50 protein-coding genes and 1 tRNA gene (1 of these 51 cut by a window edge) are annotated in these 56,656 nt (G+C 71.8%); 34 read left to right on the forward strand and 17 right to left on the reverse strand.

Annotated features, from left to right (window positions below):
- The first annotated feature begins 372 nt into the window (after positions 1-372).
- On the forward strand, positions 373-6,612 hold the full coding sequence (pulA, locus tag ABD230_RS11045) for a pullulanase-type alpha-1,6-glucosidase (RefSeq protein WP_425546222.1): 6,240 nt from the start codon (positions 373-375) through the stop codon (positions 6,610-6,612).
- Between the two features lie 143 nt (positions 6,613-6,755).
- Here pulA and ABD230_RS11050 read toward each other — a convergent pair whose 3' ends face one another.
- Both ABD230_RS11050 and ABD230_RS11055 read right to left on the reverse strand, forming a co-directional pair.
- Positions 6,756-7,172 (reverse strand): hypothetical protein, encoded by a 417-nt coding sequence (locus ABD230_RS11050; protein WP_344373381.1) that lies wholly within the window; start codon positions 7,170-7,172, stop codon positions 6,756-6,758.
- A gap of 173 nt (positions 7,173-7,345) precedes the next feature.
- Positions 7,346-8,347, reverse strand: coding sequence for an o-succinylbenzoate synthase (locus ABD230_RS11055; RefSeq protein ID WP_344373384.1), 1,002 nt, complete (start codon positions 8,345-8,347; stop codon positions 7,346-7,348).
- 61 nt (positions 8,348-8,408) lie between these two features.
- On the opposite strand from ABD230_RS11055, the gene ABD230_RS11060 reads away from it, so the two are divergent.
- Both ABD230_RS11060 and ABD230_RS11065 read left to right on the forward strand, forming a co-directional pair.
- Positions 8,409-9,341, forward strand: a complete 933-nt coding sequence (locus ABD230_RS11060; protein WP_344373386.1) for a 1,4-dihydroxy-2-naphthoyl-CoA synthase — start codon at positions 8,409-8,411, stop codon at positions 9,339-9,341.
- Positions 9,342-9,384: 43 nt separating this feature from the next.
- Positions 9,385-10,533: an AMP-binding protein gene (locus tag ABD230_RS11065; protein WP_344373388.1), complete on the forward strand. Its 1,149-nt coding sequence runs from the start codon at positions 9,385-9,387 to the stop codon at positions 10,531-10,533.
- Between the two features lie 36 nt (positions 10,534-10,569).
- On the opposite strand, the gene ABD230_RS11070 is transcribed toward ABD230_RS11065, so the two are convergent.
- Positions 10,570-12,045 carry an MFS transporter gene (locus ABD230_RS11070; RefSeq protein WP_344373390.1) on the reverse strand — a complete coding sequence of 492 codons (1,476 nt, stop codon included), beginning with the start codon at positions 12,043-12,045 and terminating at the stop codon, positions 10,570-10,572.
- Between the two features lie 114 nt (positions 12,046-12,159).
- On the opposite strand from ABD230_RS11070, the gene ABD230_RS11075 reads away from it, so the two are divergent.
- Both ABD230_RS11075 and ABD230_RS11080 read left to right on the forward strand, forming a co-directional pair.
- Positions 12,160-12,606 carry a MarR family winged helix-turn-helix transcriptional regulator gene (locus ABD230_RS11075; protein WP_344373392.1) on the forward strand — a complete coding sequence of 149 codons (447 nt, stop codon included), beginning with the start codon at positions 12,160-12,162 and terminating at the stop codon, positions 12,604-12,606.
- 54 nt (positions 12,607-12,660) lie between these two features.
- Positions 12,661-13,662 carry a 1,4-dihydroxy-2-naphthoate polyprenyltransferase gene (locus tag ABD230_RS11080; protein ID WP_425546223.1) on the forward strand — a complete coding sequence of 334 codons (1,002 nt, stop codon included), beginning with the start codon at positions 12,661-12,663 and terminating at the stop codon, positions 13,660-13,662.
- Between the two features lie 27 nt (positions 13,663-13,689).
- On the opposite strand, the gene ABD230_RS11085 is transcribed toward ABD230_RS11080, so the two are convergent.
- A complete protein-coding gene (locus ABD230_RS11085) occupies positions 13,690-14,016 on the reverse strand; it encodes a DUF4229 domain-containing protein (protein WP_344373394.1) in 327 nt (108 codons plus the stop codon).
- Between the two features lie 75 nt (positions 14,017-14,091).
- On the opposite strand from ABD230_RS11085, the gene ABD230_RS11090 reads away from it, so the two are divergent.
- The 3 genes from ABD230_RS11090 (at position 14,092) to ABD230_RS11100 (ending at position 17,447) form a co-directional block, all read left to right on the forward strand.
- On the forward strand, positions 14,092-14,532 hold the full coding sequence (locus tag ABD230_RS11090; protein WP_344373396.1) for a PLD nuclease N-terminal domain-containing protein: 441 nt from the start codon (positions 14,092-14,094) through the stop codon (positions 14,530-14,532).
- Positions 14,525-16,372, forward strand: coding sequence for a 2-succinyl-5-enolpyruvyl-6-hydroxy-3-cyclohexene-1-carboxylic-acid synthase (gene menD, locus ABD230_RS11095; RefSeq protein WP_344373398.1), 1,848 nt, complete (start codon positions 14,525-14,527; stop codon positions 16,370-16,372). Before ABD230_RS11090 ends, menD begins: the two co-directional genes overlap by 8 nt.
- A gap of 250 nt (positions 16,373-16,622) precedes the next feature.
- Entirely contained in the window at positions 16,623-17,447 is an 825-nt protein-coding gene (locus tag ABD230_RS11100) for a polyphosphate kinase 2 family protein (RefSeq protein ID WP_344374318.1), read from the forward strand.
- A gap of 30 nt (positions 17,448-17,477) precedes the next feature.
- Here the strand turns inward: ABD230_RS11100 and ABD230_RS11105 are convergent, their stop codons facing one another.
- Together ABD230_RS11105 and ABD230_RS11110 are read right to left on the reverse strand one after the other, a co-directional pair.
- Positions 17,478-18,785: an isochorismate synthase gene (locus tag ABD230_RS11105; RefSeq protein ID WP_344373400.1), complete on the reverse strand. Its 1,308-nt coding sequence runs from the start codon at positions 18,783-18,785 to the stop codon at positions 17,478-17,480.
- 210 nt (positions 18,786-18,995) lie between these two features.
- Positions 18,996-19,280: a DUF427 domain-containing protein gene (locus ABD230_RS11110; RefSeq protein ID WP_344373402.1), complete on the reverse strand. Its 285-nt coding sequence runs from the start codon at positions 19,278-19,280 to the stop codon at positions 18,996-18,998.
- 313 nt (positions 19,281-19,593) lie between these two features.
- Between ABD230_RS11110 and ABD230_RS11115 the strand changes: the two genes are divergently transcribed.
- The 3 genes from ABD230_RS11115 (at position 19,594) to ABD230_RS11125 (ending at position 22,892) form a co-directional block, all read left to right on the forward strand.
- Complete coding sequence (locus ABD230_RS11115) at positions 19,594-20,313, forward strand: demethylmenaquinone methyltransferase (RefSeq protein ID WP_344373404.1); 720 nt, start codon at positions 19,594-19,596, stop codon at positions 20,311-20,313.
- Between the two features lie 61 nt (positions 20,314-20,374).
- Positions 20,375-21,493: a polyprenyl synthetase family protein gene (locus tag ABD230_RS11120; RefSeq protein WP_344373407.1), complete on the forward strand. Its 1,119-nt coding sequence runs from the start codon at positions 20,375-20,377 to the stop codon at positions 21,491-21,493.
- Positions 21,494-21,512: 19 nt separating this feature from the next.
- On the forward strand, positions 21,513-22,892 hold the full coding sequence (locus tag ABD230_RS11125) for an FAD-dependent oxidoreductase (RefSeq protein WP_344373409.1): 1,380 nt from the start codon (positions 21,513-21,515) through the stop codon (positions 22,890-22,892).
- Positions 22,893-22,909: 17 nt separating this feature from the next.
- Here the strand turns inward: ABD230_RS11125 and ABD230_RS11130 are convergent, their stop codons facing one another.
- Together ABD230_RS11130 and ABD230_RS11135 are read right to left on the reverse strand one after the other, a co-directional pair.
- On the reverse strand, positions 22,910-23,608 hold the full coding sequence (locus ABD230_RS11130) for a DUF998 domain-containing protein (RefSeq protein ID WP_344373411.1): 699 nt from the start codon (positions 23,606-23,608) through the stop codon (positions 22,910-22,912).
- A gap of 117 nt (positions 23,609-23,725) precedes the next feature.
- On the reverse strand, positions 23,726-24,046 hold the full coding sequence (locus ABD230_RS11135; protein ID WP_344373413.1) for a hypothetical protein: 321 nt from the start codon (positions 24,044-24,046) through the stop codon (positions 23,726-23,728).
- Positions 24,047-24,123: 77 nt separating this feature from the next.
- On the opposite strand from ABD230_RS11135, the gene ABD230_RS11140 reads away from it, so the two are divergent.
- From ABD230_RS11140 to ABD230_RS11180, 9 genes are all read left to right on the forward strand, one after another.
- Positions 24,124-24,783 (forward strand): prepilin peptidase, encoded by a 660-nt coding sequence (locus ABD230_RS11140; protein WP_344373415.1) that lies wholly within the window; start codon positions 24,124-24,126, stop codon positions 24,781-24,783.
- Positions 24,784-25,045: 262 nt separating this feature from the next.
- The gene (locus tag ABD230_RS11145; protein ID WP_344373416.1) at positions 25,046-25,225 is read left to right on the forward strand and encodes a Flp family type IVb pilin; all 180 of its coding nucleotides are present in this window, start codon (positions 25,046-25,048) and stop codon (positions 25,223-25,225) included.
- 11 nt (positions 25,226-25,236) lie between these two features.
- Positions 25,237-25,671, forward strand: a complete 435-nt coding sequence (locus tag ABD230_RS11150) for a TadE/TadG family type IV pilus assembly protein (RefSeq protein WP_344373418.1) — start codon at positions 25,237-25,239, stop codon at positions 25,669-25,671.
- Positions 25,671-26,639: a TadE/TadG family type IV pilus assembly protein gene (locus tag ABD230_RS11155; RefSeq protein WP_344373420.1), complete on the forward strand. Its 969-nt coding sequence runs from the start codon at positions 25,671-25,673 to the stop codon at positions 26,637-26,639. The genes ABD230_RS11150 and ABD230_RS11155 overlap by 1 nt, the downstream gene beginning before the upstream one ends.
- A 44-nt stretch (positions 26,640-26,683) precedes the next feature.
- Positions 26,684-27,433 carry a Flp pilus assembly protein CpaB gene (gene cpaB / locus ABD230_RS11160; protein WP_344373422.1) on the forward strand — a complete coding sequence of 250 codons (750 nt, stop codon included), beginning with the start codon at positions 26,684-26,686 and terminating at the stop codon, positions 27,431-27,433.
- Entirely contained in the window at positions 27,430-28,821 is a 1,392-nt protein-coding gene (locus ABD230_RS11165; RefSeq protein ID WP_344373424.1) for a CpaE/TadZ family protein, read from the forward strand. The genes cpaB and ABD230_RS11165 overlap by 4 nt, the downstream gene beginning before the upstream one ends.
- On the forward strand, positions 28,818-30,443 hold the full coding sequence (locus ABD230_RS11170; RefSeq protein WP_344373426.1) for a TadA family conjugal transfer-associated ATPase: 1,626 nt from the start codon (positions 28,818-28,820) through the stop codon (positions 30,441-30,443). The genes ABD230_RS11165 and ABD230_RS11170 overlap by 4 nt, the downstream gene beginning before the upstream one ends.
- Positions 30,440-31,393, forward strand: a complete 954-nt coding sequence (locus ABD230_RS11175) for a type II secretion system F family protein (RefSeq protein WP_344373429.1) — start codon at positions 30,440-30,442, stop codon at positions 31,391-31,393. Before ABD230_RS11170 ends, ABD230_RS11175 begins: the two co-directional genes overlap by 4 nt.
- 12 nt (positions 31,394-31,405) lie before the next feature.
- Positions 31,406-32,272: a type II secretion system F family protein gene (locus ABD230_RS11180; RefSeq protein WP_344373432.1), complete on the forward strand. Its 867-nt coding sequence runs from the start codon at positions 31,406-31,408 to the stop codon at positions 32,270-32,272.
- Between the two features lie 40 nt (positions 32,273-32,312).
- Here ABD230_RS11180 and ABD230_RS11185 read toward each other — a convergent pair whose 3' ends face one another.
- Positions 32,313-32,948 (reverse strand): methyltransferase family protein, encoded by a 636-nt coding sequence (locus ABD230_RS11185; protein WP_344373434.1) that lies wholly within the window; start codon positions 32,946-32,948, stop codon positions 32,313-32,315.
- Between the two features lie 221 nt (positions 32,949-33,169).
- On the opposite strand from ABD230_RS11185, the gene ABD230_RS11190 reads away from it, so the two are divergent.
- The 4 genes from ABD230_RS11190 to ABD230_RS11205 all read left to right on the forward strand — a co-directional run bounded on the left by ABD230_RS11190 (position 33,170) and on the right by ABD230_RS11205 (position 35,240).
- Positions 33,170-34,246, forward strand: coding sequence for an alpha/beta hydrolase (locus ABD230_RS11190; protein WP_344373437.1), 1,077 nt, complete (start codon positions 33,170-33,172; stop codon positions 34,244-34,246).
- Between the two features lie 93 nt (positions 34,247-34,339).
- On the forward strand, positions 34,340-34,477 hold the full coding sequence (locus ABD230_RS11195) for a hypothetical protein (protein WP_344373439.1): 138 nt from the start codon (positions 34,340-34,342) through the stop codon (positions 34,475-34,477).
- A 169-nt stretch (positions 34,478-34,646) separates the two neighbouring features.
- On the forward strand, positions 34,647-34,928 hold the full coding sequence (locus tag ABD230_RS11200; RefSeq protein ID WP_344373443.1) for a type II toxin-antitoxin system RelE/ParE family toxin: 282 nt from the start codon (positions 34,647-34,649) through the stop codon (positions 34,926-34,928).
- Positions 34,929-34,940: 12 nt separating this feature from the next.
- Entirely contained in the window at positions 34,941-35,240 is a 300-nt protein-coding gene (locus ABD230_RS11205) for a HigA family addiction module antitoxin (RefSeq protein ID WP_344373445.1), read from the forward strand.
- A 48-nt stretch (positions 35,241-35,288) separates the two neighbouring features.
- Here ABD230_RS11205 and ABD230_RS11210 read toward each other — a convergent pair whose 3' ends face one another.
- From ABD230_RS11210 to ABD230_RS11235, 6 genes are all read right to left on the reverse strand, one after another.
- On the reverse strand, positions 35,289-35,777 hold the full coding sequence (locus ABD230_RS11210; protein ID WP_344373446.1) for a YajQ family cyclic di-GMP-binding protein: 489 nt from the start codon (positions 35,775-35,777) through the stop codon (positions 35,289-35,291).
- Positions 35,778-35,897: 120 nt separating this feature from the next.
- Positions 35,898-37,664: a glycoside hydrolase family 13 protein gene (locus ABD230_RS11215; protein ID WP_344373448.1), complete on the reverse strand. Its 1,767-nt coding sequence runs from the start codon at positions 37,662-37,664 to the stop codon at positions 35,898-35,900.
- Positions 37,665-37,761: 97 nt separating this feature from the next.
- The gene (locus ABD230_RS11220) at positions 37,762-38,697 is read right to left on the reverse strand and encodes a carbohydrate ABC transporter permease (RefSeq protein WP_344373450.1); all 936 of its coding nucleotides are present in this window, start codon (positions 38,695-38,697) and stop codon (positions 37,762-37,764) included.
- Complete coding sequence (locus tag ABD230_RS11225; RefSeq protein WP_344373454.1) at positions 38,697-39,635, reverse strand: carbohydrate ABC transporter permease; 939 nt, start codon at positions 39,633-39,635, stop codon at positions 38,697-38,699. Before ABD230_RS11225 ends, ABD230_RS11220 begins: the two co-directional genes overlap by 1 nt.
- Before the next feature lie 3 nt (positions 39,636-39,638).
- Complete coding sequence (locus tag ABD230_RS11230; protein WP_344373457.1) at positions 39,639-40,964, reverse strand: ABC transporter substrate-binding protein; 1,326 nt, start codon at positions 40,962-40,964, stop codon at positions 39,639-39,641.
- 49 nt (positions 40,965-41,013) lie between these two features.
- On the reverse strand, positions 41,014-43,140 hold the full coding sequence (locus tag ABD230_RS11235; RefSeq protein ID WP_344373459.1) for an alpha-galactosidase: 2,127 nt from the start codon (positions 43,138-43,140) through the stop codon (positions 41,014-41,016).
- A 127-nt stretch (positions 43,141-43,267) separates the two neighbouring features.
- Here ABD230_RS11235 and ABD230_RS11240 point away from each other — a divergent pair, with 127 nt between their 5' ends.
- The 3 genes from ABD230_RS11240 to ABD230_RS11250 all read left to right on the forward strand — a co-directional run bounded on the left by ABD230_RS11240 (position 43,268) and on the right by ABD230_RS11250 (position 46,456).
- Positions 43,268-44,428: an ROK family protein gene (locus ABD230_RS11240; RefSeq protein ID WP_344373461.1), complete on the forward strand. Its 1,161-nt coding sequence runs from the start codon at positions 43,268-43,270 to the stop codon at positions 44,426-44,428.
- A 90-nt stretch (positions 44,429-44,518) separates the two neighbouring features.
- The gene (locus ABD230_RS11245; protein ID WP_344373463.1) at positions 44,519-45,247 is read left to right on the forward strand and encodes a TSUP family transporter; all 729 of its coding nucleotides are present in this window, start codon (positions 44,519-44,521) and stop codon (positions 45,245-45,247) included.
- A 222-nt stretch (positions 45,248-45,469) separates the two neighbouring features.
- Positions 45,470-46,456, forward strand: a complete 987-nt coding sequence (locus tag ABD230_RS11250) for a type IV toxin-antitoxin system AbiEi family antitoxin domain-containing protein (RefSeq protein ID WP_344373465.1) — start codon at positions 45,470-45,472, stop codon at positions 46,454-46,456.
- A gap of 272 nt (positions 46,457-46,728) precedes the next feature.
- Here ABD230_RS11250 and ABD230_RS11255 read toward each other — a convergent pair whose 3' ends face one another.
- Complete coding sequence (locus ABD230_RS11255) at positions 46,729-47,748, reverse strand: LacI family DNA-binding transcriptional regulator (protein ID WP_344373467.1); 1,020 nt, start codon at positions 47,746-47,748, stop codon at positions 46,729-46,731.
- Between the two features lie 174 nt (positions 47,749-47,922).
- Here ABD230_RS11255 and ABD230_RS11260 point away from each other — a divergent pair, with 174 nt between their 5' ends.
- The 6 genes from ABD230_RS11260 to ABD230_RS11285 all read left to right on the forward strand — a co-directional run bounded on the left by ABD230_RS11260 (position 47,923) and on the right by ABD230_RS11285 (position 53,880).
- Positions 47,923-48,087, forward strand: coding sequence for a hypothetical protein (locus ABD230_RS11260; protein WP_344373469.1), 165 nt, complete (start codon positions 47,923-47,925; stop codon positions 48,085-48,087).
- Between the two features lie 11 nt (positions 48,088-48,098).
- Positions 48,099-48,764, forward strand: a complete 666-nt coding sequence (locus ABD230_RS11265; protein WP_344373472.1) for a PH domain-containing protein — start codon at positions 48,099-48,101, stop codon at positions 48,762-48,764.
- A gap of 98 nt (positions 48,765-48,862) precedes the next feature.
- Positions 48,863-48,947, forward strand: a tRNA-Tyr gene (locus ABD230_RS11270).
- Positions 48,948-49,014: 67 nt separating this feature from the next.
- The gene (locus tag ABD230_RS11275; RefSeq protein ID WP_344373474.1) at positions 49,015-49,830 is read left to right on the forward strand and encodes an inositol monophosphatase family protein; all 816 of its coding nucleotides are present in this window, start codon (positions 49,015-49,017) and stop codon (positions 49,828-49,830) included.
- A gap of 1,396 nt (positions 49,831-51,226) precedes the next feature.
- On the forward strand, positions 51,227-52,633 hold the full coding sequence (locus ABD230_RS11280) for a M23 family metallopeptidase (protein ID WP_344373476.1): 1,407 nt from the start codon (positions 51,227-51,229) through the stop codon (positions 52,631-52,633).
- Positions 52,634-52,941: 308 nt separating this feature from the next.
- Positions 52,942-53,880: an endonuclease domain-containing protein gene (locus ABD230_RS11285; protein WP_344373478.1), complete on the forward strand. Its 939-nt coding sequence runs from the start codon at positions 52,942-52,944 to the stop codon at positions 53,878-53,880.
- Positions 53,881-54,092: 212 nt separating this feature from the next.
- On the opposite strand, the gene ABD230_RS11290 is transcribed toward ABD230_RS11285, so the two are convergent.
- Positions 54,093-55,775, reverse strand: coding sequence for a glycoside hydrolase family 13 protein (locus ABD230_RS11290; RefSeq protein WP_344373480.1), 1,683 nt, complete (start codon positions 55,773-55,775; stop codon positions 54,093-54,095).
- Between the two features lie 250 nt (positions 55,776-56,025).
- Here ABD230_RS11290 and ABD230_RS11295 point away from each other — a divergent pair, with 250 nt between their 5' ends.
- A protein-coding gene (locus ABD230_RS11295) for a sugar ABC transporter substrate-binding protein (protein WP_344373481.1) crosses the window boundary here: on the forward strand, positions 56,026-56,656 show its 5' portion. Its footprint extends 602 nt past the window's final position; only the first 631 of its 1,233 coding nucleotides appear in the window; the start codon lies at positions 56,026-56,028; the stop codon falls past the right edge of the window.

The raw sequence follows: 56,656 nt of genomic DNA on the forward strand, positions 1-56,656 counted from the left end.
GTACTGCAGGGGCGACCCTGTGGGAGAGTAGGACACCGCCGGACACAACATCCCAGAAGAGCCACCCAACGCCGGGTGGCTCTTCTGCAGTTAACGACCCGAATGAACCTCACGGCAGCGCCACCCGGAGGTGCCGCGTGCCGGCTTCAGGCGCGCCGCTCGAGCGCTCCACCGGGCACCGGCCGACCCCGCCGATTCGCAAGCGTTTGCGCGGATGCCCTCGTCGACAGCGCCGGAATTCCGGGCTAGCTCCCGCCGAGCACTCGTTCTCATCTCGGTCGAGTGCAAACGCTTGCATTAACTGCTCGGCCGCTGATACGTTCGCTCCCAATGTCGGTGGCACGTCGTCGTGCCAGGAGTCGGGAGTCAAGGATGACGCAGCGAGCGCGCGCTCGGAGATGGGTGACATTCGGGATCACGGGAGCCCTCGCGGCATCCGCCCTCGCAGTCCTGCCGGTGGGTCCGGCCGTGTCGGCGGACGGCGACACGTACGCGCTCGTGGGCTCGCTGCAGTCCGAGCTCGGCTGCCCGGGCGACTGGCAGCCGGAGTGCGACGCGACGGAGCTGCTCCCGACCGACACGGCGGGGGTCTTCGCCGCCGAGTTCACGGTCCCGGCAGGGCAGTGGGAGTACAAGGTCGCGGCGAACGACACCTGGGACGCGTCCTGGGGCCTGAACGGCGGCGGCGACAACATCCCGCTCTCCGTCGACGGCGACGTCGACGTGCGGGTCGTGTTCGACGAGGCTCAGCACCGTGTCGGCCTCGAGCTCCTGAGCCTGGCCGGCGCCTACGACGAGGGCGCCGACGCGGGCCTCGTGGCGGCTCCTGCGCGCCAGGCGGGCGGCGACGAGACGTTCTACTTCGTCATGACGGACCGCTTCGCGGAGGGCGACCCGACCAACGACGAGGGCGGGCTCGAGGGCGACCGCCTCGTCACCGGCTACGACCCGACCGACAAGGGCTTCTACCAGGGCGGCGACATCCAGGGCATCCGCGACCGGCTCGACTACATCGAGGGCCTCGGGACGACCGCGATCTGGCTGACGCCGAGCTTCAAGAACAAGCCGGTGCAGGGTGAGGGCGCGAACGCCAGCGCCGGGTACCACGGGTACTGGATCACCGACTTCACGCAGATCGACCCCCACCTCGGCACCAACGCCGAGCTCGAGGCGCTCATCGACGAGGCGCACGCCAAGGGCATCAAGATCTACTTCGACATCATCACGAACCACACGGCCGACGTCATCGACTACGCCGAGGGCGCGTACTCATACGTCGACAAGGCCACGAGCCCGTACACCGACGCGCAGGGGAGCGAGTTCGACCCGAGCGCGATCGCGGGCAGCCCCGACTTCCCCGACCTCGACCCGGCGACGAGCTTCCCGTACACGCCGGTGATCGCGCCCGAGGAGTCGGACGTCAAGGTGCCGGCCTGGCTCAACGACCCGACGGTCTACCACAACCGCGGCGACTCGACGTGGGCCGGCGAGTCGGTCACGTACGGCGACTTCGTCGGGCTGGACGACCTCATGACCGAGGACCCGACCGTCGTCGACGGCTTCGTGCAGGTCTACCAGGACTGGATCGACCTCGGCATCGACGGCTTCCGCATCGACACCGCCAAGCATGTCAACTTCGAGTTCTGGGAGACGTGGTCGACCGAAGTGCTCGACTACGCGCACGCGGCGGGCAAGCCCGACTTCTTCATGTTCGGCGAGGTCTACGACGCCGACCCCGCCAAGCTCTCGCCGTACGTGCGCGGCACCGACATGAACTCGGTGCTCGACTTCACCTTCCAGTCGCAGGCCGTCTCGTACGCGGCGGGCAACAGCGCGAAGAACCTGCAGTCGCTCTTCGCGGGCGACGACTGGTACACGACGCCGGACGCCTCGGCGAACGCGCTGCCCACGTTCCTCGGCAACCACGACATGGGCCGCGTCGGCTACTTCCTCGCGTCGACGGGCGACGCGCTCCAGCGCGACGAGCTCGCGCACGAGCTCATGTTCCTGACCCGCGGCCAGCCGGTCGTCTACTACGGCGACGAGCAGGGCTTCGCGGGCACCGGCGGCGACAAGGACGCCCGACAGACGCTCTTCGCGACGCAGGTGGACGAGTACGCGAACCAGCCGCTCGTCACCGGCGAGCAGGCGGGCAGCGTCGACCGCTACGACTCCGCGGCCCCGCTCTACGAGCACATCGCCGCCCTCGCGGCGCTCCGCGACGCGCACCCGGCGCTCGACCGGGGCGCCCAGATCGAGCGGTACGTGGCCGATGGCGCGGGCGTGTACGCGTTCAGCCGCGTCGACCGCGATGAGAAGGTCGAGTACCTGGTCGCCGTGAACAACGCGAACGAGGCGAAGACGGTCGACGTGCCGACGCTCACCGCGGACGGCGTGTTCGCACCGCTGTACGGCACCGATGGTCCCGGCGTCACGGCCGACGGCGACGGCGTGGCATCCGTCTCGGTGCCGGCGCTCAGCGCGGTCGTGCTGCGCGCCGACCGCGAGGTGACCGCGCCGGACGCGGCATCCGCCATCGCGATCGACGTGCCCGCCGCCGGCGCCGGGGTCGCCGGGCTCACGCCCGTGTCGGCCGACGTCGACGACGCCACCTGGCAGGAGACGAGCTTCGCCTGGCGCGTGGCCGGCTCCGACGACTGGCACGCACTCGGCACCGCCGAGGACACCACGCCGCGGATCTTCCACGACACCGCCGGGCTCGCGAACGGCACGCTGGTCGAGTACCGCGCGATCTCGACGGATGCCGCGGGGCAGCGCGCAGCGGCATCCACCTACGCCTCCGTCGGCAATGCGGTGAACCTCGTGGTCGAGGAGGAGCCGGAGACCGAGATCGACCTCGTCACGATCCCGGGCAGCCACAACTCCGAGATGGGCTGCGCGGGCGACTGGCAGCCCGGCTGCGAGGCAGCGAAGCTCACGAAGCGCGCCGACGGCATCTACGCCGGGACGTTCGACATCCCCGCCGGCACCTGGGAGTACAAGGTGGCGATCAACGGCAGCTGGGACCTGAACTACGGCGCGAACGGCGTGCAGGACGGGCCGAACGTCACGTACACGACCACGGGCGGCCCGGTCACCTTCTACTGGGACCCTCGCACCAAGGTCTTCTCGTCGACGGCCGAGGGCCCGATCGTGACCCTGCCGGGCAGCCTGCAGGACGAGCTCGGGTGCCCCGGCGACTGGCAGCCCGAGTGCATGGTCACGTTCGCGCAGGACGGCGACGCGGACGGCGTCTACGAGTTCGCCACCGACCAGCTGCCCACGGGCAACTACGAGGTGAAGGTCGCGCACGGCCTCTCGTGGGACGAGAACTACGGCGCCGACGGCGTGCGCAACGGCGGCAACATCGCCTTCAGCGCCACCGAGGGCAAGCAGGTGACGTTCCGCTACACGCTCGCGACGCACGTGCTCGAGGTCGTCGTCGCCGACCCGCCGCTCGCGGGCACCGGCACGCAGCGCGCCCAGTGGCTGGATGCGGACACCCTGGCGTGGCCGGTCTCGCTGCTCGGCGGCGCCGACCCGGCCGGCCTCGACTGGACGCTCGAGCACGCCGCCGACGCCGGTCTCGCGATCGCGGACGGCGCCGTCTCGGGCGGCGGCGACCCGATCGCCCTCGAGTACGACCCCGCCGGCATCGGCGACGAGCTCGCCGCGGCGTACCCGCACCTCGCGGGCTACGCGGCCCTGCGCCCCGTCGGGCTCGACCGCGCCGACGTCGCCGGCCTCGTGACCGAGCAGCTCGAGGTCGCCCAGCGCGACGGCGACCGGCTCACCGCGTTCACGGGCGTCCAGCTGCCGGGCGTGCTCGACGACCTGTACGGCGAGGCCGTGGCATCCGCCCCGCTCGGCACCTCGTGGGACGGCGACCGCCCGACCCAGACCGTGTGGGCGCCGACCGCGCGGTCGGTGTCGCTGCAGCGATGGGATGCCGGCACCACCGGCGACCCGCAGGTGCTGCCCGCCGCCTTCGACGCCGATGCCGGCACGTGGTCGGTGACGGATGACGCGCTCGGGGCGGGCGACGAGGTCCGCTGGCTGGTCGAGGTGTACGCGCCGACGACGGGCGCGATCGAGGTCAACTCGGTCACCGACCCGTACTCGCAGGCGCTCACGGTGAACTCGGCGCGGACCGTGCTCGTCGACCTCGACGACCCGGCGCTCGCGCCCGAGCTCTGGGCCGAGACCCCCGCGCCCATCGTGGAGAGCCAGGTCGACCGCGCCATCACCGAGCTGCACGTGCGCGACTTCTCGATCGGCGACGAGACCCTCCCCGAGGAGGAGCGCGGCACGTACCGCGCGTTCACGCGCAGCAGTGCGGGCACCGCGCAGCTGCGCGAGCTCGCGGCGGCCGGCATCAACACCGTGCACCTGCTGCCGACGTTCGACATCGCGACCATCGAGGAGCGCCGCGACCAGCAGGCGACCCCCGACTGCGACCTCGAGACGTTCGGCCCGGCAGACGAGGAGCAGCAGGCCTGCATCGAGGCGATCCGCGACCTCGACGGGTTCAACTGGGGGTACGACCCGTACCACTTCCAGGCGCCCGAGGGCTCGTACGCCGTCGACCCGGACGGCGGCGCGCGCGTCCAGGAGTTCCGCGAGATGGTGGGCGCCCTGCACGCGACCGGCCTGCAGGTCGTGCTCGACGAGGTCTACAACCACACGGCGCAGTCCGGCCAGGGCGAGAAGTCGGTGCTCGACCGGGTCGTGCCCGGCTACTACCACCGCCTGAACGCGACCGGCGGCGTCGAGACCTCGACGTGCTGCCAGAACGTGGCCACCGAGCACGAGGTCGCGCAGAAGCTCATGGTCGACTCGGTCGTCCTGTGGGCGACGCAGTACAAGGTCGACGGCTTCCGGTTCGACCTGATGGGCCACCACTCGACGGAGAACATGCTCGCGATCCGCGCGGCGCTCGACGAGCTCACGCTCGCCGACGACGGCGTCGACGGTTCGGCGGTGTTCCTCTACGGCGAGGGCTGGAACTTCGGCGAGGTGGCCGACAACGCCCGGTTCGAGCAGGCCACGCAGGGCCAGCTCGGCGGCACGGGCATCGCCACGTTCAACGACCGGCTGCGTGACGGCGTGCACGGCGGCAGCCCGGTCTCGGGCGACTCGAAGTACGAGCAGGGCTTCGGCACCGGGCTCGCGGGCGAGTCGAACGGCCGGCCCGTGCGCGAGGGCATCCGGAACCTCGGCCAGCAGACCGACCTCGTGAAGGTCGGGCTCGCGGGCAACCTGCGCGACTTCGAGTTCACCGGCTACGACGGCGTGGTGAAGACGGGTGCCGAGGTCGACTACAACGGCTCACCGGCCGGCTACGCCGACCAGCCCGACGAGGTCATCAACTACGTGGACGCGCACGACAACGAGACGCTCTTCGACCTCGGCGTGCTGAAGCTGCCGCAGGAGACCTCGATGGCCGACCGGGTCCGCATGAACACACTGTCGCTCGCGACGGTGACGTTCTCGCAGAGCCCGTCGTTCTGGCACGCCGGCACCGAGTTGCTCCGCTCGAAGTCGCTCGATCGCAACAGCTACAACTCGGGCGACTGGTTCAACCGCATCGACTGGACCGGCCAGGAGTCGACCTTCGGGTCGGGCCTGCCGATGAAGGCCGACAACGAGGACCACTGGCCGGTCATGCGCGAGCTGCTCGCCGACCCGGCGCTGAAGCCGACGGCCGAGGACATCGCCTCCGCCGAGACGGCCGCGCTCGACCTCCTGCGCGTGCGTTCGAGCGTCGGCCTGCTCACGCTGGGCTCGGCCGAGCTCATCGAGCAGAAGGTCTCGTTCCCGAACAGCGGTGCCGATGCCACGGACGGCCTGATCGTCATGCTCATCGACGACCTGGTCGGCGAGGACGTCGACCCGTCCCTCGAGGGCGCGCTCGTGGTCTTCAACGCCTCGCCCGAGGCGATCACCGAGCAGGTCGACGGGCTCGCGGGCCGCGACTTCAAGCTCGCGAAGGCGCTGCGGAACGGCGTGGACGAGGTCGTCAAGGAGACGAAGTGGAAGGCCAAGACCGGGACGCTCACGATCCCGGCGCGCACGGCCGCGGTGCTGGTCAGCGAGCAGAAGGCGGCTACGCCGGGCAATGGCCACGCCACGGGCGCGACCGGATCGACGTCGTCCGAAGGCGCGACGGCCGGCGACCCGACCGCCGCGACGAGCGGTGATGCCGCGGCGTCGGCCGGCCCCGCGGCGGCTGCACCGCTCGTACGCCTCGGCGGCGCGTCGACGCGCACGGGCGCGACGCTCGCCGTCGCGGGCACCGGGTTCCAGCCGGGCGAGCTCGTGCAGGTCTGGCTCGAGTCGACGCCGCGCCTGCTGCAGGCCCGTTCGGCCGGAGCGGACGGCTCGGTCGCGTTCGACGTGACGATTCCGGCCGGGACCGAGTCGGGCGACCACCACGTTCGCCTGATCGGACTGCAGTCCGGTACGGAGAGCGTGGCGGGGCTGACCGTCGCCGGTCCGCTGGGGCTCACCGGCGTGCAGGCGACGCTCGTCGCGCTGCTCGCCGTCGCGCTGCTCGCCGCCGCGGCCCTGATGGCCGCGCCGCGGCTGCGCACCGCGCACCGCGCGAGATGAGTCCGGCGGGGAGGGCCGGTGTGCGTGGCTCCTCCCCGACCGGATCGCCTCCGCCGCCCGTCCCCCCGGGGCGGATGGGGGCGACGCGACGCCCGGCGGATCACCGTCCGCCGGGCGTCACGCGTGCTCGGGCTCGGGGTGGCTCAGCCGAACTCGACCCCGCACGCCTCGTACGCGCCGAAGATGATCCCGCCGTACGCGTCGAAGACGTGGTCGATGCCCTTGCCGTCGGAGGACTTCCCCTCGACCGGGTTGGCCTCGCCGATCGTGCCGTCCTGGCCGTTCGCGCCCTTGACGTGGATGGTGAAGGTCGCGGGTCCGCCCGCGCCGTAGTAGGCGTCGAGCACGCACTCGGCGTCCTCGGCGTCGAGACCGGCCGAGACCTCGTCGGCCACGACGATCGTGTACCACGCCTGCGAGTTGGACGCCCCCTGGTTGCCCTTGTCGGAGCGGTTCGCGTTGTAGCACTCGTGGGCGTAGGCGGCCATGCCGCTGCCGAGCGTGAGTGCGGCGGCGAGGCCGACTCCGGCGCCCACCTTCACCATCGTTCTCGAGAACATCGTTGCTTCCCTTCGGTCCGGGTTGGAACGGCCGTCGATCGGCCCTCTGTGGAGACGATGCACCCGATCGACGCTGATGGGCCTCAGGGTGCTCCCCGACACCGCATGCCGGATACCCCCAGAAGACGGGGCGAATTCCGCATGTGCGTCGCGGGCTGCGACGCCGTCGGCGATCAGCCCGCCGCGCGCGCCAACTCGGCGTGGCAGCGCTCGAGCCGCGCCAGCCACCACGCCGTGCGGTCCTCGTCCGCCGCGTACCGGTCGAGCAGGGCCGGGTCGGGATCGACACGGCGGACGTCGATCGCGCCGTCGACCGGTCGGAGCGGATCGCGCGTGACATCCCCGGCGAGCAGCGACGCGGTGCCCAGCCCGCAGTCGTACTCGAGCTCGGGCACCGCCGCGGCCAGGTGCGCGCCCATCGCGAGCCCGACGCTGGTGTCGAGCGCGCTCGAGACCACGATCGGCAGGCCGGCGCGGCCCACGAGGTCGAGGGCGCGACGGATGCCGCCGAGGGGCGCCGCCTTCACGACGAGGAGGTCCGCGGCGCCGGCCTCGGCGACCGCGAGCGGATCCTCGGCCCGACGCACGCTCTCGTCGGCCGCGATCGGGATGCCCATGTACTTCGTGCGCGTGCGGATCTCGGCGAGCTCCTCGACGGTCGCGCACGGCTGCTCGACGTACTCGAGGTCGAACGGTGCGAGGTCGTGGATCGCGTGCTCGGCCTGGTCGACGTTCCAGCCGCCGTTCGCGTCGACGCGGATGCGGCCCTCGGGGCCCATGGCCTCGCGGACGGCGCGCACGCGGGCCGCGTCCTGCGCCGGGGTCTGGTCGGATGCCGCGACCTTGACCTTCGCGGTCCGGCACCCGGGGAACCGGTCGAGCACGGCGGCCACGGCGTCGGCATCGACGGCGGGCACGGTCGCGTTCACGGGGATCCGGTCGCGCCGCACCGCGGGCACGGGGCGCCATCCGAAGTCGATCGCCGCCGCGAGCCACGTGGCGGCCTCCTCGTCCGGGTACTCGGCGAACGGCGCGAACTCGGTCCACCCCTCGGGTCCCTCGAGGAGGACCGCCTCGCGCACGTCGATGCCGCGGAACCGCGTGACGAGCGGCAGGGCGACGACCCGCGCCGTCGCGAGCAGGTCGTGCAGGGGCGGCAGGACGTCGGCGCTCATGCGACGAGTCTGCCATCGGGGGCCGCCGGGCGGGTGCGGGCGCGCAACTAGGCTGGAGGCCATGGCGGTCGAGGTGTCGGAACTGTTCGATCCGAGCGAGTGGGTGGATGCCGCGGCATCCGTCACCGGATCGGGTGGGTTCACCGACATCACCTACCACCAGTCGACCGACGGCCGCATCGCGCGCATCGCGTTCGACCGACCGGAGGTGCGCAACGCGTTCCGCCCGCACTCGGTCGACGAGCTGTACCGCGCGCTCGAGGACGCCCGCACGAATCCCCGCATCGGCGTGGTGCTGCTCACGGGCAACGGGCCGAGCCCCAAGGACGGCGGCTGGGCGTTCTGCTCCGGCGGCGACCAGCGCATCCGCGGCAGGGACGGCTACCAGTACTCGGCGGCCGAGGGCGAGGTCGTTCGCGACCCGGCGGCCGCCGCGGTGACGGGTCGCCTGCACATCCTCGAGGTGCAGCGGCTCATCCGGTTCATGCCGAAGGTCGTGATCGCGGTCGTCCCCGGGTGGGCGGCGGGCGGCGGGCACTCGCTGCACGTCGTCTGCGACCTCACGATCGCGAGCCGCGAGCACGGCCGGTTCAAGCAGACGGATGCCGACGTCGGCAGCTTCGACGCCGGGTACGGGTCGGCGTACATGGCCCGCCAGGTCGGGCAGAAGTTCGCGCGCGAGGTGTTCTTCCTCGCGGAGGAGTACTCGGCCGACCGCGCGTACGAGATGGGCGCCGTCAACCGCGTCGTGCCGCACGCCGAGCTCGAGCGCGAGGCCGTCGCGATGGCGCGCACGATCCTCACGAAGTCGCCCACCGCGATCCGCATGCTGAAGTTCGCGTTCAACGCCGTCGATGACGGGCTCGTCGGCCAGCAGGTCTTCGCGGGCGAGGCGACGCGACTCGCCTACGGCACCGACGAGGCGGTCGAGGGCCGCGATTCGTTCCTGGAGAAGCGCGCGGCCGACTGGGGTCCCTACCCGTGGCACTACTGAGGAACCGGCTCGACCAGTGTCGAGGTCCCCGATGAAACCGCTCATGAAGGTTCCGGTCGGCGACATCCCGATGCTGACGTCCTCCCTGCGCGAGGCCGCGCTCCTCGACGGCCCCGCAGTGCTACCGATCCCCGGGCGCGAGCAGCCCGACGACCCGATCGAGGCGTTCGTGGCCGACGACGTCGCCCTCGTCGTCGAGACGAGCGGATCCACCGCCGCGCCGAAGCGCGTGATGCTCTCCGGCGCCGCACTTCGCGCGAGCGCGCGAGCGACGTCGCACTGGTTCGGCGGCGTGCACGGGCAGTGGTTGCTGGCCCTGCCCGCGACGTACATCGCGGGAGTGCAGGTGCTCGTGCGCTCGCTGGTCGCCGGCACCGAGCCCGCCGTGCTCGGGTCGGGCGGCTTCACGCCCGCCGCCTTCGTCGAGGCTGCGCGCACGCTCGACCCGGATCGCCCGTGGTTCACCTCCCTCGTGCCCGTGCAGCTCGCGCGGCTGGTCGAGGCGGCCGGCGACGATCGCGCCGTGCGGGCGGCGCTCGGCTCGTTCGAGCGGATCCTGCTCGGCGGCCAGGCAGCCCCTGCTGGCCTCGTCGATCAGGCGGCGGCGCTCGGTGCGCGCGTGCACCGCACGTACGGCTCGAGCGAGACGGCCGGCGGCTGCGTGTACGACGGCACGCCGCTCGACCGCGTCGACGTGCGGATCGTCGACGGCGAGGTGCAGCTCGCGGGGCCGATGCTCGCCGAGGGGTACCTCGGCGACCCCGAGCGCACCGAGCGCACCTTCATGGTCGATGCCGATGGCCGCCGCTGGTACCGGACCGGGGACCTCGGCTCGCTCGACGACGACGGACGCCTGCGCATCACCGGCCGCGCCGACGACGTGATGATCTCGGGCGGCGTCAAGGTCGTGCTCGGCGAGGTCGAGCGGGCGGTGCACGCCGTGGACGGCTTCGCCGACGCGGTCGTGGTCGCCGTGCCCGACCCCGAGTGGGGAGAGCGTGCCGCGGTCGTGGGCGCGGGCGCCGCCGCTCGTGCGACCGGCGCCCTGGACGCGCTGCGCACGGCGACGGATGCCGCCGGCCTTCCGCCGGCCGGGCGGCCCGTCCGGATCGTCGTCGTCGACGAGCTGCCGAGGCTCGCCACGGGCAAGCCCGACCGCGTCGCGGCATCCGCCCTCGCCGCCGGAGCCTGACCCTGCCGATCGGGCGCCGCCCGCCGGCGCCCGGGCTCAGCCGATCGTCGCCGGCTCGCCCGCCTCCTCGTCGGCCTCGGCGAGCCGGTGCAGTTCGTCGAGGTGCGCCCGCACTCGGGCACGGCTCGGAAGCAGCAGGCTCGCGGCACCGGCGATCGCGAATCCGGCCAGCGACACGCCGACCGACGCGCCGAGCGCCTCGAGCACGCGCTCGCGCGTCCAGTCGTCGCCGACCACCGAGAAGAAGACGGTCGTCGAGATCGCGACGCCCGCCGCGGCGCCGAGCTGCTGGAAGGTGCTGTAGGCGCCCGACGCGGCGCCGGCGTCGGCCACCGGCACGGTCGCCAGTGCGACGTCGACGAGCGGGATGACCACGAGCGCCAACCCGAGCCCGGCGATCAGCATCGGCCACAGCGCGGCCCAGCCGGTGAAGCCGGCGCCCGTCTGGTCGACGACCGCGAACACCCACGCGACGCCGGTGGCGAGGAGCGCGGCGCCGATCGTGACGAGCCACTTGCCGACGCGCGGCACGAGCGGGATGACGAGCCCGGTGCCGACCATGGCGCCGAGGCTGAAGGCGAGCAGGTTGAGGCCGGCGGTGAGCGCGTCGAAGCCGAGCGCGACCTGCAGGTAGACGATGAACGGCAGCGTGAACGCGTTGAGCGCGCCTTGGAACGCCGCCTGCGTCGTGATGCCGGCCGAGAACCCGCGGTCGGCGAACAGCGGCATCGGCAGCAGGGCGGAGCCGTCGCGCCGCATGCGGCGCCGCTCGTGGACGACGAAGGCGAGGAGCAGCACCGCCCCGGCGGCGACCGACCACCAGAGGCCGCCCGGCCAGTCGAGGGACGGGCCCTCGACGAGCGGGACCATGAAGGCGAGCACGGTGCCCGTGAGCAGGGCGACGCCGACGAGGTCGAGCCGCATCGGGCGCGCGGATCGGGTCTCGGGCACGAACCGGGCGGCGAGCGCGATGATCACGAGTCCGACGGGCACGTTGATGAGGAACACGGTGCGCCAGCCGAGGCCCCACAGGTCGGCATCGACGAGCCATCCGCCGAGCACCGGGCCCGCGACCGCCGCGAGTCCGCTGACGCCGCCGATGAGGCCGAACATCGGCGCCCGCTCGCGCGGTGAGAAGAGCGCCTGGACCGAGGCGAGCAGTTGCGGCACCATGACCGCGGCGAACAGCCCCTGGACGACGCGCGTGGCCACCAGGGCCTCGCCGGACCACGCGAACGCGGCACCCGCCGAGGCGAGCGTGAAGCCCGCGACGCCGATGAGGAACATCCGGCGCCGGCCGTGGAGGTCGCCGAGTCGGCCGCCGGTGACGAGGGCGACCGCGAAGGCCAGCAGGTAGCCGCTCACGATCCACTCCAGCTGGGCGTCGGTCGCCCCGAGGTCGGCCCCGATCGAGGGGAGCGCGACCTGGACGATCGTGACGTCGAGCAGGTCCATGAACGCGGCGAACAGGAGGATGCCGATGGCGAGCCCTCGGCGCGGTGCGGTGGTCATGGCGACCGTCCCTTTCGTAGGCTGATTTCCGTACCGGAGCGAAGCAGTCCCGGAGTGCAATTATCCCGATATGGGATAATCCCACATCGGGAACATTAGGAAGTCGGCGAGCGGATGTCAAGCAAGGACGAGGTCACCGGGCGCATCGTCGAGCTCATGCAGCTCGTCATCGCGTCCTCCGTGATGACGAACGAACGGATCGCGCGCTCGATGGGACTGAACGTCGTCGACCTGCAGGCGCTCGGATTCATCGCCCGCCACGGGCAGCCGATGACCGCCGGCGAAGTGAGCCAGGCGACCGAGCTGCCCACCAGCACCACCACCAGGGTGCTCGACCGGCTCGAGCAGCGCGGGCTCATCGAGCGCGCACCCGATCCCGCCGATCGCCGCCGCGTGGTCGTGCGCGTACGGCCCGAGGCGACGGCACCCGCGGGCAGCGGCGCCGAGGGCGACCCGTACGGTGCGATCCTCGCGGGCATGCGCCGCGTGCACGAGGGATTCTCCGTCGACGAGCTCGAGACCGTCGCGAGGTACCTCGATGCGGTCAAGGACGTGCGATGACCGAAGGCCTGCCGCGCATCGGCCGTCCATAGGCGCACGGCATAGCATGTCGGGGTGGCACGCCCGAAGACCCCGCGCACGACCCAGCCCGCCCCGCCCGTGAAGGGCCGGACCCACGGACGATCCGGCAACCCCGCGAAGGCGGCCGCCGCGCCCGTCGTCCGCCGCGGCCCCGCGACCGCCCGGGACTGGATCGCCGGCGCGCGCCTGCGCACCCTGCCCCTGGCGATCGCGCCCGTCGCGCTCGGCACCGGCGCGGGCGTCGCGATGCTCGACTTCCTCGACGAGCCGTTCCACCCGTGGCGCGCGCTCCTCGCCCTCGTCGTCGCGCTCGCGCTGCAGGTCGGGGTCAACTACGCCAACGACTACTCCGACGGCGTGCGCGGCACCGACGAGCACCGGGTCGGTCCGGCGCGGCTCGTGGGATCGGGTGCCGCGACGCCTCGCCAGGTGCTCGTCGCGGCGGTCGCGAGCCTCGCCGTCGCCGCCGTCGCCGGCCTCGCGCTCGTGGTCGTCACGCAGCAGTGGTGGCTGCTCGCCGTCGGCGCCGCCGCCATCGTCGCGGCGTGGTTCTACACCGGCGGCAAGCGGCCCTACGGCTATTACGGCCTCGGCGAGCTCTTCGTCTTCGTCTTCTTCGGGCTCGTCGCCACCGCGGGGTCGGCGTACGTCCAGGCGATCGACGTGAACCTCGAGGCCTGGACCGGCGGCGTCGGCGTCGGCCTCATGGCGTGCGCGGTGCTCATGGCGAACAACCTCCGCGACGTCGAGCAGGACCGCGCCGCGCGCAAGCGCACGCTCGCCGTCCTCGTGGGGCCGCTGGTCGGGCGGATCCTCTTCACGGTGTTCCTGCTCGCGCCGTTCGGCATCGCCGTCTTCTGGGCGCTGCTCTACCCGCCGGCCTGGCTCGTGCTGTTCGCGCTGCTCGCCGCGATCCCGGCGTGCATCATCGTCGTCTGGGCGCGCACCCCGCGCGAGCTCATCACCGCGCTGCAGCTGGCGAGCCTCACGGCGCTGGCCTACGGCATCGGCCTCGGCGCGGCGTTCGCCTTCTAGTCCGGCGCGGCGAAGCGCGCCCGTTCGTCAGTCGGCGGTGCGGGGCCCGTCGGCGCGGTGCCCGTCGGCGTGGTGCTCCGACTCGTGGCGCTCCGCCTCCTCGATGGCCGAGTCCTCGGCCTCGTCGTCGACCGTCGCGGCGGGCGTCTCGCGATGACGCGCGGCGTAGAGGTCGGACGCCAGCTGCTCGCGCGACCGGCGGAGGAAGATGAGCGACGCGCTGAACCCGAAGAGGGCCGCGACGAGCACCGCGATCCACGGGACGACCCCGGCGACGAGCAGCACCACGAGCGGCGCGACGAACAGCAGGACGCGCAGCAGCGTGTAGCGGAGCCAGGCGGGGAGGGCGGTCACCCGATCAGTGTAGGCGGCGCAGTCTGGGTGCTCGCTCCCAGCCGAACGTGATCCGACGCGCCTAGAATCAGGAGCATGATCCGCCTCTGGTTGATCGCCGGCGTGGCCGCAGTGGTCTACACGATCTACGCGGCGGTCGACTGCGCGCTGTTCGATCGCACTCGCATCCGTGGACTGCCCCGCGGGTGGTGGATCGTCGTGATCCTGCTCGTGCCCGTGATCGGCGCGACGCTCTGGTTCCTCGTGGGTCGGGGTCGCGCCGTCCGCGTCGGCCGCGTGAACCCGCACAGCAACGCGCCCGACGACGATCCCGAGTTCCTCCGACGCCTCCGGGCCGACGCGGAGCACCAGGAGCGCATCCGGCGGCTCGAGCAGGAGCTCGAGGAGCTCGACCACGAACTCGACGGCGGATCCGCCGGCCCCCGGGGCGATGACGCCCTCGGCACCGACCGGCGACGCAACGACGGCACCGACAGCCCCGGCGACTCCGGACCGTCGGGTCGGCCGAATGGGTGACGGCCGCACCGTCGCGAGTCCCGCCACCGCAGCCTCGCTCGCGCTGCTCTCGGCGTTCGTCCGCGCCGGCGTGACCGACGTCGTGGTCGCGCCCGGATCGCGGTCGCAGGCGCTCGCGCTCGCCGCGGCGGAACTCGAGCGGGTCTTCGCCATCCGCCTGCACGTCCGCATCGACGAGCGCGGCGCCGGATTCCTCGCCGTCGGCCTCGCCGTCGAGACGGGACGCCCCGCCGTCGTCGTGACGACGTCGGGCACCGCCGTCGCGAACCTGCACCCGGCCGTGCTCGAGGCGCACCACGCCGGGGTGCCGCTGATCCTGGCCACCGCCGACCGACCGGCCGACCTGCGCGGCATCCGCTCGAACCAGACCACCGTGCAGCCCGGCATCTTCGCCGGCGCGGTCCGCCTCGAGCGCGATGTCGCGCCGCCCGAGGGGGTCGCGGGCGAAGCGGATGCCGCGGCCGAGCTGGCCCGCGCAGCGGTGCGTGCCGCACTCGGCGCCGACGCGGACGGCGCCCTCGTGGCGCATCCGGGACCGGGGCCCGTGCACCTGAACCTGCAGTTCCGCGAGCCGCTGTCCTCGGCCGTGTCGCTCGCCGAGGCGCCGCCCGCGGCACCGGACCCCGTGGCATCCGTCGACTCGATCACGGCCGAGGCGCGGGCGACGGAGCACGTCGCACGGCTCGCCCACGGGCCGCGGACCGTCGTGATCGCGGGCGCCGGTGCCGGACCGGAGGCCGAGGAGGTCGCGCGGGCCGGCGGCTGGCCGCTGCTGGCCGAGGTCACGAGCGGTGCGCGCTTCGGGCCGAACCTCGTCGTGGCCTATCGCGAGCTGCTGCGCGAGCCCGGCTTCGGCGACGAGGTCGAGCGCGCGATCGTGTTCGGGCACCCGACGCTCTCGCGAGAGGTGCCCGCCCTCGTGCAGCGGGACGGCGTCGAGGCGGTCGCGGTCGCGCCGTGGGGGATCGAGTGGTTCGACCCCGGGCACGCCGTCGACCGGTTCGAGCGCGCGGTCGCGGTCGAACCCCACGAGCCGACGGCCGAAGAGCGCGCGTGGACCGGGCGATGGGTGCGCGCGAGCCGCATGCTGCTCGACGCGCGCGACGCCGACGCGACCGGCGGCGGCCTGCGCAGCGGCGTCGACGAGACGGGGCACGTCAGCGACTACGCCGCGCAGCGCGCCTACATGGAGGACCAGCTCGCGCGGATCCGGCGGCCCGTCGATCGCCGCATGCTCGTCGAGTCGCTGTGGGCGGCGACCTGGCCGCACGATCGCCTGGTGCTCGGCGCCTCGCGGCTCATCCGCGACGTCGACCGGAACGTGCCCGGCCGTCGCATCCCGGTGCACGCCAACCGCGGGCTCGCGGGGATCGACGGCACGGTCGCCACGGCGGTCGGCATCGCGATCGCGAGCCAGTCGGCCGGCCCGGGGCCCGTGACGGCGGAGGCGAGCGCCGACGATGCCGGGGCGACGGATGCCGCGCCGTGGCCCGCACGCTCGACCGCGAGCGGCACGACGCGAGTGCTCATCGGGGACCTGACCCTGCTGCACGACGTCGGCTCGCTCCTGCTCGGCCCCGCCGAGGTGCGGCCGCGCGTGCTGGTGGTCGTCGGCAACGACGGCGGCGGCACGATCTTCGACGCCCTCGAGGTCGCCGGCTCGGCGCCGTCCGACGCGTTCGACCGGGTGCAGTACACGCCGCAGGCGGTCGACCTCGCCGCGCTCGCGAGCGCGTACGGCTGGGAGCATCGTCGCGCGACCACGCGCGGCGAGCTCGACGAGGCGCTCGGCACGGCCGTGACCGGGCCGACCCTGCTCGAGGTCCCGCTCGCGCGCTGACCCGCGCCGCACGCGAGCCCCTTCGCGTTTCTCAGGAGCAACGCCGCACTTCCGCGCGTTTCTCAGGAGGACACGCCGACGAACGGCCGCCGCGCGGCGCGTCGCTCCTGAGAAGAGCGGAAGGCGGGGGCGGTGGCGCGCGACCCCTTGCCGTGGCATCCGTCGCCCCTCGATGATGGGGAGGCGCCGCGGCGGACGCGGCCGTGAGGGGAGCAGCGTGGGGCTGGAGAAGTACTGGGCGAGCGATCCGATGGACGTGCTGCGCGTGCGGCAGGACTTCCTGCTGGCGGACCTCGACCCCCGGAGCAAGCCCGGATTCGAGGGCGGCAAGAAGGAGGGCAAGACGTCGCTCGAGATCGGCGCCGAGATCCTCGCCGACCTGCAGGAGCAGCTCTTCGCGGGCAACCAGATGGGCGACGACCCGCGCAGGGTGCTCCTCGTGCTCCAGGCGATGGACACCGCCGGCAAGGGCGGCATCGTCAAGCACGTCATGAGCGCCGTCGACCCGCAGGGCGTGCAGCTCGCGACGTTCAAGAAGCCCACGGAGGAGGAGCTCGAGCACGACTTCCTCTGGCGCATCCGCAAGGAGGTGCCGGAGGCCGGCATGATCGGCGTGTTCGACCGCTCCCACTACGAGGACGTGCTCATCGCGCGCGTGCGCGAACTCGCCCCGCCGGAGGAGATCGAGCGCCGCTACGACGCGATCAACGAGTTCGAGGCGGAGCTCGCGGCATCGGGCACCACGATCGTCAAGGTCATGCTGCACATCTCGATGGACGAGCAGCGGGAGCGGCTGCTCAAGCGACTCGACCGGCGGGACAAGCACTGGAAGTTCAACCCCGGCGACATCGACGAGCGGATGCTGGCGCCGAAGTACCGCGAGTCGTACCAGCTCGTCTTCGAGCGGACGACGACCCCGCACGCGCCCTGGTACGTGATCCCCGCCGACCGGAAGTGGTACGCGCGCCTCGCGGTGCAGCACCTGCTCATCGACGCGCTCGAGGGCATGAAGCTCGACTGGCCGCTCGCCGACTACGACATCGAGGAGCAGAAGGGCCGGCTGGCGACCGGCTGAGCCGCCTGCCGCCCTGCGGGACCGGTGCGGCTACGGGACCGGCGGCGACGGCGGCGGCGCCCCGAACGCCTCGACGATCGGCCGGAACTTCATGTCGGTCTCGGCGAGCTCGTCGTCGGGCACGGAGTCGTGCACGATGCCGCAGCCGGCGTACGCGCGGACGGTGCCGTCGGGCTCGACCTGGGCGCACCGCAGCGCGATCGCCCACTCGCCGTCGCCGTCGGCGTCGACCCAGCCCACCGGTCCGGCGTAGCGGCCGCGATCGAAGCCCTCGAGCTCGGCGATCTCGGCCAGGGCCACGTTCCGGGGCGTGCCGGCGACGGCCGCGGTCGGGTGCACCGCGCGGACGAGGTCGAGCGAGCTCGACCCGTCGCCGAGCGTGCCCTTGAGGTCGGTCGCGAGGTGCCACAGGTTCGGCAGCTGCAGGGTGAACGGCTCAGGGCTCGCGTCGAGCCGCGCCGTGTGCGGCGCCAGGGTCGCGACCGCGCTCTCGACCGCGAGCGCGTGCTCGGCGAGGTCCTTGTGCGAGCTCGCCAGGGCCGCGGCGCGTTCCCGGTCGGATGCCGCGTCGGCGCCGCGCGACGCCGTGCCCGCCAGCACCCGCGCCGACACCGTGCCGTGGTCGACGCGCACGAGCGTCTCCGGGCTCGCGCCGATGAGGCCGTCGACGGCGAACACCCACGTGTCGGGGTAGTCGTCGGCGAGCTTCGCGAGGGCGGCCCGCAGGCCGGCGTCCTCGTGGAGCGTGCCGACGATCTCGCGGGCCAGCACCACCTTCTCGACGTGCCCGTCGTCGATGCGGCGCACGGCCTCGGCCACGGCCGAGGTGTACGCCTCGGGCGGCAGCGCGCCGGGCGTGAAGCGTACGCGGGGCACATCGCGCTTCGGCGCTGGAGCCGGCAGTTCGACGGGTTCCGGCGGGGCGTCGGCCGACACGCCGTCGATGCGCTCGATGCGAGTGACCCAGGCGCGGCCGTCGCGGCGCCCGAGCACGATCTCGGGCACGACGAGCACGCTCGTGGCCGCCGACTCGTCGGCGAACGCGATCGCCCCGAACGCGACGAGGCCGCTGCCGGGCAGCCCGACGCGGTCGTCGACGTCGGCCGTCGACGCGACGGCCCGCCAGGCTCGTGCGGCGTCGCCGATGCGGTCGGGTCCGCGCGTCTCGATGCGGAGCGCCTCGCCGAGCCCGATCAGGCCCTCGCCGCGCCGCATCCAGAGCAGCGGGCGACGGGGGTCGAGCCGGGGGACCAGGGGAGCGGTCTCGTCGACCGCCGCGGTGCGGACGCGCAGCCTGGTGTCGGCGGCGAGAGGCGCCGCGGCATCCGTTCGCGTCACCGCACCAGCCTACGCCGGGTGCCGCGGAGTGCTCGCCCGCCGCCTACGGGAGGAACGTCGCCTACGGGAGGAACTTCCGCGCGGCGCGCCGCCGCGGCATCCGCTGCCGACGGCGTGTCGCGAGGAACTCCTCCCGACGGCGCGGTGACGGTCATGCCGTACGGCGCGATCACGGCGGCGCGATCACGGCGCCGCGGCCGCCGGGTGCCTTCAGGAGGGGACGACCTCGACGCCGCGCCAGAAGGCGACGTGCCCCGCGATGTCCGCCGCCTGGGCGGACGGGGTGCGGTAGGTCCAGGCCGCGTTCGGGTTGCGCTGGCCGCCGACCTCGAGGTGGAAGTAGTTCGCGGTGCCCTTCCAGTGGCACACGCTGCGGTTGTCGCTGTCGGCGAAGTACTCGGGCCGGATCGACGCCTGCGGGAAGTAGTGGTTCCCCTCGACCACGACGGTGTCGTCGGACTCCGCGATGACCGTGCCGTTCCAGATCGCCTTCATGCGTCTCCTCCGTGTTCCGCGGCGGGGTCTCCGCCGCATGTCTCGACTGATCCAACGCGATCCACGCGTCGATCCATCCCGTTGCATGGAAACTCTCAGGGTCGCCGGGTGAGTTCGCAGGATGAGGCGAGCTACGGGTCGGCATGCGGGGGTACGGAGCATCTGGTCCTGCGAATTCCGATGCGCGGGGCGAATGCCGCGGCGCGGGGCGGATGCCGCGGGGCGGGCGGATGCCGCGGGGCCGGGTAGGCGTCCCCGGCATCCGCACCCGCTCACAGAGCCCGGTCGGCCCGCCGACCGTAGACTCGCAGGCATGACGCGCGCAGACCTCGGCAAGGACCCCCGCGACGTGTCGGCGATGTTCGACCGGGTCGCCGCGCGCTACGACCGCACCAACGCCGTGCTCTCCGTCGGCAACGCGTCGCTCTGGCGGGTCGCGACCACGAAGGCCGTCGCGCCGCAGCGCGGCGAGCGGATCCTCGACGTCGCGGCCGGCACCGGCACGTCGAGCGCGAGCCTCGCGAAGTCGGGTGCGAGCGTCGTCGCCGCGGACTTCTCGCCGGGCATGATCGAGGTCGGCCGCCGCCGTCAGGCCCACGTGCCGAACATCGTGTTCGTCGAGGCCGACGCCATGGCGCTGCCGTTCGGCGACGACGAGTTCGACGCCGTCACCATCTCGTTCGGCCTGCGCAACGTGCGCGAGCCGAAGGTCGCGCTCGCCGAGTTCCTGCGGGTCACCAAGCCCGGCGGACGCCTCGTGGTGTGCGAGTTCTCGCACCCGCCCGTGGGCGTCGTGCGCGCCGGGTACGACTTCTACCAGCGCTACGTCATGCCGCCACTCGTGAAGCTCTCGAGCTCGAACGACGACGCCTACGAGTACCTGAACGAGTCGATCAACGCGTGGCCCGACCAGCCGACGCTCGCGGGCTGGATCCGCGAGGCCGGATGGCGCGACGTCGAGTGGCGCAACCTCACCGCCGGGATCGTGGCGCTGCACCGGGCCCGCAAGCCGTTGGACGCCGTGGACAACTGAGGGTCCGACGCTCGACGACCTCGCAGCATCCGCTCGGCTCGCTCTCGGTAGGCTGGGCGACGTGAATCCGAGTCACCCGGTCCGCCGCGCCTCCTCGCTGGCGGCCAACCTCGGCCTCAGCGAGCGGGTCTTCGCCTCGTCGGCCGACCGAGCGATGGCCCGGGCGATCGACGACGGCCTCGAGCGCGTCGAGTCCGGCCTCGTCGACCAGGTCCGCTTCGCCGACACGATCGCGGATGTCACGAGCCGCTACCTGCTCGAGGCGGGCGGCAAGCGCGTGCGCCCGATGCTGACGCTGCTGACCGCGCAGCTCGGGGACGGCGCCGTCGACGACGTGATCAGCGCGGCGATGGCCATCGAGATCACGCACCTCGGGTCGCTCTACCACGACGACGTCATGGACGAGTCGGAGCGGCGCCGCGGCGTGCCGAGCGCGCAGACCGTGTGGGGCAACTCGGTCGCGATCCTCACGGGCGACCTGCTCTTCGCCCGTGCGAGCCAGCTCATGGCGCAGCTCGGCGAGCGCGCCATCCGCATGCAGGCCGACACGTTCGAACGGCTCGTGCTCGGCCAGCTCAACGAGACCGTCGGGCCCGACGCCGACGAGGACCCGATCGAGCACTACATCCAGGTGCTCGCCGACAAGACCGGCTCGCTCATCGCGGCGGCGGCCCAGTCGGGCATCATCTTCGGCAACGCCGACCCCGCGCTCGAGGCGCCCATCATCGAGTTCGGCGAGAAGATCGGCGTCGCCTTCCAGCTCATCGACGACGTCATCGACCTGTCGCCCCAGCCCGAGGAGACCGGCAAGGTCCCCGGCACGGACCTGCGCGCCGGCGTCGTGACGCTGCCACTGCTGCGCCTCGAGGAACTGGCGAAGACGGATGCCGCATCCGCCGACCTGCTCGAGCGCATCCGCCGCGACGTGCTGCCGGCCGACGCCGACGAGGCCGGTGACGCGCTCGACACGAACACGCTCGCCGCCCGCATCGTGCCGTCGCGGGCGACCGTCGACGCGCTCGTCGACGAGCTGCGCGAGCACGAGGCCACACGGGCGACGCTCGCCGAGGCCCACCGCTGGGCGCGTGAGGCCGTCGCGGCGCTCGCGCCCGTGCCCGAGGGCAGTGTGAAGAAGGCACTCACGCGCTTCGCCGACACCATCGTGGAGCGCTCGAGTTGACTACGGGAGGTAAGAACCGGTGACGAGGAACAAGCTGCGCCTGGCCATCATCGGTGCCGGCCCCGCCGGCATCTACGCCGCCGACATCCTGCTGAAGTCGGAGCGTCACTTCGACGTCTCGATCGACCTGTTCGACCACCTGCCCGCCCCGTACGGGCTGGTGCGCTACGGCGTCGCGCCCGACCACCCGCGCATCAAGGGCATCATCACCGCCCTCCGCGAGGTGCTCGATCGCGGCGACATCCGCATCTTCGGCAACGTCCGATTCGGTGAGGACCTCTCGCTCGAGGACCTGAAGCGCCACTACCACGCCGTCATCTTCGCGACGGGTGCGGTCAAGGACGCCGACCTGAACGTCCCGGGCGTCGAGCTCGAGGGCTCGTACGGCGCGGCCGACTTCGTCAGCTGGTACGACGGGCACCCCGACTACCCGCGCGAGTGGCCGCTGGACGCGCAGTCGGTCGGCGTCATCGGCAACGGCAACGTCGCGCTCGACGCGGCGCGCATGCTCGCCAAGCACGCCGAGGACCTGCTGCCCACCGAGATCCCTTCGAACGTGTACGAGGGGCTGAAGGACTCGCCCGTGACGGACGTGCACGTGTTCGGCCGTCGCGGCCCGACCTCGGTGAAGTTCACGCCGCTCGAGCTGCGCGAGCTCGGCGAGCTGCGCGACGTCGACATGATCGTCTACGACGAGGACTTCGACTACGACGACGCCGCCCGGGCCGCGGTCGCGGGCAACAAGCAGGTGTTCGTGATCGACAAGGTGCTGCAGCAGTGGCGGCAGCGCGAGACCGGACAGGCGTCGCGCCGGCTGCACCTGCACTTCTTCGCCAAGCCGATCGAGGTCGTCGGCGACGAGTCCGGGCATGTCGCGGCGCTGCGCTACGAGCGCACCGCGCCCGACGGCGAGGGCGGGGTCGTCGGTACGGGCGAGATCCGCGAGGTTCCGATCCAGGCGCTCTACCGCGCGGTCGGCTACTTCGGTTCGCAGCTGCCCGGGATCCCCTTCGACAAGAAGTTCGGCGTCATCCCGAACCACGAGGGCCAGGTGCTGATCCGCGACAAGGGAACCGGACAGTCGCGCCAGATGTACGGCGTCTACTGCACCGGGTGGATCAAGCGCGGGCCCGTCGGGCTCATCGGCCACACGAAGTCCGACGCCATGGAGACGATCAAGCACCTCATCAACGACCTCGGCAACTGGTGGCGGCCCGAGTCGCCGTCGGAGGCCTCGGTCGTCGAGCTGCTCGAGTCGCGCGGCATCCAGTGGACCGACCTCGACGGATGGCACCGCCTCGACGAGCACGAGCTCGCCCTCGGCACCGCCGAGGAGCGCACGCGCATCAAGGTCGTGCCGCGCGACGAGATGGTGTCGATCTCGCGGGGCGAGGTCTGACCGGCGCCGCCGGCGGCTCATCGCGCGGTCGCGGCATCCGCACCCAGCGGATGCGGCGACCACGCGTACACGTGCGCCGACGCGACGGCCAGCCAGGTCCACGCGGCGAGCACCGCGAGCCACAGGAGTGCGACGCCGGCCGTCGTGGTCGACAGTGCGGCTCCGCCGAAGAACCCGAGGACGATGACCGCGCCGAGCGCGAGCCCGAGCGCCGAGCGCTTCGGCGCACCGACGCGACGGCTCCAGCCGGCGTAGGCGATGGCCGCCGCCGCGACGGCCGCGAACCCGAGCGCACCGAACACCAGGTGCAGCATGCCGCTCAGGCTCGCCGTTCCCTCGGGCTCGCCCGCCGGGAAGCCGCCCATCGGGTCGGGAGGGAAGACCGCGCCGAACACGAGCGCCCCGCCGTACACCGACGTGAGCACGCCGAGCGCGAGGCCGCGCCCGCTCCGGATGGCACGGATCATGCCGACCGCGGCGACGACCGTCATCACGCCGGCGAGCGCGAGGTTCACGCGCTGCAGCCAGCCGAACTCGCCCAGCATGAGCAACGACAGCGCGTGCCGGCCGAGGTCGAACCCGGGCCGCGTGAGCGCGAGTGCGAGGCCGACGGCGAGGTAGAGGGGGCCGGCGACCACACCCCAGCCGAGCATGCTGCGGGTGATCGCGGCCGACCGGTCGAACGACGTGGGGATGCGGGAGGTGGAGGTGCTCATGATCTGCCCTTCGAGACGAGACGGATGGCGCTTCACCTCGTACGTCGAACGGCGCGGGCGGGGATCGACACGGCGCGGGAACTCGCGCGGCGACGACCCGGAGACGTCGTCTCGGTGTCAGGACTGCCGGCCGACCGGCGGCTCGCCGACGTACGTGTGCGCCTCGCGCGCGAGCTCGGACCAGAGCTCGCGGTCGGCGACGCGCACCCAGGTGCGGCTGTCGCCGCCGCGCGTCGAGTGGAACGGGACCACGATGCCGCGCGCCTGCAGGTCGGCCGAGCGCGCCTCGGGCAGGTCGACGACGAGTTCGCGCCCCTCGAGGAAGGCGAACAGCCTGCCCTTCACCAGGAGGCCGTCCGGCGTCGCGTCGACGTCGTAGTCGGCGTCCTCGAGCAGTTCGTTCGCCACCGCGTCGTACGTGACCTGCGCGTCGTCCATGTGGTTCCCCCTCGTTCGCACGTTCCGCTGGGAGCCTACGCCGCGCACCGCGCCGACGGGACGCTACGCTGCACACCATGCCCGTCGCCCCCCTCGCCCTCGCCGCAGGGGCGCTGCTCGCCGGCGCCATCATCGGCTGGTGGCCGATCGCGACCTGGACGGACCGCGACATCCGGCGCGACCGGAGCGAACGGATGTCGCTGCGCGCGCTGCGCGGCTGGTCGGCAGGTGCCACGGCCATCGTCTTCGCGCTGCTGGCGTGGCGGTTCGAGTGGCATCCGGTGCTCCCTGCCCTGCTGGTGCTGGCAGCTGCCGGCGTGGCCCTCTCGATCGTCGACCTGACCGAGCAGCGGCTGCCGAACGCGATGGTGTTTCCCACGCTCGGGGCCGTCGCCGCACTGCTCGTCGTGGCCTCGGCGATCACGGGGGAGTGGCTCGCCCTCGCCTGGGCGGCGGCCGGCTCGGCGGGGATGTTCCTCTTCTACTTCACGCTCGCGTTCATCTCGCCGAAGGCGATGGGCATGGGCGACGTGAAGTTCGCGCTGCCGCTCGGTCTCGCGCTCGGCTGGTTCGGCTGGCTCATGTGGATCGGCGGGCTCATCGGGGCGTTCTTCGTGGGCGGCGTCGTCGCGATCATCGCGCTCGCGCTGCGGCGCGTGACCCTGCGCGGATCCATCCCGTTCGGGCCGTCGATGCTCGGCGGAGCGATGGTCGCGCTGGTGCTGCTGGGGGGCTGAGGGCGGGCGCCATCGGCACCGTCGGCTTGGCGTGTCCCCTACGGCGGGGGCGGTTGTCCCCCGAACGGCCGACCACGTTAGCATCGGATTCCGGACGATCGGGTTACGGCGAGGTCACGGTTGTCCCCCGGCCTGTCCCCAATCAAGGGGTACCCCGAAGTGGGGCATAGCGTCCGATTCGTTCGTATCGATACGGTTCACGGGCCGCTTGCAGCTGTGGGCGGCACCCCAAACTCGAAGTACGACCCGAAGGGTGTCTCTCATGCTCAAGCTCATCACGAAGGCGCAGGCCCGCCTGAACTCGCTCCGTGTGGACGAGGACGGCAACGCGGCGGAGTACGGCCTCATCATCGCGATCGTCGCGCTTGGTATCATCGCCGGCCTCGGCCTGCTCGCCGGCGCCCTGAACGGCATGTTCGGTAACGTCGCTGGCGCCCTCTGACGCTTGACCGCGTGGCGGACCTCGGCGACGCCGAGGTCCGCGTCGCCGTACCTAGGAGCAGGCGCATGAGCCGACGCCGAAACGAACGCGGTGCCGCCGCGGTCGAGTTCGCGCTGATCATCCCGGTACTGGTGCTGCTCGTGCTCGGCATCATGGAGTTCAGCCGCCTCTACAACCAGCAGATCTCCCTGTCGAACGCGGCGCGTGCCGCATCCCGGGTGATGGCGATCTCGAACGACTCGGGCGCTGCGGTCACCGCGGCGATCCAAGCGGCTCCGTCGCTCAATCCTGGGCTCGGGGCGGGAAACATCGCGTTCAGCCCGGGCACGTGCACTTCCGGCGCGGTCATGAGCGTCACGGTCAGCTACCAGTCGACCCTGATGACTGGCGCGTTCGGCGCAACCTTGAATCTCACTGGAGAGGCGGCCACCCCATGCGGCGGTTGATGAAGCGGTTCCGTTCCGAGCGCGGCGCGAGCGCGGTGATGTTCGGGCTCCTACTCATCCCGTTGCTCGGCTTCGGCGGCATCGCGGTCGACGTCGGCGCCCTGTACGCCGAGAAGGCGGAGCTGCAGAACGGCGCGGATGCGGCGGCACTCCAGGTTGCGATCGCGTGCGCGAAGGACGCGGCGGCGGCCGCGTGCCTTTCCGCCGACCCTTCCGGCATCGCCGGGGCGAACGACTCGAACGACGGCATCGAGGACATCCAGTCCGTCTCCGTCGACACGGTCGAGAACACGGTCGTCGTCACGACGAATACGGAGGACCTCGGCGTCCGGCACCCACTCGCCTCGATGATCCCTGGCATCGGCGACTCCACGGTCGTCACGGCCACGGGCGCCGCCGAGTGGGGGCAGCCCGTCAAGGGCACGACGCTCGCGCTCGCCATCGGATACTGCGAGTTCGCCAACCATCCGCCGCAGGTCGGCGTCCCGAACCCGACGAAGATCCTGGTCGAGTACAACACCGGAACCCGCATCACGTGCCCGGGTGCGTTCGCGCCGGGCGGATTCGGCTGGCTCCCTTCGACCGACTGCTCGATCGAGATCGATGTCGCGAACCCCTGGGTCCTGAGCAAGCCGGGCATCAGCACCACCGGAACGGCGTGCGACGAGGCGTACATGGCAGCGCTGCTCGGCGAGACCGTCTTCATCCCGATCTACGACGAGTTCACGGGCAGTGGCTCGAACGTGCTCTTCCACATCCAGCAGTTCGCCGCATTCAAGGTCACCGGCTTCAAGATCAGCGGTAGCAACGCGTACACCGATCCGACCGCACCGAGCTGTGTCGGCGCCTGCCGCGGTGTCCAGGGGTACTTCATGGAGTACGTCTCCGTCGAGGACGCGTTCGAACTCGGCAACGGCGTGCCGAACGGCGCGGCGATCGTCCGTCAAATTCTCCCCCCGGCGTCCTGACCCCCGCGGGCTCGAAGCCAGACTCCCTACAGAAAGGCCCCCAGGTGATCCGGATCATCGGTGCGATCGTCGCCATCCTTCTCGCGATCGGTGGAGGCGCGGCGCTCTTCCTCTACGTGCAGACCGCCGACCGGCGAGCTGCAGAAGGTGCTGAGTTCCAGCCGGTCTACGTGGTCACGGATCGCGTCGCGAAGGGAACCCCGGGAGAGTCGATCTCCGAGTACCTCGAGATCGACGAGCTTCCGGCGATCGCGATCCAGCCGGACATCGTCACCGAGCTGTCGACGCTCGAGGGCATGGTCACCAACGCGGAACTGCTTCCGGGTGAGCAGTTGCTCCAGGCGCGGTTCTCGTCGCCCGACGAACTCGCCGACGCCGGTGAGATCGTGATCCCGGACGGACTGCAGGAGATCACCGTCGCGCTCTCGGTGCAGCGGGTCGTCGGCGGCGAGGTGAATGCGGGTGACAAGGTCGGTGTTCTCCTCTCGACGAACACCCGATCGATCGCGCTGAACGACCAGACGGCGCAGACCCAGTTCATCTACAACGACGTCCTGGTCACCCGTGTGACCGCCGGAAGCACGCTGACCACCGGTGAGTCGAATAACGACGACAGCCGCGAGATCAGCGCCTTCTTCGTCACGCTCGCGGTCACGGCCGCCCAAGCCGAGAAGCTCGCCTACGGGGCCGAGCAGCAGGAGGACGGCAACGGAGGCATCTGGCTGACGCTGCAGCCGGAAGGCACGGACACCGGTGGCTCGTCACTCCGAGCCGGAGAGAACGTCTTCCAGTGACGCGGTACCTCCTGGTCAGCCGCAGCGCGGAGTACGAGTCCCGGCTCCGTCGGCTCCTCCGCGCGCGACTGCAGGTCGTCCCGGGGGAGTACGTGACCTTCGGGCCGGACTCGGTCATGGGACAGGTGGAGCGGTCGCCCAGGATCGCACTGCTCGGTCCGCTGCTGAGCTACGAGGAGACGAAGTCGCTCACCGGTGCGCTCGCGGAGACGTACCCGGGCATCGGGCTCATCGTGGTCCGGGAGCAGCGATCGGACCTCGAGGACTGGGTCGACGGCATGGAGATCCATGCCGTGCTGAGCCCCGAGGCCGCCGACGGCACGACGGAGGCGCTCCTCACCAGACTCGACGACTGGCTCGTCGCCTCAGGGCGCATGTCGGAGATCACGGCTGAGGAGGTCGCCGCCGAGGAACGCCGGGAGGAGATCGCCGGCGTGTTCGCCCTCATGTCGCCGGCCGTCGAGGAGGACTCGACGCCGTCGTTCCTCGTCGACCGCCCGGGGCCCGACCGGGCAGGCGAGACCGCGGTCGAGCCGCCGCTCGCCGAGCCAGAGCCCGAGCCAGAGCCTGAGGTGGAACCCGAACCCGAATGGGTCCTCCCGCCCATCGGCGAGGGAGTCCGCTCGGAGATCATCGTCGTCGCCGCACCCAAGGGCGGCCAGGGGAAGACCACCACCGCGATGAACCTCGCGGCGGGGCTCGCCGAGGTGCACCCGAATTCGGTGGTGCTCGTCGACGCCGACGTCCAGTTCGGCGACATCGCCAACGCGCTCGACCTCCGGCCGCAGTACTCGCTCTCCGACGTCGTCGGCGTCGGCGAGGACGAGGTCGCGATGAAGGCCCTGCTCACGAGGCACAACGACGACTTCTTCGTGGTTGCCGCTCCGCCGTCGCCCGAGCTGGCCGACCAGATCCCGCCGGCGGCCCTCGCGGCCCTGCTCCGCCGCCTCGCTGGCATGTTCCGGTTCGTCGTGGTCGACACCACGCCCGGGCTCGGCGAGCACACGCTCGCCTCGCTCGAGGAAGCGACGGACGGCGTGTTCGTCACCAATATGACCGTGCCGAGCCTCCGGGCGCTGCGCAAGGAGTTCGAACTGCTCGTCGCGCTCAACCTGCTCCCCGTGAACCGGCACATCGTCCTGAACTTCGTCGAGAAGAACACCGGCCTGCTGCCGAAGGACGCCGAGCGCATCCTCGGCGCGCAGATCGACGTGGAGGTCCCGCGATCCCTCGGGGTCGTCCACGCCTCGAACGCCGGTACGCCGCTCATCCACCACGACGTTCGCGATCCCGCCGCGCGGGCGATCCGGACCGTGGTCCAGCGGATCGAACCCGACGCCATCCCCACCCGAAAGCGCATCCACAGGAAAGCGAGGGCAGCGCAATGAGCCTGAGCGATCGACTCGAACGAGCCCGAGGGGCCCGCCGCAGCGCGGGCGTCGAAGCGCCGCCGGACTACCTCATCGAGCATGCCGGTGGGACGTCAACGGCCGCGGAACCCGATGCGGCGCCGGAGGAGCGCGCTGTTCCGGCGGCTTCTGCGGAGGACGCCGGGGGCGACACGGCGAGCGCCGAGGCGTCGGGCGCGCCATCGCCCGGCGGCACGTCGGACGGTGGCGGATCAACCCGGACGAACGAAGGTGACTCCCGCGAGGAGCACACGAGCACCTGGGCGGCCCTCGCGGGTGACGATGCCGCGCCGACGCACGCCGCGGACCCGCTGACCGACCTCAAGGAACGCGCCGCGCAGGAGCTGTTCCGTCGCATCGGGACGCGGCTCAACGACTCGAGCATGACCGAGGAGCGCTTGCACGCGCTCGCTCGCGAAGAGCTCGGCTTCATCGTCGAGGCCGAGCAGGTCGCCCTGACGACCGTGGAGCGCAACCGGCTCATCACCGAGATCGGAGCCGACGTGCTCGGCTTCGGGCCGCTCGAGCCACTGCTCGACGACCCGGAGGTCACCGAGATCATGGTGAACCGCTTCGACCAGATCTTCGTCGAGCGGTCCGGGCGCCTGTACGAGTCTCGGAGCCGGTTCACCGGCGAGCCGCAACTCCGACGCGTCATCGAGCGCATCGTGTCCCGGGTGGGCAGGCGCATCGACGAGTCGTCGCCGCTCGTCGACGCCCGCCTGGCGGACGGGTCGCGCGTCAACGCGATCATCCCGCCCCTCGCGGTCGACGGTTCCTCGCTCACGATCCGCAAGTTCGCGCGCACGCCGTACACGGTCGAGGACCTGATCGGCTTCGACACCCTGACGCGCGAGATGGCGACCCTGCTCGACGCCGCCGTCCGGGCCAAGCTGAACATCCTCGTCTCCGGCGGCACCGGCACCGGCAAGACCACTCTCCTGAACGTGCTCTCCGCGTTCATCCCCGGTGACGAGCGAATCATCACGATCGAGGATGCGGTCGAGCTCCAGCTCCAGCAGGAGCACGTCGTGCGCCTCGAGTCGCGACCGGTGAACATCGAGGGCCGCGGCGAGATCACCATCCGCGACCTCGTGCGCAACTCCCTCCGCATGCGGCCCGACCGTATCGTCATCGGCGAGGTCCGCGGCGGCGAGAGCCTCGACATGCTGCAGGCGATGAACACCGGCCACGAGGGATCGATCTCGACGATCCACGCGAACTCCCCGCGCGATGCGCTCTCGCGACTTGAGACGCTCGTGCTCATGGCCGGCATGGACCTGCCGCTCCGCGCCATCCGCGAGCAGATCGCCTCGGCGATCGACGTCGTCGTCCAGATCTCGCGACTGCGCGACGGCACGCGTCGCGTGGTCTCGGTCACCGAGGTCCAGGGCATGGAGGGAGAGATCATCACGCTGCAGGACGCCTTCGCGTTCGACTTCGCCGCGGGGATGGACGCCGAGGGGCGTTTCCGGGGGCACGCCGTCTCGACCGGCGTCCGTCCGCGGTTCGTGGATCGCTTCGAGGAGCTCGGCATCGCGGTTCCCGCGAGCATCTTCCGGTACGAGCCGCGCGGATACGGTATCGGGGAGATCGCGTGAACCTCCTCTTCGCCTTCGGCCTGATCTTCACGATCCTCGCCCTGCTGGCACTGGTCCTCCTCGTCATCGCACCGCCGCCGAAGCGCGTCGCCGTGGAACGCCGCATCGCTCCCGGCGAGGAGTACGTCTCGGCGCTGTCACGTGCGACCGACAAGACGGTCGCGGTCATCGACACCGCGATGGCGCAGCGGAACCGCGGCATGTTCAACGAGGAGCGCCTCGAACTGGCCGGCGTGCGCACTTCGCCGTCGGGCATGATCCTCATTACGTTCTCGCTGGCCGCGGTCTTCGCTGTGCTGGGCGTGCTCGTCGGCTTCGGGTCGTGGTGGGCGGCCCTCTGGGCCGTGCTTTTCGCCGCGCTCGCGCCCCTGTTCGTTTCGGCGTTGCTGACCATCCGAACCAGTCGGCGCCGCGCCGCATTCGCGGACCAGCTCGATGACACCCTGCAGCTCGTCTCCGGGAACCTCCGCGCCGGCCATGGACTCACGCAGGCACTCGACTCCGTCGCCAGGTTCGCGGACCCGCCGACGACGGAGGAGTTCTCGCGGATCGTCAACGAGACGAGGATCGGTCGCGACCTCGGTGATGCTCTCATGAGTACCGCCTACCGCATGCGATCCGACGATTTCACGTGGGCCGCCCAGGCCATCGAGATCAACCGGGCGACCGGTGGCAACCTCTCGGAGACGCTGCAGCGCACCGCCGCGACGATCCGCGAACGAAACCAGATCCGTCGGCAGGTCAAGGCGCTGAGCGCCGAGGGACGACTGTCCGCGATCATCCTGATCGCGCTGCCCATCGGCGTCTTCCTCGGCGTGCTCCTGCTGCGGCCGAGCTACCTCGCTCCCTTCTTCGTGCCGCCGTGGGGCTGGATGGCGATCGTCGTTGCCGTGATCCTGATGACCGTCGGCACGGTGTGGATGCTCCTCGCCGTTCGAGTGAAGTTCTAGGGGGCGTCTCGCATGTGGATCGCCTACCTCGCCGTGGCCGTCATCGCCCTCTCGATCGGCGTGCTCGTCTTCATCGTGTTCACGACCATCCCGGTGAAGGCCGACGTCGTCGCCGCTGTCGCACCCGCGACTGAGACCGAGCGCGCTCGAGTCGAGAGGGCTTCGTTCTCCGAGACGCTCGCCTCCGTCATGCCTACGGGGTACACCGGCTGGGTGCAGCGGAAGATCATCTACGCGGGTCGAGCCGGGGCGTGGACGGTCGGCGGGTTCCTCATCGTGCGGCTGGTCGTGACGATCGTCGCGTTGTTGCTCATCCTCGGGGCCGCCTTCGGGACCGACGTCCTCCTCTTCCGCATCGGCGGAATCGGCTTCGGCGTGCTCATCTTCCTCGCGCCGGAGATCATGCTCGCCAGCCGGGCCGACGACCGGCAGAAGGCGATCCTGCTCGCCCTGCCCGACACGCTCGACCAGATGACGATCGCGGTCGAGGCCGGGCTCGGGTTCGAGGCCGCGATGGCGAAGGCGGCGCAGGGGAGTCGCGGACCGTTGTCCGAGGAGCTCATCCGCACCCTGCAGGACATGAGCATCGGTCGATCGCGGAGCGACGCCTACTCGGCGCTCCTCGCGCGCACCGATTGCACGGACCTGAAGCGGTTCGTGCGTGCCGTGCAGCAGGCCGACCGTTACGGCATCGCGATCGCCGACGTGCTGCGCGTCCAGTCCGGCGAGATGCGGATCAAGCGCCGGCAGCGTGCCGAGGAATCGGCGATGAAGGTGCCGATCAAGGTCGTCTTCCCGCTGGTCTTCGCGATCCTGCCGGTGCTGTTCATCGTACTGCTCTACCCGGCCGTGATCGGCATCATCGGCGCCTTCTCCTGATCGGTCCCGGCGCCGGTTGCCGAGGCCGGAACCGCTGGTATCAGAAGAGGCCGGGCACGAAGCGCTTCGTCCGAAGCTTGTACTCCGCGTACTCGGGGATGTGCTCCTCGAGCAGGCGCTCCTCCTGGATCGCTCGGTACACCTGGACGATCCCGATCAGGATGAGGATCCCGAGCTTGGCCCAGCTCGGCGAGAAGCACACGGTCCCGATGAGGGTGATCATCTCCCCGACGTAGAGCGGGTTCCGGGTGAGTCGGTAGGGGCCGTGCTGGACGAGCGTCCGGACCTTGGCCTCCACGCCGAAGCTCCGACCGAGGGTGACGAGTGACGTGACGGTGAACACCATGCCCAGGGTCATGAGGGAGACGGCGAACAGCTCGACCCCGGGGGAGACCTCGATGCCCCCGAGGAACGCGAACGAGAGCGGGAGGAAGGATCCGACGTACGCCGCGGCGGTGGGCAGCACCCCAGTCCTTCGAGCGCTGGCGGGCCTCCTGATGAACAGCAGCAGCACGACGACGAGGTAGAACGACGCCAGCAGCACCAGGTAGGCGATGTTGAGGAACCCGACGAACCCGGCTGCGGATTCGCGCTGAGCCTGGGAGAAGAGCGAGACGAACGTCAGGCACAGCAGGGGCACAATGATGGCGAGCAGGACCAGACGCTCGATATCCATCGTTCTCAGTTGCTGGCGTAGCCGCATGACCCCTCCGGTGCATCACTGGGACGTGCCGGAATAGGTGGCGCTCGGCCATCGGCGACGTGGCACGATCATATCCGCACCGCTTCACGATCTGTGATCGAGTCGGGCACTGCCGGGATCGTTCGAAGCGGCGATAGCGTCAAGACCGGACGGCTCCCGCATCGGTTGCCTAGGCTGGCCCCGAGGGGGTCCGCATGGGGGATGCAGCCGACTGGCGGCCGGACGTGCTCGGGCCCGGCTTCGAGCAACTCACCCTGCCGCTGGAGCCCGACGACGAGGGCGAGGTCGTCGCCACACTCGTCCGGTACCTCGGCCGGAACGGGGACGCGGCGACACGCGACACCGACGACGAGCCCGGCGCGCCGAAGCGCCGCTGGCGCTGGCCGTGGGAGCGCGAGCCGGAGGCATCCGCCCCGCCGCCCGCGGCCGCCGGGTGCGACGTGCTCTACGTGCACGGCTGGAGCGACTACTTCTTCAACCCCGAGCTCGCCGAGTACTGGGCGGATGCCGGAGCCCGCTTCTTCGCGCTCGACCTCCGGAAGTACGGGCGGAGCCTGCGGGACGGGCAGACGCCGGGCTACATGACGAACCTCGCGACCTACGACGAGGACCTCGAGGCGGCGCTCGCCGCGATGGGGCACGGCGGCACCGTGGCATCCGCCCGCCCGCTCATCCTGCTCGGGCACTCGACCGGTGGGCTCACGCTCAGCCTGTGGTCGGCGCGCAACCCCGGCCGCGCGGCGGCGCTCGTGCTCAACAGTCCGTGGCTGGAGTTCCAGCTGAGCGGCATCGGGCGACAGGCGATCCAGCCGATGATCGGGTTCCGCGCCCGCCTCGCGCCGATGGGGCCGCTACCGAACGTCGACCTCGGCTTCTACACGCGGTCCGTGGCGAAGGAGCTCGACGGCGAGTGGGAGTACGACCACCGCTGGCGGCCCGACCGGGGGTTCCCGACGCACCCGGCCTGGCTGACCGCGATCCTCGCCGGCCACGCGACCGTTGCCGCCGGCATCGACGTGGGCGCGCCCGTGCTCACGCTGCTCTCGACCCGCTCGGTGCTGCAGGCGACGTGGGATGACGCGATGCTCAGCTCCGACATCGTGCTCGTCGTCGACGAGATCGCGCGCCAGTCGCTGAAGCTCGGGCCGAACGTCACGGTCGCGCGCATCGACGGGGCGCTGCACGACGTGTTCCTGTCGCGGGAGCCGGCGCGGGCGGCGGCGTACGCGGCGGTCACGCGGTGGTTGGAGGGGTACGGGCCGCGGTCATGACTCGTGTTGTTGCGGGATCGGTCGCGCCGGGGCGTCGAGGGCTGCTGGGGACTGGCGGCGGTCGCTTGCGAACCTGTCATTGCCGAGCCCGAGATGACGCAGATTCCGCAGTTGGTCTACGTGATCACGATCCCGGCGATGATCACCGGGATGGTGTTCGTGTTCCTGTACGGGACGGATCGGTTGAGGGGTGCGACGACGGCGCCGGTTCCGGGCCGGACCGAGGGGTGACCTCCGATCGCGCTGAAGCGTGGCATGCGAGGAGTCGTCAATTCGGAGGCGCTCCAGTCGTCGACTCGAAGATCGGGGCTCGTCAGGTTGACGAAGCACGCCATCGCAGCGCTCGCGGTCCGAGTAATAACGTTTGGCGATATTAGCGCGGCGCGTTACTATCGGAGGTGTGGTCCGTTCGTTCGCAGATGACGCGACCCGGAAGGTGTTCGACCGCGAGCGAGTGGCGAGGTTCGGCCACGATCTGCAGCGGATGGCACATCGGAAACTGCTCCTGATCGAGGCAGCCGATGAGCTGAACGACCTTCGCGTGCCACCGGGGAATCGCCTCGAAGCGCTCCGGGGCGATCGAGCCGGACAGCAGAGCATACGAGTGAACGACCAATACCGGATCTGCTTCCGTTGGACCTCGACGGGAGCCGAAGACGTCGAGATCGTCGACTACCACTGAGGAGGTGATGTGATGACGACCGCACACGAGCCCATCCACCCAGGAGAGATCCTGCTCGAGGAGTTCCTCGAGCCGCTCGGGATCAGCCAATACCGTCTCGCGCTCACCGTCGGAGTTCCGCCGCGGCGGATCAACGAGATCGTCCACGGCAAGCGGGCCATCACGCCCGATACCGCGCTGAGGCTCTCTCGCGCGCTCGGGACGAGCGAACGGTTCTGGCTCAACCTCCAGAATCGGTACGACCTCGACGTCGAGCGAACTGCGCATCAAAGCGAACTGGACGCGATCACGCCACTCGTCGGCAGCGCGTGAAGACGCCGTAACGCGGCATCCGCTCGCTCGCGAACCGACCCGCCCGGGTCAGCGGAAGTTGACGAACTGGAGGTCGACGTCGAGGTCGGCGGCCTTGAGCAGGCGGATGGTCTCCTGCAGGTCGTCGCGGCTCTTCGACGAGACACGGAGCTCGTCGCCCTGGATCTGCGACTTCACCGACTTCGGCGCCTCGTCGCGGATCATCTTGCCGATCTTCTTCGCGTTCTCCTGCGAGATGCCGTCCTTCAGGGCGATCTCGATGCGGAACTCCTTGCCCGACGCGTAGGGCTCACCCGAGTCGAGCGACTTCAGCGAGATGCCGCGCTTGATGAACTTCGACTGCACCACGTCGAGCACCGCCTTCACGCGCTCCTCCGAGGTCGCCTTCAGCAGGATCTTCTCGCCCGACCACTCGACCGACGCGCCGACGCCCTTGAAGTCGTACCGCTGGTCGACCTCCTTGCGGGCCTGGTTGACGGCGTTCTCCGCCTCCATCTTGTCGACCTTGCTCACGATGTCGAACGTCGAATCAGCCATGCGCGCCAGTCTACCGAGGGGGTGTTCGAGTGCGATTTCCTCGTTCGAGTGCGGGATGAGGTCGCGCTCGAACGAAGAGATCGCACTCGAACGGGGCACGCGGCGGGGTCGGGCGCGCCGTCAGCGGAGCCAGAGGGTGGTCTCGCCGGGCACGACGGACCGAGCGTCCGCATCGCCCGCGGCGGGCGCGTCCGCGGCGCGCGAGCCACTCGCGAGCACCACCTCGAGGTCGGCGAGCCCGGCGGGCAGCGCGAACGGCGTCGTGCCGAAGTTCGTCACCACGGTCCATCCGGTCGGGCGCTGGAAGGCGAGCACGTCGGTGGCGGCGCGCCCCGAGTCGGCGCCCCCGCCCGAGCCGTCGCCGTCCAGCGTGATCCACGCGAGCTTCTCGGCGCCCTGCAGCTCGTGCCGCAGCGCGAGCGCGCGCCGGTACATCGAGAGCGTCGACGACGGGTCCGCCTCCTGTGCAGACACCGCGTACGACGCGAACCAGGTCGGCTGCGGCAGGTGCGAGGCATCCGAGCCGACGGGCCCGAAGCCGAACGACGACGCGTCCGCGTCCCAGGGCAGCGGCACGCGGCATCCGTCGCGCCCGACCTCGACGCCAGCATTGCGGAAGAAGGTCGGGTCCTGGCGCGCCGAGTCGGGGATCTCGGCGACCTCGGGCAGCCCGAGTTCCTCGCCCTGGTACAGGTAGGCGCTGCCCGGCAGGCCGAGCAGGAACAGCGTCGCCGCCCGCGCTCGCCGCAGCCCCCGTTCCACGTCGACCGCGGGCGTGACCCCGCCCGAGAGCAGCCACGCCTTGCCGAGGTCGTACTCGAACGTGTCGTCGTCGGGCAGGCCGTAGCGGGTCGCGTGCCGGATCACGTCGTGGTTCGAGAACACCCACGTGTTCGACGAGCCCGTCTCGGCCGCGAAGGCCATGTTGCGGTCGACGATCTCGTGGAACTCGCCGGCGTCGAAGTTCGCGCGCAGCAGGTCGAAGTTGAAGGCCTGGCCGAGGCTCGTCGGCGCCGCGTACCGGTGGCGGCGGGTCGGCGCGACCCACGCCTCCGCCACCGCGATGCGCGGCGGGTCGTACTCGTCGAACACGGCGCGCCACTCGGCATAGATCTCGTCGAGCTCCTCGCGGTCCCAGAGCGGGTGCGAGCCGTCGGTCGCGAGCTTCGTCGCCTCGAGCTCGGCGTGCGAGCGCAGCGGGTACGTGAGGTCCTTCGCGAGCGCGTGCGCGACGTCCACGCGGAAGCCGTCGACCCCGCGGTCCGACCAGAAGCGGAGCGTGCGCAGGAAGTCGTCGCGCACCTCGCGGTTCGCCCAATTCAGGTCGGGCTGCTCGGGCGCGAACAGGTGCAGGTAGAACTGCCCGTCGCGCACGGGCTCCCACGCCGAGCCGCCGAAGATCGACTGCCAGTCGCTCGGCGGCTCCGTGCCGTCCGGGCCCTCGCCGTCGCGGAAGAGGTAGCGCTCACGGGCCGCCGACCCGCGCGGCGACGCGAGCGCCTCCCGGAACCACTCGTGCCGGTTCGACGAGTGGTTCGGCACGATGTCGGCGATGAGGCGGATGCCGGCGGCGTGCAGCGCCGCGATCATCTCGTCGAAGTCGGCGAGCGTGCCGAGCTTCGGGTCGACGTCGCGGTAGTCGTCGACGTCGTATCCGCCGTCGGCGAGCGCCGACGGATAGAACGGCGACAGCCACACGGCGTCGACGCCGAGCTCGACGAGGTACGGCACGCGCGACGTGATCCCCTTCAGGTCGCCGATGCCGTCGCCGTTCGCATCCGCGAAGCTGCGCGGGTAGATCTGGTACACGGCCGCCTGACGCCACCAGTCGGGATCGGCGGCGAGCACGGTCGCGTCGGCGAGGGTCGACGGGCGGGCGTCGGTCATGCGTGGGGTTCCTCTCGAACGGGTGGTCGTCGGGTCGAGCGGGGCTGCCGCGGGACGGGGTCTGCACGCAGCGCCCGCCCCGCGGCATCCGCGCACATTACTTGATCGAGCCTCGGGTCACGCCGGAGATCACCCAGCGCTGGCTGAAGACGTACACGATGAGCAGGGGCGCCATCGCCATGAGGTACGACGCGAACGCCGTCGTGTAGTCGGTGTTGAACTGGCCCTGGAAGACGTACTGCGCGAGCGGCAGCGTGCGGGCCGCGGGGTCGGTGAGCACCACGAGCGGCATGATGAAGTCGTTCCACGCCCACACGCAGGTGAGGATGCCGACCGTCGCGTTCATGGGTGCGAGCAGCGGGAAGATCACCTGCCAGAACACACGCCAGGTCGACGCGCCGTCCACGCGGGCCGCCTCCTCGAGCTCGATCGGGATCGAGCGGATGTAGGCCGTGTAGATGAACACGTTCAGCGACAGCCCGTAGATCGTGTAGAGCACGATCATGCCGCCCTGGTTGTCGAGCCCGAGGATCGCGGTCTGCTTCACGAGCGGCAGCATGATGATCGGGAACGGGATGAACAGCGCCGCGAGCAGGTAGAAGAACACGCCCTTGAAGAACGGCCGGTGGATGTTGCGGGCCAGCGCGTACGCGACGATCGAGCTCGTCAGCAGCGTGAACACGACCGAGCCGACCGTGATGAGTGCGGTGTTCGTGAGCGCCTGCGGGAAGTTCGTGCGCTCCCACGCCTCGGCGAAGTTGCCCCAGTTCACCGGGTTCGGCCACTCGAAGCCGGTGCCCGACACCAGCTGGTCGGGGGTCTTCAGGGCGACGACGACCGCGAGGTAGAGCGGGATGATCACGGTCAGCGAGCAGACCGCGATGAGGGCGGTCGCCCACCAGTTGATCCGGCGGGTGTCGTCGGACTCGCGGCCGCGGCCGCGTCGGGGGCGTCGGCGGCCGCCGACGGCGTCGGTGGTGCCGGTGGGGACGGCCTCCTCGGCCTGGGCGAGGGTGGTGGTTGCGGTCGTCATCAGAAATCGGCCTCTCTGCGCTGAAGGACCCGGAACTGGAAGAGGGAGACGATCGTGATGACGATGAAGAAGATCACCGCGTTCGCCGTCTGGTAGGCGAACTCGCCGCCCGAGAAGCCGCCCCGGAAGATGAGGAGCGTCACCGACTCGGTCGAGGTGCCCGGGCCGCCGTTCGTGAGCGAGACGATCGGGTCGAACACCTGGAGGAAGCCCTTGAGGCTCAGCACGACGTTGATCGTGAAGAACGCCCCGATGAGCGGGAAGGTGATCGAGCGGAACTGGCGCCACGCGCCCGCGCCGTCGAGTGAGGCGGCCTCGTAGAGCTCGCCCGGGATCGTCTGCAGCCCCGAGAGGTAGATGATGATCGCGAAGGCGCAGGCCTGCCAGACGGCGAGCACGACGATCGCGGTCCACGCCCAGTCGGGACTCGTGAGGATGTTGTCGCGGAACAGCGGGATGCCCGACAGGATCTTCGGCAGCGAGTTCGAGAAGAAGAACTGGAACACGTAGCCGATGACCAGGATCGCGAGCACGTAGGGCACGAAGTAGACGCCGCGGAAGAAGTTCCGCCCGACGATCTTCGCGTTCAGCCCGAGCGCGATCGCGAGCGAGATCACGTTGGTGAGGATCGTCGCGACGATCGCGAACAGGAACGAGAAGCCGTAGGCCGCGAGCACGCGATCGTCGCGGAACAGGTTCGCGTAGTTCGACAGCCCCACGAAGTTCCACGCGCCGTAGCCGGCGTAGTTCGTGAAGCTGAAGAAGATGCCGATCAGCACGGGGAGCGTGTGGAAGGCGGCGAACGCGATCACGGCCGGCCAGACCATCCAGTAGAAGGCCGGCAGGGCGCGGCGGGTCTCGACGCGGGTGCGCGCGGCTCGCTTCCGCTTGGAGCCGCCCGTCGAGGACGTGCGGACCGCCTGGGTCAGCGTGGACATGTCTCACTCTCCCGTCACTGGGATCGTGCGAGCGGCGACCTTCGCCCACTCGCGGTCGAGGGTGGCGAGCGCGGACTGCGGGTCGCCGGTGAAGAGGGCCTCCTGCACCGTGGCATCGAGCGGGATGCCGGGCGGGACCTGGTGGTCGATGAAGCCGGTGATGCGGCCCTGCTCGAACCACGGCGCCACGGACTGGATCGCGGCGGAGTCACTGAGCTCGGCGCCCTCGACGGAGGGGACCATGTTCTGCGACGCCGCGAACGCCTCGATGACGTCGGGCCGGAACAGGTAGTCGATGAAGCGCTGGGCCTCCTCCTGGTGCGGTCCCTCCTTGCCCATGGTGACGACGACGTCGACGCCCGAGACGAGCAGGCGGTCGGCCGGGTCGTCGGTGCCCGGGTAGGGGAAGATGCCCAGGTTCACGTCGGGGTCGATGCCCTGGATCGGGTTCACCGCCCAGATGCCCTGCATGAGCATCGCCGCCTCGCCGTTCGCGAAGGCGGCGTTCCCGTCGTCGTAGGTGCGCCCGCGGTAGCCCTCCTGCGCGTACGAGTAGAGCTCGGCCTGCTGCTCCATGGCGGTCGGGAAGTCCTTCTCGAACGAGACCGGCGAGTCGGGCCCGACATCCTCGCCCTCGGCGCGCATCTCGTCGAAGAAGTCGCCCTGCGCGGGGTACGCGCCGAGCGCGTTCCACGACGGCAGCACGGTCCACGAGTCGGCGAGCGTGCCGTAGAACGGCGTGATGCCGGCATCCTGCAGCTCGTCGCACACCGCGATCAGCTCGTCGAAGGTCTCGGGCACCTCGAGGCCCTGCTCCTCGAAGATGTCGCGGTTGTAGATGATGCCGTTGGCGTTGTTGACGTAGCCGAGGCCGTTGACCTCGTCGTCGTACGTGCCGAGGTCGGCGAGGATCTGCTGCACGGCCGGGTTGATCGTGTCGAGAAGCGGGTCGCCCGTGAAGTCGTGGAACACGCCCGCCTGCGCGAGTCGGCCGAAGTTGCCGTTGGCGTTGAGGGTGATGACGTCGGGCGTGCGGTCCTTCACGAGGAGGGTCCGGATCAGCGTGTCGGCGTCGGCGACCTGGTTCTGCACGACGTCGATGTCGGGATTCTCGGCCTCGAAGTCGGCGATGATCTGCTCGAAGTCCTCGAGGGCCTCGCCCTTGAACTGGAAGAAGTCGAGCTTCACGCGGTCGTCGCCGGTGCCGCTCGCGCAGCCGGCGAGGCCGAGGCCGACGACGGCGACGGCGACGGATGCCGCGGCGAGCGCCGTCCGCCGTCGATGCCGTCGCCGCCCATGCGGCGTCCGGCGGGAGGTGTGGTCGGTCATCGTGCGCCTCCTTGCGCGATCGGTGGTCGTGGTGGTCGTGGGTCGGTGGTCAGGCTGCGGTGAGCTCGAGGAGCACGAGCTGGGCGGGGACGAGCACGGGGGCCTGCAGTCCGACGGTGCCGAGTTGGCGACCGGTGAGGACGACGGGCGCCTCGGCCCAGGGCAGCGGGGACTGGCCGGGGCCGTCCGAGACGCTGCCCGCGATGATCCGCACGGCGTAGCGGCGGTCGGGGTCGAGGCCGGGCAGGGTGAACCTGCCGGGCGGGAGGGTCACGCCGGTGGTCACCTGCGTGAACGTGAAGAGGGCGGATGCCGCGTCGCGGGCGATCACGCCGCGGACGTCGGTGGTCGCATCGGCCGTGTCGCCGTGGACGACCACGCCGGAGTGGATGAGGTCTCGATGCCGGCGGTGCAGCTCGACCCACCGCCGGACCGCGTCGAGGCCGTCGTCGTCGAGGTCGGTGAGGTCCCACTCGATGCCGAGGTGCCCGAAGAGCGCGACGCCGGCGCTGAGGTCGAGGCTCACCGTGCGGCCGGTCGAGTGCACGCGGGGGCTGGTCAGGTGCGCGCCGAGCATCTCGGGCGGGACGATGAGGCCGGTGTAGCGCTGGATGCCCAGCCGCTCGATCGGGTCGAGCGTGTCCGACGTCCAGATCCGCTGCGTGTGCTCGAGGATGCCGAGGTCGACGCGCGCGCCGCCGGAGGCGCACGACTCGATCTCGAGCCCGGGGTGACGGCGCTGCAGCTCGTCGAGCAGTCGGTACAGTGCGAGCACGCCGTCGTGGACCCGCGGTCGCCCGCTGTCGGCGGCGCCGGCCTCGAGCAGGTCGCGGTTGTGGTCCCACTTGAGGTAGGCGATGTCGTACTCCTCGAGCAGGGCGTCGAGCCGGTCGAGCACGTACTGCCACGCGTCGGGGTCGGCCAGGTCGAGCACGTGCTGCTGCCGCGCCGGGACGGGCAGCTCGTCGCGGCCGCGGAGGATCCAGTCGGGGTGTTCGCGGGCGAGGTCGCTGTCGAGGTTCACCATCTCCGGCTCGACCCAGAGGCCGAACTCCATGCCGAGTCCGCGGACACGGTCGATGAGCGGGCCGAGTCCTTCGGGCCAGACGTCGGGGTCGACCGTCCAGTCGCCGAGGCCGGCGGTGTCGTCGCGACGGCCGAGGAACCAGCCGTCGTCGAGCACGAACCGTTCGACGCCCACGCGAGCCGCGCGCTCTGCGAGGGCGGACAGGGTCTCGAGGTCGTGGTCGAAGTACACGGCCTCCCAGGTGTTCATCGTGATCGGGCGGGGGCGCTGCGGATGCCGCGGACGGGCGCGGAGCTCGTCGTGGAAGCGCCGCGACAGCTCGTTCAGGCCCTCGCCCCACGACCCGATCACCCAGGGCGTGCGATAGGACTCGCCCTCGCCGAGTTCGATCTCCCCGGGTGCCGGCAGTTCGCCGCCGCTGAGGAACGCATCGGCGGCGGGCGTCCGCTCGGCCAGCAGCCGGTGGTTCCCGCTCCACGCGACGTGGACCGCGTGCACGAGGCCGCGCTCGAAGCCGAAGCCGGTGCGACCGGCCGCGAGCAGCAGGCTGGCGTCGGCGCCGGGCCGCCCGCGGCGGCTCTCGCGGAGGTGGGTGCCGATCGTGAAGGCGTGCCGCTGCGGCGAGCGCTCGCGCAGGTGGCGGCCCGTCGTGTCGAGCAGTTCGTCGAGGCCGGGCGGCAGCGGGAACGTGGGGGCGAGCGCCTCGAGCGCGTAGGGGGAGGCGGATCGGTTCTCCAGCGTGATGCGCTGGCGGAACAGGCCGGAGGCCGTGACCTCGAGCTCGAACGTCGCGGCGAGGCCGGCCGCGGCATCCGTCGCGTGGACGACCGCCCTCGCCCCGTCGACCTCGACGGCGGCCGTCGTCAGCTTCGTGGAGAAGTCGCGACCGCGGCGGTGTCCGACCAGGCCCGGCGTGCCGAGCCAGCCCGACGACTCCTGGGGGAGGAGCGTCGGGATCGCGGGGCGGTCGAGTCCGCCGGACACCCGCTGGGGAAGTGCGGCGATGCCCATCGCCGCCAGCTGCTCGTCGGCGAGGTCGCCGAGGTCGGGGCCCCACGCCACGATCGCCGGGAGCGACGCCGGGCGGGCGTCGAGCACGACGCTGGTGCCTCCGTTGCGGAGGTGGACGAGTGCGGTGCTGCGTTGCATGCATTCTTTCTACGCCAAAAAATATTGGACTGTCAAGACCCAAGTGTCGATCGGATTCGCCGCGATTCGCGCGCTGGGGGCGCGTGATTCATGCCAGAATGGAACGAATCCGGCGGAGGGAGCATCGATGGCGAGCGTCGACGCGGAGATGAGCGGCACCGCGCGGGACCTCGCGCGCCAGGTCCTCATCCACGGGCCGATCTCGCGTTCGGATCTCGGCCGCCGCCTCGGCCTGTCGCCGGCGAGCCTCACCCGACTCAGCAAGCCGTTCCTCGAGCGCGGACTGTTCATCGAGACCGCCGAGACCGCCCCGGCGGGTGCCGGCCGGCCGGCCAAGCCCCTCGACGTCCGCGTCGACGCCCGCCGGTTCGTCGGGGTCAAGCTGAGCGGCGACGCCGCCTTCGCGGTGCTGACCGACCTCCGCGCGACCGCCGTCGCCTCGGCCGCGCGGCCGCTGCCCGACCACGACGTCGATGCCGTGGTCGAGGTCGTCGCCGCACTCGTCGACGAACTCCGGTCGGGCGACTCGCTGGCTGCCGCCGGCGGCCTCGCAGGCGTCGGGGTGAGCATCGGCGGCAACGTCGCCGACCAGCGGGTCGTCACCCGCGCCCCGTTCCTCGGCTGGCGCGACGTCCCGCTCGCCGACGTCCTCGAGTCGAGGCTCGGCGTCCCCGTCGACGTCGAGAACGACGTGACCGCCCTGACGACGGCCGAGCAGTGGTTCGGTCCCGCGCGCGGCACCGACGCGTTCGCCGTCGTCACGGTCGGCGCCGGCGTCGGATACGGACTCGTCATGCACGACCGCGTCGTGACGACGCCCGACACCGGGCTCGGGCTCGGCGGCCACCTCCCGCTCGATCCGAGCGGACCGCTCTGCCTCGACGGGCATCGCGGCTGTGCCACCGCGATGCTCGCGATCCCCAGTATCAGCGCGCAACTCGGCATCGCACTCGGCCGCGAGGTGCCGTACGAGGAGGTGCTCGAGCTGTCGGCCGCGGGGCACCCGGTCGCCCGCTCGATCACGGATGCCGCGGGGCGGGCGCTCGGCCGCATGCTCGCATACATCGCGAACCTGACCATGGTCGACACCGTCGTGCTCTCCGGCGAGGGGATCGGCCTCTGGCCGGTCGCCCGGGCGTCGGCCCTCGCGGCGCTCGCCGCCGACCGCGACCCCGAGGCCGGCACCGTCACCATCCACGTCGACGACACCGGGTTCGGCTCGTGGGCGCGGGGCGCCGCCGCGGTCGCCATCCAGGGCGCGCTCGCGCGTCTGCGACTGCCCGCCTGAGGCCCACGACCGGGCGTCGACCGGCTCCCCGATCACCTACCCTTGATCCGTGATCCCGAACGCCGATCGCCTTCCGCGCGCCCCAGCGGCGTGAGCGACCCGTTCGGGGCGGCCGCGTTCGCGGTCGCCGTGATGACCGCCGCCGTCGCGCAGTCGGCCACCGGGTTCGGCTTCGCGCTCATCGCCGCGCCCGCCCTGCTGCTCGTCGCGCCGGGCCGGAGCCCGTTCGCGCTGCTCGCCGCGAGCCTCGTCGTGCTCGTCACGACGCTCTGGGACAACCGCGCGGGGTTCCGGTGGCACGTCGTGCTGCCGATCGTCGTGGCATCCGTGCCGGGCGCCGTCGCCGGCACGCTCGTGCTGCTCGTGGCAGACGGCACCGTGCTCCGCGCCTCCATCGGCGTCGTCGTCGTCGTCGCGAGCGCGGTCAGCCTGCTGGGCCTGCGGGTGCCGCAGAACCGCGCGGCGATCCTCACCGCCGGCGCCCTGGCGGGCGGCCTGAACTCGCTCGCGTCGATCCCGGGTCCGCCGCTCGCCGTCGCCTACCGGCCGGAGCGGGCGGATGAGCTCCGTGCCAACGCCGCGGGCGCCTTCCTCGGGATGACCCCGATCTCGCTCGTCACGACCGCGATCGCCGTGCCGCCCGACCTCGTCGACCTGCAGCTCGCCGGCATGATGGCGGCATTCGCGGCGATCGGGCTGCTCGTGGGCCGCACGTGGGTGCGCCGGCTGCCGATCCGCGTCGTGTCGCGTGCGGCGATCGGCCTGAGCGGGGCCGCGGGCGTCACGCTCCTGCTGTCCGCCGCGGGCGCGCTCGGCTGAGGGCGGGCGCAGCGCTCCGGCAGCACCGCTCCCGCCCGTCCGCTCGCGCCCGCCGCGTTCAAGTGCGATTTCTGCGGTGGAGTGCGCATTGAGCACGCACTCCACCGCAGAAATCGTGCCGGATTGCGGGGTACGGTCCTTCACAAGCGCGCGGTGGCGCTCGCTGCCCACCGTCTTCGGATGCACCGCGAGCGCGGTGGCGCCGCCATCCACCATCGAGGCATGGCACCCGGGCTTCCGACCGCGCGGCACGGATTCGTGCTCGCGCGCGATGCCCGCGCCGCCGGGCGCGAGGCCGAGCTCTACGCGGCGGTTCGGGCGGGCTCACTCGAACGCGTGCGGGTCGGGGTGTACCGCCATCCGTCGCCGGACGAGCAGATGCTCCCGCGTCCACGCCTCGCCGCGATCAGGTACCTGGCCCAGGTCCGGGCGGCGGGGATGTCGCTGCAGGCGCCCGTGTTCACGTCGTACTCGGCGATCGCGCTCGCCGGGCTCCCGATCGTGGGTCAATGGCCGTCCCACGTCTTCACCATGTCCGCCGATACGAGCGGCAGCCGGCGCGGCGACGTCCGCGCCGTCGCGCGGACTGCGGACGTGCCGACCATCGCCACCGGGGGATACGCGACGACGACGATCGAGTTCAGCCTCATCCAGCTCGCGCGGCATGCGACGATCGCGGCGGCGCTGGTGGCGACGGATGCCGCCCTGCTCCTCTCACGCGGACGTGATCCGCGGCCACCACTCACGACCGTCGACGCGTTGCGCGCCGAACACGAGCGACTGCTCCCATACCACGGCAGTCGGCGAGTCGAGGCGGTGATCACGCGCGCGACGAGTCGCGCGGACGGCCCGCTCGAGACGATGAGCCGGATCGTGATCGAGGAGTTCGGATTCCCCGCCCCCGTCCTCCAGCAGCGGATGGACCTGGACGAACTGGGGCGCACCGCCTACCTCGACTTCTTCTGGCCCGAGCACGGGGTCGCCGCCGAGGCGGACGGACGCGGGAAGTACCTGGGCGACGGGGCCGACGCGACCGTCGAAGCCGTGCTCGACGAGAAGGCACGGGAGGATGCGATCAGGGCGAGGGTCGATGGGTTCGCCCGGTGGGACTGGTCGGAGATGTGGCGACGCGAGCCGGTGCGGGCACGTCTGGCGCGAGCCGGCCTGCCCGTGGTTCGACGCCCCGTCCGTCTGATCATCACCCGATGATGCCTCGCTCGTCGGGCGTCGCCCGCCGCCCGCCCGTCGCCCGTTCAAGTGCGGTTTCTGCGGTGGAGTGCGGAAACAAGTGGAACTCGAACGAAGAATTCGCACTCCAGCCGAGTGGCGCGCCGGGGCGGACGGGCGGCGGCGCGGCGGACGGGCGGAGGGCGGCGGCGCGGAGCGCGGGCGGAGGGGCGGCGGCGCGGAGCGCGGGCGGAGGGGCGCGGAGCGCGGGCGGAGGGGCGCGGCGGCGGGGTGGGGGGCGGGAGCCCGGGCGCTCAGCGCTCCGGCGGCACCGCCGTGGAGGAGCGCACGCGCAACTCGAACGGCAACGGGGTCGCGGCCGGCGGCGCGGCGTCCGGTCCGGGCTCGAGCTGCTCCATCAGGATCTCGACCGCCTTCTCGCCCTGGCCGCGGGGGAACTGGGCGACCGTCGAGAGCCCGAAGAACTCGGAGAGGTCGTAGTCGTCGATGCCGACGATCGAGACGTCGCGCGGCACGACCATGCCGAGGTCGCGGGCGGCGAGGATCGAGCCGATCGCCATCTCGTCCGACGCGGCGAAGATCGCGGTGGGGCGATCGTGCGGTACCCCGAGCAGCTGCTTCGCGGCGTGGTAGCCGCCGGCGATCGTGAAGTCGGCTGGCGCGAACAGGCGCGGGTCGGGCTCCACGCCGACGTCGCGGAGCGCGGCCTCGTAGCCCAGCCGGCGATTCGTCGGCAGGTGGAAGTCGAGGTCGAACTCGAGGTCGCCGCCGATGTGCGCGATGCGGCGATGCCCGAGGGCGATGAGGTGCTCGGTGGCGAGGCGGGCGACGGCGACGTCGTCGATCGTGAGCGTGCGCACTCCCGGGATCGGGCCGCCGACGCCGACCAGGGGCTTGCCGAGGTCGTGCAGGCGCTGCACCTCGTGTTCGGTGAGCTCGAGCGACACCGCGACGACCGCGTCGACGCGCTGGCGGAGCAGGAAGTGCTCGAACACGCTCGAGCGCTCGCGCCCGTCGCCGGCGAGGTTGTAGAGCGTGAGGTCGTACCCGTGCCGGAGCAGCGCCTGCTGCGCCCCCTCCAGCACCGACGAGAAGAACCATCGGTTGAGGAACGGGATCACGACGCCGATGTTGCGGGTGCGGCCGGAGGCGAGGCTCGACGCGTTCGACGACACGACGTAGCCGAGCCGCGTCGCGGCATCCTCGACCTTCGCCTTGGAGGCGGGGGAGACGTGGCCGCGTCCGCTGAGCGCGCGGGACACCGTCGCGGTGGACACCCCCGCGAGCTTGGCCACCTCTTCGATGCCGACCATGGATCCCTCGTCTGACGCCGTCCGCGGACGAGCGGAGCGGGCGTGCCGATCCTATCGCCGCGCGGAGTGGCGCATTGTCCGGCCCCCGGGCGTACGGTAGAAAAGAGCGGGTCCGGGGCGGGCCTTCTGGGGGGCCTGGCTTGCCCACACCCGTCGATTGAAGGGACGTCCGCCGTGAAGTGGGTCAAGCGCATCGCGTTAGCGCTCGTCATCGGGTTCGCCCTGTTCTACACGATCACGCGTCCCGAGGATGCCGCCGCCGCCGTCCAGGGCGCCTTCGCCGCCGTCTGGGGCGCCGCCGAGGCCGTCGGTCGGTTCTTCACCTCGCTCGCGTCCTGACCGGAGCCGCCGTGCCGCCTCCCGCCCGCAGCATCTTCGATCCCCGCGTCGAGCGATTCCTGATCGCCGACGAGGGCGAGGTCGTCGTGGACGAGGTCGCCAAGCACTGGGCGGCGATCGTGAAGCCGGTGCTCCTGCTCGTGGCATCCGTGCCGCTGCTCATGCTCTCGTTCGTCGTGCCCCCGCAGGCGTGGTGGCTGCCCGCCGTGCTCGCCATCGGCCTCGCGGTCTGGTCGATGTGGCGCATCCTGCAGGCCCAGATGGACCGGTTCGTGATCACGAACATGCGCGTGTTCCGCGTGCACGGCATCCTGTCGCAGCACATCGCGACCATGCCGCTCTCGCGCATCCTCGACATCTCGCTGCACCGCCCCGTGCTCGGCCGCATCTTCAACTACGGCCACTTCGTCTTCGAGTCGGCTGCGCAGATCCAGGGCCTCAGCGAGATCCGCTACGTCGGCTCGCCGAACGAGCGCGACCTGACCATCCAGCGCGTGATCGCGCGCGCCGGCCTCCGCGGGCCGGTGAACCGGCAGACGGGGGCGCCGATGGGCGGCCCGATGCCTCCGGCGACGGCGGGCGCGGGCACGCGGCCGAGCCCGCAGGTCGCGCCGGCGAGCGAGGAGCGGCCGGAGGCGCCCGGGCCCAACGACACGATGCCGATCCCTCGCCTCTGAACGCCGCGCTCGTCGCGCCGGCCCCGATTTCGTGCAGGGGCACGTCATGGGTATCCTTGTGTGGCCCCCGGTCATGTGCAGAACGTGGTCGGGCGTTCGGCGAGTTACCCAAGCGGCCAAAGGGATCTGACTGTAAATCAGCTGTCTACGACTTCGGGGGTTCGAATCCCTCACTCGCCACCACGCTGAAGCCCCGGTTCGCCGGGGCTTCGTCCGTTTCCGGCGCCGCCCGCGGCAGTAGCGTGGGGGCATGACCCACGACGCCGCGGCCTCGGCCGACCTGCTCGCGCTCGCCCGTCGGATCGCGCTCGTCGCAGGCGAGCACGCGGTGGAGGAGCGCCGACGCGGCATCAGCGTCGCCGCGACGAAGTCGACGCCGACCGACATCGTCACCGCGGTCGACCGCGACACCGAGGAGCGGATCCGCTCCATGATCCTCGACGCCCGACCGGACGACGGGATCTTCGGCGAGGAGGAGGACACGCACGTCGGGTCGAGCGGCCTGAACTGGGTCGTCGACCCGATCGACGGCACCGTGAACCTGCTCTACGACATCCCGGCATGGTCGGTGAGCATCGCCGTGGTCGACGGGCCGCCGGACCCCGCGCACTGGAACGCGCTCGCCGGCGTCGTCGTGAACCCCGTCTCGGGCGAGGTCTTCGAGGCGAGCCTCGGCGGGGGAGCGCGGCTCGGCGACCGGGAGCTCCATGTCAACGAGGACGTCCCGCTGAATCGCGCCCTCGTGGCGACCGGCTTCGGCTACGCCGTGGAGCGCCGTCGGAGCCAGGCCGAGGTGCTCGTGCACGTGCTCCCGCGCATCCGCGACATCCGCCGCATCGGCTCGGCCGCGCTCGACCTCGGGGCGCTCGCCGCCGGTCGCCTCGACGCGTACTACGAGATCGGCCTGAACCCGTGGGATCACGCGGCCGGCGGACTCATCGTGCGCGAGGCGGGCGGGCGGATCGGCGGACTCCGCGGCGAGGCCGAGAGCGATCGGATGCTCGTCGCGGCCGCGCCGGCGCTGTTCGACGAGCTCACGGCGCTCCTGGAGGAGACGGTCGTGTGAGGCGGTCGAGGCGATCGTGGTGAGCATCCGTCCGGGATGCCGGACCAACCGGTTCCATCCGTCCGGACGGCATGGCGATCCCGAGCGAGAGCGGTTACGCTTTATCGATCCGTGACCTCGGCCCCCTGCTGGAGGTCACGTCCCCTGTCAGCCCCCGGATCAGCGAAAGTCCCCCACCGTGCCCGAGTCCCCTCTCGTGCCCGACCACTCAGCGCCAGGCACGTACGACCGCTTGCGGTCCGAGCGCCCCCTGTCGCGCCGCGAACTCCGGGACCGTTCGCACTCCTCTCCGGCCGAGCCGGTCGACCGTCGGGTCGACGACTCGGCCGCCGGCGTCTCCGGGGGCCGTTCCTTCGAGCACCTGCTTCCGTCGCGACCTGCGCCGCAGGCCGACGCGTCTCGTCAAGCGGATGCCTCGGGGCCGCTGCGTCCGCGCGATCGCCGTGAGCCGGCGGCGGATGCCGGTCCGGCGCACGCCTCGACGGGCGCGACGCGATCTGCGGCGATTCCGGCGGCGCCGCCTTCGGCCGCACCGTCGCCTGCCGCACCGTCGCCTGCCGCACCGTCTCCGAGTGCTCCGACGGAGTCGCGCCGTCAGCGACGCGAGCAGCGTCCCACGGCCGAGTCCGCTCCGCCGGCGCCCACCCCTGCCGCCGCGCCCCGCTCCGGCCGGCGCGCCGCACCGGGACCCGTCGACCACCCGACCGGTCCGATCTCCGGCGGGGGAGTCCCCGCCGGGGGCGCCGCAGCGCCCGCACCCGCGGCGTCGACAGCGCCCGCACCCGCGCCTGCGGCGTCGGCAGCACCCGCACCCGCGCCTGCGGCGAGGCCGAATCCATGGCCCACCCGCCGGCCCGGCGAGCCCGTCGACGGCTGGACGCCGCAGCGCCGACCCGCCGACGCTCCGTTGCCGTCGGCCGGGCAGCGACGCGCCGACGTCCCGGGCGAATCGGCGCGGGTCTTCGAGGGGACGCAGTCGGGCACGCTGCGGCCGACCGACTGGACCCCGCAGCGCGACGACCGCGGATCCGCGGCCTCGGCACCACCCGCGCGCCGGCCCGAGGCCGGTCGGGCCGAGCCACGACCGCCCCGCACGCACCAGGCGCGGGATGCGCACGAGGCCGCCCGGCACCCTGCGGACCAGCGCCCCGACCCACGGCAGCCCGGTGCCCGACCGTCCGTCGACACCCACGGAGATCGTCGTCACGACGGCCGCCGCGACGACCCCGGCCACCACGATCCGCGGTCGCTCGACCGGCGTGATCGGCAAGCCCGGCCCCACGACCCGCGCCCGCCGCAGGCAGCCGGCACGGCCACGGGCGATGCACGACTCGCGCCGGCGCAGCGGCCGGCCGGCCCGGGCGCAGCACCCGACACCGGATCGCCGCGCGGCGGCGTGCCGGGCCGACGGCCGATCGACGGCGCACAACGGCCGATCGACGGCGCACACGCCGGGCGCCGCGTCGGCGACCCCCGCGGCGAGGTGCCCGACGGGTTCGACCCGCGCGATCCCCGCGCGGCGGCCGCCGCACAGCGGCGTCCCGCCGACGCCGGCCAGGCGCCCGCGGCGCCCCGCGATCCCCGGCGCACGGGCCCGATCGGCCGGCCGGAGCCGTCGGACCGCCGCCCCACCGCACCGGGCGAGCCCGGCGCCGCACGTCGCACCGGGCCGATCCAACCGCCGCACGCCGGCCGCGAGCTCGCCCGACGCGAGGGCGCTCCGAACGCTCGTCGCGACGACGCCCCGATCGCCCGTCGAGAGGCCGACGACCAACGTCGTCCGTCCGCGCCCGCCCGGTCGCCGCAGGACCACGAGGCGGATCGCGCCGGAGACATCAGCGACCTCCTCGGCTTCGGCAGCGCGCCCGCAGGGCGCGAGGTGCGCGAACTCGACGCCGGCGTCGCGGCGCAGCAGTCCGAACCGCACGGCGAGCGGCGCACGCCCGCGGCCGACGGGCCCGGTGCCGCCGAGGCATCCGCTCGCCGCCTGCCCGTGGGCCGTCGGACCCCGAACGACCGTCGCGTGCCGGACCGCCCCGCGCCCGCGCCGAGTGGAGCGCCGTTCGACGGCACGCGGCCGCCGGGTCGAGGGGCCCGCCGCGGCACGATGCGCCGGCTCTCCGGCGTGATCGCCATGGGGTTCGTCGCGATGCTCGCGCTCGCGACCTCCGTGCCGGCGCTGTCGCTCCTGACGCCCGAGGAGGTGCAGGCGATGGCCCTCACGCAGACGTACACGACCCGGGACGGCCAGCGCGTCGACATCTCCGGCAACGCGCTCGCGGCGGACGTCGACCGCGAGGTGTACCAGACGCAGACCATCGAGGAGTACGCGCAGGCCGCCGGCATCCGCGCCGAGGCGACCTTCACGAACAACCCGCTCGGTACGATCCAGTGGCCCTTCGCGGTCGGCGTGCACATCGGCGACCGGTTCGGCTACCGGAACTGCTACGGCTGCTCGTCGGACCACCACGGCCAGGACTTCAACCCGGGCCTCGGCGCGCAGATCCAGGCGATCGCCGACGGCGTCGTGTCCGAGTCGACCGACGCGGGCGGCTCGCTCGGCGTCGTGATGATGATCGACCACGTCATCGACGGCCAGGTCGTCACGAGCGTCTACGCGCACATGGAATACGGCTCGCGCCGATTCGAGGTCGGCGACACCGTCGAGGTCGGCGACGTCGTCGGCACGACCGGCAACACGGGCATGTCGACCGGCCCGCACCTCCACTTCGAGATCCGCATCGGCGGCAAGGACGGGTACTGGGTCGACCCGCTCGAGTGGCTCTACGCCAACACCAACTGACCCGTTCCGCCCGCGGCCCGCTCCGCGGGCGTCGTCGTGCGCGCCTGCGCGCGGTGCGCGCCCCTCCGCAGGGCCGCCGCCTCGCGGCGCGGCGACGGCAGACTGGCCCCCTCCGGGGGCGAGTTCGCAGGACCAGGGCGCACGGAGGGCTCCACCGTGCCCTGTCGGCCGGCTCATCCTGCGAATCACCGCCGGCCGGGCCGCGAGGTTTCACCCGCGCGCGTCCTGGTCGGGGAGTCGATGCGGGTGCAGGGCCACCCTGTGCACAACGGCCCGCGGGCACGCGCGCGAGCCGCGAGACTTCGAGCGTGCCCGTGTCCGCCGCCACCGTGGTCCGCGCGCACGGCGGCGCCCTGCCGTACCGTGCCCTCGACGAGTTCGGCGTCTCGCGGGCAGCGGTCGCGTCTGCCGTCCGTCGCGGTCGCCTCGTCCAAGTCAGGGAACGCTGGTTCGCCGTGCCCGACGCACCCGTGGATGTGGTCCGCGCGGTGCGCGTCGGGGGCAGCCTGACTGCGTCATCCGTTGCCCGGCTCGAGGGACTCTGGGTCCGCGACGACCCACTCCTGCACGTCCGGGTGCCACGCTCGGCGGGGAGGCTGTGGTCGCCGTCGCCTGACGGCCCCCGCGTGCCACTGGACCGGGACGCACACCGCGTCTGCGTGCACTACCGCACGGTGCCGGGCCGTCCCACCGCCCGAGACGACCTCGTCATGGCGCTCGCGGAGATGGCGAGGTGCGCACCGCGGCTCGATGCGCAGATCGCCATCGACTCCGCCCTGTCGCTCGGTCGCATCGGCGGCGCGGACCTCGCCGCGCTGCGCGAGCTCGTCGGCGCCAGCCGCCGCGGAATCGTCGATCTTGCGGACGCTGGGTGCCAATCGGGCGTCGAGACGATCGTTCGCCTGATGCTCCACGGGCATCGGGTCCGCCATCGCACCCAGGTCCGCATCGACGGCGTCGGTCGCGTCGACGTCCTCGTGGGCGACCGCCTCGTCATCGAGATCGACGGACAGGGATTCCACACCGGTCCGGAGTTCGAGCGCGACCGCCGGCGCGATTTCGAGCTGATGCTGCGCGGATACCTCGTCGTCAGGGTGAGCTACGCGATGGTCATGCGGGAGTGGGACGCCGTGCGAGGCGGACTGCTCGAATTGATCGAACGCGGCGACCATCGTTGGGGAGGCCGCGCCCGCCCGCGGCCGCGCGACCCTCGCCGCTCGCTCGCACGACGTCACATCACCGATTGAAGCCGGGTTCGCAGGATGAGGCGAGCGTTGACGGTCATAGTGATTCCAACGGGCCGCTCATCCTGCGAACTCGGAGCGAGCGGTGGCCAGAGGGCAGGGGCCGAGGGCGCGGAGCGCGCGGCCCTGGAGGGCGAAGGGCGCGGAGCGCGCCGCGCGCGGCGCGGGGCGGATGCCGCGCGGCATCCGCCCCTCGACGGCGTTCGGGCTGCGGCTTAGGCCTGCAGCCAGACGGTGGTGTCGCCCGGCAGGCGGCCGCCGTCGAGGTCGCCGCTGGCGAGGATGACGTCGCCGGCGGGGAGGTCGACGGGCTCGGAGCCCGTGTTGGCGACCACGAGCACGTCGCGGTTGCGGACGGCGAGCACGCCGTCGCCGGCGCCCTCCTGCCACGCGAGCTCACCGGTCGCGAGCCCGCGGGCGCGGCGCTCGGCGAGCGCGGTGCGGTACAGCTCGAGGGTGGAACCGGGCACCCCGCGCTGGCGGTCGCGCGCGACGCGCGCCCACTCGGCGGGCTGGGGCAGCCACGAGGCATCCGTCGGCCCGAAGCCGTAGGAGGGCGCGTCGGCCTCCCACGGGATGGGCACGCGGCATCCGTCGCGGCCGTAGCGCTCGCCGTTCGTGCGGAACCAGGTCGGGTCCTGACGGGCCTCGTCGGGCAGGTCGACGACCTCGGGCAGCCCGAGCTCCTCGCCCTGGTACAGGTAGGCCGAGCCGGGGAGGGCGAGCATCAGCGCGGACGCCGCGCGCGCACGGCGCAGGCCGACCACCGGGTCCGGCAGGCCGGGGCTCTTCGGGCCGATGCCGTGGCCCTGGAGGCTGTCCGAGGTCAGCGCCAGGCGCGAGGCGTGGCGGATGACGTCGTGGTTCGAGAGCACCCACGTCGACGGGGCGCCGACGGCGGCGAACGTGTCGATCGAGTGGTCGATGACGGCGCGGAGCGCGTCGGCCTTCCACGGCGTCTCGAGGTAGGCGAAGTTGAACGCCTGGTGCATCTCGTCGGGCCGCACCCACTTGGCCACGCGCGAGAGCGGGTCGACCCAGGCCTCGGCGGCCAGGATCCGCTCGCCGTCGTACTCCTCGAGCACCTTCCGCCAGTCGCGGTAGACGTCGTGCACGCCATCCTGGCCCCAGTACGGGGCGCCGTCGCCCTCGTCGTGGATCTCGGGCTCGAGGGGCACCCCGGCCTCGAGGCCGTGCGCGTTGCCGCCCATCGACCCGGCGTCGGCGGGCGGGGTGTAGTCGGGCAGGCCGTCGGCCTTGATGAGGCCGTGGGCCACGTCGACGCGGAAGCCGTCGACGCCGCGGTCGAGCCAGAACCGCAGGATCCGCCGGAACTCCTCGCGGACCTCCTCGTCGTTCCAGTCGAAGTCGGGCTGCGAGCTGTCGAAGATGTGCAGGTACCACTGCCCGGGCGTGCCGTCGGGGTCGGTCGTACGGGTCCACATCGACCCGCCGAACACCGACTCCCAGTTGTTCGGGGGAAGTTCGCCCTCGGCGCCGTTGCCGTCGCGGAAGATGTAGCGCGCGCGCTCGCGGCTGCCGGGCTCGGCGGCGAGGGCCTCCTGGAACCACGGGTGCTGGTCGCTCGAGTGGTTCGGGACGAGGTCGACGATGACCTTCAGTCCGAGCCGGTGGGCCTCGGCGAGCATGTCGTCGAAGTCGGCGAGCGTGCCGAAGCGGGGGTCGACGTCGCAGTAGTCGGCGACGTCGTAGCCCGCATCCTTCTGCGGCGACGTGTAGAACGGCGACAGCCAGATCGCGTCGACGCCGAGCTCGGCGAGCGCGGGAAGGCGCGTGCGGATGCCGGCCAGGTCGCCCATGCCGTCGCCGTTCGCGTCGGCGAACGAGCGGGGGTAGATCTGGTAGATCGCGGCGGTGCGCCACCAATCGGAAGTCATGCGGAAACCCTAAGCCAATCTCACATATCTGAAAGCGTTTGCAGACTAGAACGCCCCGGAGGAGCCTAGCAAGCCGGTATCGATCGGGTAACGCCGAGTTGTCAATGTGACGCGGAGCAGGTACAAATAAAATCGCTTGCAATCCCATCGCGGGCAACCACAAACGGAAGAACGGCCTTTCGAGCACGGTGCGAGGAACTCCCCACCAGGCGAAGGCGCCGGTCTCACGCACACTGAGAAGGGCACACCAATGCGGGTGAACAAGAAGAGCCTCCTCGCGGCCGGCGCAGTCGCCGTCGTCGCGACGCTGGGTCTCGCCGGTTGCTCCGGCGACTCGGGCGACGACAACGGGTCGGCCGCCGAGAGCGGCGGCACGCTGACCGTCTGGGTCGACGCCGAGCGCGTCGACGCGCTGCAGGGCGCAGCTGACGCCTACACCGAGGCGACCGGCGTCGAGGTCGACCTCGTCGGCAAGGACAACGCCACCATCAAGGACGACTTCATCCAGCAGGTCCCGACCGGCGAGGGCCCCGACATCACGATGGGCGCGCACGACTGGCTGGGCGAGCTCTCGACCAACGGCGTCGTCGCGCCGCTCGAGCTCGGCGACTCGGCCGCCGACTACCTCCCCGTCGCGATCGACGCGGCGACCTACGAGGGCACCGTCTACATGCTCCCGTACGCGGTCGAGAACATCGCCGTGCTGCGCAACGCCGACCTCGTCGCCGAGCCGGCCTCGAGCTTCGACGACATGATCGCCAAGGGCAAGGCCGCCGGCCTCGACCACCCGTTCGTGGTGGAGCAGGGCGCCGAGGGCAACCCGTACCACCTCTACCCGTTCCAGACGGCGTTCGGCGCCCCGGTGTTCGGCACCAACGACG

Source organism: Agromyces tropicus (genome assembly GCF_039531345.1).
In the GTDB taxonomy this organism is placed as follows: Bacteria; Actinomycetota; Actinomycetes; order Actinomycetales; family Microbacteriaceae; genus Agromyces; species Agromyces tropicus.

Bases quoted from the DNA above. Each gene is read 5' to 3' on its own strand.
- pulA (WP_425546222.1), top strand. From the start codon at position 373: ATGACGCAGCGAGCGCGCGCTCGGAGATGGGTGACATTCGGGATCACG.
- ABD230_RS11050 (WP_344373381.1), bottom strand. From the start codon at position 7,172: ATGTTCTCGAGAACGATGGTGAAGGTGGGCGCCGGAGTCGGCCTCGCC.
- ABD230_RS11055 (WP_344373384.1), bottom strand. From the start codon at position 8,347: ATGAGCGCCGACGTCCTGCCGCCCCTGCACGACCTGCTCGCGACGGCG.
- ABD230_RS11060 (WP_344373386.1), top strand. From the start codon at position 8,409: ATGGCGGTCGAGGTGTCGGAACTGTTCGATCCGAGCGAGTGGGTGGAT.
- ABD230_RS11065 (WP_344373388.1), top strand. From the start codon at position 9,385: ATGAAGGTTCCGGTCGGCGACATCCCGATGCTGACGTCCTCCCTGCGC.
- ABD230_RS11070 (WP_344373390.1), bottom strand. From the start codon at position 12,045: ATGACCACCGCACCGCGCCGAGGGCTCGCCATCGGCATCCTCCTGTTC.
- ABD230_RS11075 (WP_344373392.1), top strand. From the start codon at position 12,160: ATGTCAAGCAAGGACGAGGTCACCGGGCGCATCGTCGAGCTCATGCAG.
- ABD230_RS11090 (WP_344373396.1), top strand. From the start codon at position 14,092: ATGATCCGCCTCTGGTTGATCGCCGGCGTGGCCGCAGTGGTCTACACG.
- menD (WP_344373398.1), top strand. From the start codon at position 14,525: ATGGGTGACGGCCGCACCGTCGCGAGTCCCGCCACCGCAGCCTCGCTC.
- ABD230_RS11100 (WP_344374318.1), top strand. From the start codon at position 16,623: ATGGACGTGCTGCGCGTGCGGCAGGACTTCCTGCTGGCGGACCTCGAC.
- ABD230_RS11110 (WP_344373402.1), bottom strand. From the start codon at position 19,280: ATGAAGGCGATCTGGAACGGCACGGTCATCGCGGAGTCCGACGACACC.
- ABD230_RS11115 (WP_344373404.1), top strand. From the start codon at position 19,594: ATGACGCGCGCAGACCTCGGCAAGGACCCCCGCGACGTGTCGGCGATG.
- ABD230_RS11130 (WP_344373411.1), bottom strand. From the start codon at position 23,608: ATGAGCACCTCCACCTCCCGCATCCCCACGTCGTTCGACCGGTCGGCC.
- ABD230_RS11135 (WP_344373413.1), bottom strand. From the start codon at position 24,046: ATGGACGACGCGCAGGTCACGTACGACGCGGTGGCGAACGAACTGCTC.
- ABD230_RS11140 (WP_344373415.1), top strand. From the start codon at position 24,124: ATGCCCGTCGCCCCCCTCGCCCTCGCCGCAGGGGCGCTGCTCGCCGGC.
- ABD230_RS11145 (WP_344373416.1), top strand. From the start codon at position 25,046: ATGCTCAAGCTCATCACGAAGGCGCAGGCCCGCCTGAACTCGCTCCGT.
- ABD230_RS11155 (WP_344373420.1), top strand. From the start codon at position 25,671: ATGAAGCGGTTCCGTTCCGAGCGCGGCGCGAGCGCGGTGATGTTCGGG.
- ABD230_RS11170 (WP_344373426.1), top strand. From the start codon at position 28,818: ATGAGCCTGAGCGATCGACTCGAACGAGCCCGAGGGGCCCGCCGCAGC.
- ABD230_RS11180 (WP_344373432.1), top strand. From the start codon at position 31,406: ATGTGGATCGCCTACCTCGCCGTGGCCGTCATCGCCCTCTCGATCGGC.
- ABD230_RS11185 (WP_344373434.1), bottom strand. From the start codon at position 32,948: ATGGATATCGAGCGTCTGGTCCTGCTCGCCATCATTGTGCCCCTGCTG.
- ABD230_RS11190 (WP_344373437.1), top strand. From the start codon at position 33,170: ATGGGGGATGCAGCCGACTGGCGGCCGGACGTGCTCGGGCCCGGCTTC.
- ABD230_RS11195 (WP_344373439.1), top strand. From the start codon at position 34,340: ATGACGCAGATTCCGCAGTTGGTCTACGTGATCACGATCCCGGCGATG.
- ABD230_RS11205 (WP_344373445.1), top strand. From the start codon at position 34,941: ATGACGACCGCACACGAGCCCATCCACCCAGGAGAGATCCTGCTCGAG.
- ABD230_RS11210 (WP_344373446.1), bottom strand. From the start codon at position 35,777: ATGGCTGATTCGACGTTCGACATCGTGAGCAAGGTCGACAAGATGGAG.
- ABD230_RS11215 (WP_344373448.1), bottom strand. From the start codon at position 37,664: ATGACCGACGCCCGCCCGTCGACCCTCGCCGACGCGACCGTGCTCGCC.
- ABD230_RS11220 (WP_344373450.1), bottom strand. From the start codon at position 38,697: ATGACGACCGCAACCACCACCCTCGCCCAGGCCGAGGAGGCCGTCCCC.
- ABD230_RS11225 (WP_344373454.1), bottom strand. From the start codon at position 39,635: ATGTCCACGCTGACCCAGGCGGTCCGCACGTCCTCGACGGGCGGCTCC.
- ABD230_RS11230 (WP_344373457.1), bottom strand. From the start codon at position 40,964: ATGACCGACCACACCTCCCGCCGGACGCCGCATGGGCGGCGACGGCAT.
- ABD230_RS11235 (WP_344373459.1), bottom strand. From the start codon at position 43,140: ATGCAACGCAGCACCGCACTCGTCCACCTCCGCAACGGAGGCACCAGC.
- ABD230_RS11240 (WP_344373461.1), top strand. From the start codon at position 43,268: ATGGCGAGCGTCGACGCGGAGATGAGCGGCACCGCGCGGGACCTCGCG.
- ABD230_RS11250 (WP_344373465.1), top strand. From the start codon at position 45,470: ATGGCACCCGGGCTTCCGACCGCGCGGCACGGATTCGTGCTCGCGCGC.
- ABD230_RS11255 (WP_344373467.1), bottom strand. From the start codon at position 47,748: ATGGTCGGCATCGAAGAGGTGGCCAAGCTCGCGGGGGTGTCCACCGCG.
- ABD230_RS11275 (WP_344373474.1), top strand. From the start codon at position 49,015: ATGACCCACGACGCCGCGGCCTCGGCCGACCTGCTCGCGCTCGCCCGT.
- ABD230_RS11290 (WP_344373480.1), bottom strand. From the start codon at position 55,775: ATGACTTCCGATTGGTGGCGCACCGCCGCGATCTACCAGATCTACCCC.